This is a genomic window from Paracoccus sp. IB05 (genome assembly GCF_016405985.1).
GTDB lineage: Bacteria > Pseudomonadota > Alphaproteobacteria > Rhodobacterales > Rhodobacteraceae > Pseudogemmobacter.
In genome coordinates, this window is record NZ_JAEFCF010000011.1 from 55,776 (window position 1) to 112,479 (window position 56,704).

General features: G+C 64.6%; 54 protein-coding genes (2 of these 54 only partly in view). 41 read left to right on the forward strand and 13 right to left on the reverse strand.

All coding sequences use genetic code 11. The features are described 5' to 3' along the window. The 7 genes from JC607_RS09565 to JC607_RS26000 all read left to right on the forward strand — a co-directional run. Positions 1-968: the 3' portion of a DNA polymerase III subunit gamma/tau gene (locus tag JC607_RS09565; RefSeq protein ID WP_198836696.1), read on the forward strand. The gene continues 832 nt to the left of window position 1, outside the view; only the last 968 of its 1,800 coding nucleotides appear in the window; the start codon falls outside the window, past its left edge; it ends in the stop codon at positions 966-968. Positions 969-1,023: 55 nt separating this feature from the next. Beyond that, positions 1,024-1,377 carry a YbaB/EbfC family nucleoid-associated protein gene (locus JC607_RS09570; RefSeq protein WP_092895762.1) on the forward strand — a complete coding sequence of 118 codons (354 nt, stop codon included), beginning with the start codon at positions 1,024-1,026 and terminating at the stop codon, positions 1,375-1,377. Between the two features lie 13 nt (positions 1,378-1,390). Then, entirely contained in the window at positions 1,391-1,996 is a 606-nt protein-coding gene (recR, locus tag JC607_RS09575; protein WP_198836697.1) for a recombination mediator RecR, read from the forward strand. A gap of 246 nt (positions 1,997-2,242) precedes the next feature. Continuing rightward, on the forward strand, positions 2,243-3,175 hold the full coding sequence (gene accD, locus JC607_RS09580) for an acetyl-CoA carboxylase, carboxyltransferase subunit beta (protein WP_198836698.1): 933 nt from the start codon (positions 2,243-2,245) through the stop codon (positions 3,173-3,175). A 19-nt stretch (positions 3,176-3,194) separates the two neighbouring features. Beyond that, positions 3,195-3,500 carry a monooxygenase gene (locus JC607_RS09585; RefSeq protein WP_198836699.1) on the forward strand — a complete coding sequence of 102 codons (306 nt, stop codon included), beginning with the start codon at positions 3,195-3,197 and terminating at the stop codon, positions 3,498-3,500. Between the two features lies 1 nt (position 3,501). Next, positions 3,502-4,785 carry a folylpolyglutamate synthase/dihydrofolate synthase family protein gene (locus JC607_RS09590; protein ID WP_198836700.1) on the forward strand — a complete coding sequence of 428 codons (1,284 nt, stop codon included), beginning with the start codon at positions 3,502-3,504 and terminating at the stop codon, positions 4,783-4,785. Positions 4,786-5,023: 238 nt separating this feature from the next. Further along, a complete protein-coding gene (locus tag JC607_RS26000) occupies positions 5,024-5,443 on the forward strand; it encodes an N-acetyltransferase family protein (protein ID WP_370584778.1) in 420 nt (139 codons plus the stop codon). A gap of 132 nt (positions 5,444-5,575) precedes the next feature. On the opposite strand, the gene JC607_RS09600 is transcribed toward JC607_RS26000, so the two are convergent. Next, entirely contained in the window at positions 5,576-6,136 is a 561-nt protein-coding gene (locus tag JC607_RS09600; RefSeq protein ID WP_370584779.1) for a TetR/AcrR family transcriptional regulator, read from the reverse strand. Positions 6,137-6,384: 248 nt separating this feature from the next. Here JC607_RS09600 and mbfA point away from each other — a divergent pair, with 248 nt between their 5' ends. The 5 genes from mbfA to JC607_RS09625 all read left to right on the forward strand — a co-directional run bounded on the left by mbfA (position 6,385) and on the right by JC607_RS09625 (position 10,536). Then, positions 6,385-7,362: an iron exporter MbfA gene (gene mbfA, locus JC607_RS09605; RefSeq protein ID WP_198836703.1), complete on the forward strand. Its 978-nt coding sequence runs from the start codon at positions 6,385-6,387 to the stop codon at positions 7,360-7,362. Positions 7,363-7,464: 102 nt separating this feature from the next. Further along, positions 7,465-8,295, forward strand: a complete 831-nt coding sequence (gene fghA, locus JC607_RS09610; RefSeq protein ID WP_198836704.1) for an S-formylglutathione hydrolase — start codon at positions 7,465-7,467, stop codon at positions 8,293-8,295. A 165-nt stretch (positions 8,296-8,460) separates the two neighbouring features. After that, positions 8,461-8,940, forward strand: coding sequence for a YaiI/YqxD family protein (locus JC607_RS09615; protein WP_198836705.1), 480 nt, complete (start codon positions 8,461-8,463; stop codon positions 8,938-8,940). 13 nt (positions 8,941-8,953) lie between these two features. Then, positions 8,954-9,916 carry a DMT family transporter gene (locus JC607_RS09620; protein WP_198836706.1) on the forward strand — a complete coding sequence of 321 codons (963 nt, stop codon included), beginning with the start codon at positions 8,954-8,956 and terminating at the stop codon, positions 9,914-9,916. Then, positions 9,913-10,536, forward strand: coding sequence for an HAD-IA family hydrolase (locus JC607_RS09625; RefSeq protein ID WP_198836707.1), 624 nt, complete (start codon positions 9,913-9,915; stop codon positions 10,534-10,536). Before JC607_RS09620 ends, JC607_RS09625 begins: the two co-directional genes overlap by 4 nt. Before the next feature lie 128 nt (positions 10,537-10,664). On the opposite strand, the gene JC607_RS09630 is transcribed toward JC607_RS09625, so the two are convergent. Beyond that, positions 10,665-11,108 (reverse strand): NUDIX hydrolase, encoded by a 444-nt coding sequence (locus JC607_RS09630; protein WP_198836708.1) that lies wholly within the window; start codon positions 11,106-11,108, stop codon positions 10,665-10,667. Between the two features lie 224 nt (positions 11,109-11,332). Between JC607_RS09630 and JC607_RS09635 the strand changes: the two genes are divergently transcribed. The 7 genes from JC607_RS09635 (at position 11,333) to JC607_RS09665 (ending at position 19,730) form a co-directional block, all read left to right on the forward strand. Next, positions 11,333-12,352 carry an Hsp33 family molecular chaperone HslO gene (locus tag JC607_RS09635; RefSeq protein WP_233092817.1) on the forward strand — a complete coding sequence of 340 codons (1,020 nt, stop codon included), beginning with the start codon at positions 11,333-11,335 and terminating at the stop codon, positions 12,350-12,352. Then, positions 12,342-12,962, forward strand: a complete 621-nt coding sequence (locus JC607_RS09640) for a CoA pyrophosphatase (protein WP_198836709.1) — start codon at positions 12,342-12,344, stop codon at positions 12,960-12,962. Before JC607_RS09635 ends, JC607_RS09640 begins: the two co-directional genes overlap by 11 nt. A gap of 13 nt (positions 12,963-12,975) precedes the next feature. Further along, entirely contained in the window at positions 12,976-14,127 is a 1,152-nt protein-coding gene (locus tag JC607_RS09645; RefSeq protein WP_198836710.1) for a CCA tRNA nucleotidyltransferase, read from the forward strand. 60 nt (positions 14,128-14,187) lie between these two features. Then, positions 14,188-16,044: an ABC transporter ATP-binding protein gene (locus JC607_RS09650; protein ID WP_198836711.1), complete on the forward strand. Its 1,857-nt coding sequence runs from the start codon at positions 14,188-14,190 to the stop codon at positions 16,042-16,044. Next, the gene (locus tag JC607_RS09655; protein ID WP_198836712.1) at positions 16,041-17,903 is read left to right on the forward strand and encodes an ABC transporter ATP-binding protein; all 1,863 of its coding nucleotides are present in this window, start codon (positions 16,041-16,043) and stop codon (positions 17,901-17,903) included. The genes JC607_RS09650 and JC607_RS09655 overlap by 4 nt, the downstream gene beginning before the upstream one ends. A gap of 4 nt (positions 17,904-17,907) precedes the next feature. Next, entirely contained in the window at positions 17,908-19,131 is a 1,224-nt protein-coding gene (locus JC607_RS09660; protein WP_198836762.1) for a methyltransferase, read from the forward strand. A 98-nt stretch (positions 19,132-19,229) separates the two neighbouring features. Continuing rightward, positions 19,230-19,730, forward strand: coding sequence for a murein L,D-transpeptidase family protein (locus tag JC607_RS09665; protein ID WP_198836713.1), 501 nt, complete (start codon positions 19,230-19,232; stop codon positions 19,728-19,730). Positions 19,731-19,817: 87 nt separating this feature from the next. On the opposite strand, the gene JC607_RS09670 is transcribed toward JC607_RS09665, so the two are convergent. Then, positions 19,818-20,336, reverse strand: coding sequence for a CAP domain-containing protein (locus tag JC607_RS09670; protein ID WP_198836714.1), 519 nt, complete (start codon positions 20,334-20,336; stop codon positions 19,818-19,820). Positions 20,337-20,580: 244 nt separating this feature from the next. Between JC607_RS09670 and JC607_RS09675 the strand changes: the two genes are divergently transcribed. Further along, positions 20,581-21,168, forward strand: a complete 588-nt coding sequence (locus tag JC607_RS09675) for a L,D-transpeptidase (protein ID WP_198836715.1) — start codon at positions 20,581-20,583, stop codon at positions 21,166-21,168. A gap of 144 nt (positions 21,169-21,312) precedes the next feature. Further along, positions 21,313-21,489, forward strand: a complete 177-nt coding sequence (locus JC607_RS09680) for a hypothetical protein (protein WP_092895724.1) — start codon at positions 21,313-21,315, stop codon at positions 21,487-21,489. A gap of 215 nt (positions 21,490-21,704) precedes the next feature. Here JC607_RS09680 and hemH read toward each other — a convergent pair whose 3' ends face one another. Beyond that, positions 21,705-22,757: a ferrochelatase gene (hemH, locus tag JC607_RS09685; protein ID WP_198836716.1), complete on the reverse strand. Its 1,053-nt coding sequence runs from the start codon at positions 22,755-22,757 to the stop codon at positions 21,705-21,707. Positions 22,758-22,829: 72 nt separating this feature from the next. Continuing rightward, the gene (locus JC607_RS09690; protein ID WP_198836717.1) at positions 22,830-23,651 is read right to left on the reverse strand and encodes an SAM-dependent methyltransferase; all 822 of its coding nucleotides are present in this window, start codon (positions 23,649-23,651) and stop codon (positions 22,830-22,832) included. A gap of 56 nt (positions 23,652-23,707) precedes the next feature. Here JC607_RS09690 and JC607_RS09695 point away from each other — a divergent pair, with 56 nt between their 5' ends. From JC607_RS09695 to JC607_RS09710, 4 genes are read left to right on the forward strand one after another with little or no spacing between them, the layout of a single operon-like run. Further along, positions 23,708-24,502: a ComF family protein gene (locus tag JC607_RS09695; RefSeq protein ID WP_233092819.1), complete on the forward strand. Its 795-nt coding sequence runs from the start codon at positions 23,708-23,710 to the stop codon at positions 24,500-24,502. Positions 24,503-24,537: 35 nt separating this feature from the next. Continuing rightward, the gene (gene grxC / locus JC607_RS09700; RefSeq protein ID WP_198836718.1) at positions 24,538-24,795 is read left to right on the forward strand and encodes a glutaredoxin 3; all 258 of its coding nucleotides are present in this window, start codon (positions 24,538-24,540) and stop codon (positions 24,793-24,795) included. After that, entirely contained in the window at positions 24,795-25,637 is an 843-nt protein-coding gene (locus JC607_RS09705) for a carbon-nitrogen hydrolase family protein (RefSeq protein ID WP_198836719.1), read from the forward strand. Before grxC ends, JC607_RS09705 begins: the two co-directional genes overlap by 1 nt. Next, positions 25,634-26,080 carry a MarR family winged helix-turn-helix transcriptional regulator gene (locus JC607_RS09710; protein WP_092895714.1) on the forward strand — a complete coding sequence of 149 codons (447 nt, stop codon included), beginning with the start codon at positions 25,634-25,636 and terminating at the stop codon, positions 26,078-26,080. Before JC607_RS09705 ends, JC607_RS09710 begins: the two co-directional genes overlap by 4 nt. A 28-nt stretch (positions 26,081-26,108) precedes the next feature. On the opposite strand, the gene JC607_RS09715 is transcribed toward JC607_RS09710, so the two are convergent. Beyond that, positions 26,109-27,251, reverse strand: a complete 1,143-nt coding sequence (locus JC607_RS09715) for a polysaccharide biosynthesis/export family protein (protein WP_198836720.1) — start codon at positions 27,249-27,251, stop codon at positions 26,109-26,111. A 144-nt stretch (positions 27,252-27,395) separates the two neighbouring features. Between JC607_RS09715 and JC607_RS09720 the strand changes: the two genes are divergently transcribed. From JC607_RS09720 to JC607_RS09745, 6 genes are all read left to right on the forward strand, one after another. After that, complete coding sequence (locus tag JC607_RS09720) at positions 27,396-28,256, forward strand: NAD(P)-dependent oxidoreductase (protein WP_198836721.1); 861 nt, start codon at positions 27,396-27,398, stop codon at positions 28,254-28,256. A gap of 3 nt (positions 28,257-28,259) precedes the next feature. Next, positions 28,260-28,883 (forward strand): sugar transferase, encoded by a 624-nt coding sequence (locus JC607_RS09725; protein WP_198836722.1) that lies wholly within the window; start codon positions 28,260-28,262, stop codon positions 28,881-28,883. A gap of 99 nt (positions 28,884-28,982) precedes the next feature. Further along, positions 28,983-30,905: a nucleoside-diphosphate sugar epimerase/dehydratase gene (locus JC607_RS09730; protein WP_233092820.1), complete on the forward strand. Its 1,923-nt coding sequence runs from the start codon at positions 28,983-28,985 to the stop codon at positions 30,903-30,905. Positions 30,906-31,085: 180 nt separating this feature from the next. Then, the gene (locus tag JC607_RS09735) at positions 31,086-33,152 is read left to right on the forward strand and encodes a YjbH domain-containing protein (protein ID WP_233092821.1); all 2,067 of its coding nucleotides are present in this window, start codon (positions 31,086-31,088) and stop codon (positions 33,150-33,152) included. Then, on the forward strand, positions 33,143-33,781 hold the full coding sequence (locus JC607_RS09740) for a YjbF family lipoprotein (RefSeq protein ID WP_198836723.1): 639 nt from the start codon (positions 33,143-33,145) through the stop codon (positions 33,779-33,781). Before JC607_RS09735 ends, JC607_RS09740 begins: the two co-directional genes overlap by 10 nt. Positions 33,782-34,193: 412 nt before the next feature. Next, positions 34,194-34,391 (forward strand): hypothetical protein, encoded by a 198-nt coding sequence (locus JC607_RS09745; RefSeq protein WP_198836724.1) that lies wholly within the window; start codon positions 34,194-34,196, stop codon positions 34,389-34,391. A 194-nt stretch (positions 34,392-34,585) separates the two neighbouring features. Here the strand turns inward: JC607_RS09745 and JC607_RS09750 are convergent, their stop codons facing one another. Both JC607_RS09750 and JC607_RS09755 read right to left on the reverse strand, forming a co-directional pair. Next, entirely contained in the window at positions 34,586-38,134 is a 3,549-nt protein-coding gene (locus tag JC607_RS09750) for a translocation/assembly module TamB domain-containing protein (RefSeq protein ID WP_198836725.1), read from the reverse strand. Continuing rightward, positions 38,134-39,954 carry an autotransporter assembly complex family protein gene (locus tag JC607_RS09755; protein WP_233092822.1) on the reverse strand — a complete coding sequence of 607 codons (1,821 nt, stop codon included), beginning with the start codon at positions 39,952-39,954 and terminating at the stop codon, positions 38,134-38,136. The genes JC607_RS09750 and JC607_RS09755 overlap by 1 nt, the downstream gene beginning before the upstream one ends. 435 nt (positions 39,955-40,389) lie before the next feature. Between JC607_RS09755 and rimP the strand changes: the two genes are divergently transcribed. The 4 genes from rimP to infB are packed head-to-tail and all read left to right on the forward strand — an operon-like array spanning position 40,390 to position 45,960. Further along, on the forward strand, positions 40,390-41,007 hold the full coding sequence (gene rimP, locus JC607_RS09760; RefSeq protein WP_198836726.1) for a ribosome maturation factor RimP: 618 nt from the start codon (positions 40,390-40,392) through the stop codon (positions 41,005-41,007). Positions 41,008-41,059: 52 nt separating this feature from the next. Continuing rightward, positions 41,060-42,685 carry a transcription termination factor NusA gene (gene nusA / locus JC607_RS09765; protein ID WP_092895700.1) on the forward strand — a complete coding sequence of 542 codons (1,626 nt, stop codon included), beginning with the start codon at positions 41,060-41,062 and terminating at the stop codon, positions 42,683-42,685. Between the two features lie 24 nt (positions 42,686-42,709). Further along, on the forward strand, positions 42,710-43,357 hold the full coding sequence (locus JC607_RS09770) for an RNA-binding protein (RefSeq protein ID WP_198836727.1): 648 nt from the start codon (positions 42,710-42,712) through the stop codon (positions 43,355-43,357). Between the two features lie 5 nt (positions 43,358-43,362). Next, positions 43,363-45,960 (forward strand): translation initiation factor IF-2, encoded by a 2,598-nt coding sequence (infB, locus tag JC607_RS09775; protein WP_198836728.1) that lies wholly within the window; start codon positions 43,363-43,365, stop codon positions 45,958-45,960. A gap of 100 nt (positions 45,961-46,060) precedes the next feature. Here the strand turns inward: infB and JC607_RS09780 are convergent, their stop codons facing one another. Next, a complete protein-coding gene (locus tag JC607_RS09780; RefSeq protein ID WP_233092833.1) occupies positions 46,061-46,957 on the reverse strand; it encodes a LysR family transcriptional regulator in 897 nt (298 codons plus the stop codon). Between the two features lie 5 nt (positions 46,958-46,962). Then, positions 46,963-48,348, reverse strand: coding sequence for an SLC13 family permease (locus tag JC607_RS09785; RefSeq protein WP_198836730.1), 1,386 nt, complete (start codon positions 48,346-48,348; stop codon positions 46,963-46,965). A 208-nt stretch (positions 48,349-48,556) separates the two neighbouring features. On the opposite strand from JC607_RS09785, the gene rfbF reads away from it, so the two are divergent. Genes rfbF through JC607_RS09810 form a run of 5 tightly spaced genes read left to right on the forward strand, consistent with a single transcriptional unit; the run spans position 48,557 to position 52,952 of the window. Next, a complete protein-coding gene (gene rfbF, locus JC607_RS09790; RefSeq protein ID WP_198836731.1) occupies positions 48,557-49,327 on the forward strand; it encodes a glucose-1-phosphate cytidylyltransferase in 771 nt (256 codons plus the stop codon). Continuing rightward, positions 49,324-50,394: a CDP-glucose 4,6-dehydratase gene (rfbG, locus tag JC607_RS09795; protein WP_198836732.1), complete on the forward strand. Its 1,071-nt coding sequence runs from the start codon at positions 49,324-49,326 to the stop codon at positions 50,392-50,394. Before rfbF ends, rfbG begins: the two co-directional genes overlap by 4 nt. Continuing rightward, on the forward strand, positions 50,391-51,623 hold the full coding sequence (locus JC607_RS09800; protein ID WP_198836733.1) for a class I SAM-dependent methyltransferase: 1,233 nt from the start codon (positions 50,391-50,393) through the stop codon (positions 51,621-51,623). Before rfbG ends, JC607_RS09800 begins: the two co-directional genes overlap by 4 nt. After that, complete coding sequence (locus JC607_RS09805) at positions 51,620-52,153, forward strand: dTDP-4-dehydrorhamnose 3,5-epimerase family protein (RefSeq protein WP_198836734.1); 534 nt, start codon at positions 51,620-51,622, stop codon at positions 52,151-52,153. The genes JC607_RS09800 and JC607_RS09805 overlap by 4 nt, the downstream gene beginning before the upstream one ends. A 22-nt stretch (positions 52,154-52,175) precedes the next feature. Beyond that, positions 52,176-52,952, forward strand: coding sequence for a glycosyltransferase family 25 protein (locus JC607_RS09810; RefSeq protein ID WP_198836735.1), 777 nt, complete (start codon positions 52,176-52,178; stop codon positions 52,950-52,952). A 3-nt stretch (positions 52,953-52,955) separates the two neighbouring features. Here the strand turns inward: JC607_RS09810 and JC607_RS09815 are convergent, their stop codons facing one another. After that, positions 52,956-53,759, reverse strand: a complete 804-nt coding sequence (locus tag JC607_RS09815; protein ID WP_198836736.1) for a hypothetical protein — start codon at positions 53,757-53,759, stop codon at positions 52,956-52,958. Positions 53,760-53,910: 151 nt separating this feature from the next. On the opposite strand from JC607_RS09815, the gene JC607_RS09820 reads away from it, so the two are divergent. Further along, the gene (locus JC607_RS09820; protein WP_198836737.1) at positions 53,911-54,834 is read left to right on the forward strand and encodes a glycosyltransferase family 2 protein; all 924 of its coding nucleotides are present in this window, start codon (positions 53,911-53,913) and stop codon (positions 54,832-54,834) included. A 3-nt stretch (positions 54,835-54,837) separates the two neighbouring features. Here the strand turns inward: JC607_RS09820 and JC607_RS09825 are convergent, their stop codons facing one another. Both JC607_RS09825 and JC607_RS09830 read right to left on the reverse strand, forming a co-directional pair. Further along, positions 54,838-56,133, reverse strand: a complete 1,296-nt coding sequence (locus JC607_RS09825) for a glycosyltransferase (RefSeq protein ID WP_198836738.1) — start codon at positions 56,131-56,133, stop codon at positions 54,838-54,840. Between the two features lie 66 nt (positions 56,134-56,199). Beyond that, on the reverse strand, positions 56,200-56,704 hold the 3' portion of the coding sequence (locus JC607_RS09830) for a WbqC family protein (protein ID WP_198836739.1). It continues 218 nt past the right edge of the window; the window shows 505 of its 723 coding nt (coding positions 219-723); its start codon lies beyond the right edge, outside the window — the gene reads right to left on this strand; its stop codon occupies positions 56,200-56,202.

Below are 56,704 nucleotides of genomic sequence, written 5' to 3' on the forward strand. Positions count from 1 at the left end.
AACTCGCGCAGCAATATGCCGAAGGCGCCGATCCGATGGCGGTCCTGCGCGATCTCGCCGAGATCACCCACTGGATTTCGGTGATCAAGGTCACACCCCAGACCGCCGAAGACCCGACCGTGCCGCCGGATGAACGCAGCCGCGGCCTCGAGATGGCCGAAAAACTGCCGATGCGGGCGCTGACCCGGATGTGGCAGATGCTCCTGAAAGCGCTGGAAGAGGTCGGCCAGGCCCCCAATGCGATGATGGCCGCCGAAATGGCAATCATCCGGCTCACCCATGTGGCCGAGCTTCCCGATCCTGCGACTCTGATGCGGCGGCTGAATGACGGGCCGCGCCCCCCGGGCAATGGACCGGGCAGCTCTGGCCCCGGTGGTGGTGGCATGGCAGGCGGCGGCATGGCAGGCGGCGCTCCGGCGGGCGGCGGCGCGGTGCATGGCGCGATGCGGCTCGCCCCCATGGCGCGCGGCCCGGCCCATGGCGCGATGATGGCGGCGGCGCCCACGCTGAATGGCCAGCCCGAGGTGATCTATACCTCGTTTGATCAGATCGTGGCGCTGATCCGCGAGAAACGCGATATGCAGCTGCTGGTCGAGGTCGAGACCGGCCTGCGCCTCGTGCAATATGCGCCCGGGCGGATCGAGTTCGAACCCGCCCCCGGTGCTTCGCGCGATCTGGCGGCCAAACTCTCGCAACGCCTCCAGGGCTGGACCCGCAGCCGCTGGGGCGTCTCGGTGGTCGCCAGCGGCGGCGCCCCCACCATCGCCGAAATCCGTGAGGAAGAACGGCGTGAGGCGGAAACCGGCGCGCTGCAAAACCCACTTGTGAAAGCGGTGCTGACGGCCTTCCCCAAAGCGAAAATCACCGATATCCGGACGGCAAGCTCTGCCGAGGCAGAGGCCGCGCTCGAGGCCCTGCCCGAGGTCGAGGCGGCGGATGGCGATGACTGGGACCCGTTCGAGGAATAACCCTGCCCGCAGCCTGGGGCGCAGCAGTCAGCGGCAAACACAAAGGAAGAAACCGATGTTCAAAGGTCTTGGTGGTCTCGGCGGGATTGGCGATATGGCCAAAATGATGAAAGCCGCCCAGGAAATGCAGACGAAAATGGCCGATCTGCAGGAGAGCCTCGCAAACAGCGTGGTGGTGGGCGAAAGCGGCGCCGGCCTCGTGAAGGCGCGCGCGACCTGCAAGGGCGATGTGACCGGGCTTGATATCGACCCGTCGATCCTGGTGCCTTCGGAAAAGGAAGTGCTGGAGGATCTGATTCTCGCCGCGATCCGCGATGCCCAGTCGCGCGCCGCCACGAAATCGGCAGATGAGATGCGCCGCCTGACTGAACAGCTCGGGCTGCCGGCCGATATGAAACTTCCGTTCTGACGCCGGCGACCCTGTGACGCGCCCCCCTGACGAGACCGGGATCGAAACGCTGATCCAGCTGATGTCGCGGCTGCCGGGCCTCGGTCCGCGCTCGGCCCGGCGCGCGGTGCTGGCCATGCTGAAACGCCGCGCTCAGGTCATGGCGCCGCTGGCGCAATCGCTGGCCGAAGTGGCGCTGAACGCCCGCGACTGCCGGATTTGCGGCAATATCTCGACCGCTGATCTCTGCCCGATCTGCCAGGACCCGTCCCGGGCCACCGGAGAGCTTTGCGTGGTCGAAGATGTCGCCGATCTCTGGGCCCTGGAACGCGCAGGCGTGTTTCGCGGCCGCTACCAGGTGCTCGGAGGCACACTTTCGGCGCTGGACGGGCTTGGCCCCGAAGAGCTGGGCATCCCGCGACTTGTCGCAAGGGTCTCGGACGAGGCGGTCACCGAAGTGATCCTCGCGCTGAGCGCAACCATCGACGCCCAAACCACCGCGCATTACATCGCCGATGCGCTGACGGTCACCACAGCGCAAATCACCACGCTTGCCCAGGGCGTGCCGGTCGGCGGCGAACTCGACCATCTCGATGACGGCACGCTTGGAGCCGCCTTGCGGGCGCGGCGCAAACTCTGAGATCGCAGGGCTATTTGCAGTCTGCGGATGCCTCCGGCGGGGATATTTAAGGACAGAAAATTCAGCAATTCTTCTGCCTCATTTTCTGTCTTTCAATATCCCGGGGGTGAGCGGCAGAGCCGCGAGGGGGCGGGCCCCCTCTTCGCCACCAGCCCCAGGCCTTTGCATTGCATTCAGGGCGCCGGGGCCTTATCTCGGAACCCGAACCTCAGACCCCCGAAACGTCCCCGGTGGAAAGGCCTGCATATGAACTGGATCACCAATTACGTCCGCCCGAAGATCAACTCGCTCTTCTCGCGGCGCGAGGTGCCCGAGAACCTGTGGACCAAATGTCCGGAATGCGGAACCATGCTGTTCCATCGCGAGCTCGAGGCCAATCTCAATGTCTGCTCGAATTGCGATCACCATATGGCGATCAGCCCGCGGGATCGCTTTACCGCGCTGTTCGACGGCGGCATTTTTACGGAAGTTAAGGTTCCCGAACCCATCGCCGATCCGCTGCATTTCCGCGACCAGAAGAAATATCCCGACCGCCTGAAAGCCGCGCAGAAATCGACCGGCGAGAAAGAGGCGATGCTGGTCGCCGAGGGCGAGATCGGCCGCACCCCCATTGTCGCCGCCGCCCAGGATTTCGCCTTTATCGGCGGCTCGCTGTCGATGTATGTCGGCAATGCCTTCATCGCCGGCGCCGAGCGCGCGGTTCAGATGAAGAAGCCCTTCGTGGTCTTTTCCGCCGCCGGCGGCGCCCGGATGCAGGAGGGGATCCTGGCCCTTATGCAGATGCCGCGCACGACCGTGGCGATCCAGATGCTGAAAGAGGCGGGGCTTCCCTATATTGTGGTGCTGACGCATCCGACCACCGGCGGTGTCACGGCCTCTTACGCGATGCTGGGCGATGTGCAGATCGCCGAACCCAATGCGCTGATCTGCTTCGCCGGGCCGCGCGTGATCGAGCAGACCATCCGCGAAAAGCTCCCCGAAGGGTTCCAGCGCGCCGAATATCTGCTGGATCACGGCATGCTTGACCGTGTGACCCATCGCAAATCCCTGCGGGAAGAGCTGATCACCATCCTCAGGATGCTCACCGGCCAGCCCCCGGCGATCCGCGCCGATCTCGCCGCGCCCGAGCCGGCCCCGGTCGGGACCACGGCTCCGGCCTCCGAAACACTCAAAAGCTGAGCCAGGAAAGGCATTCGCAATGTCTGTCACACTTCTTCAGTTCGACTTCCCCTTCACCGGCCCCTGGGGGGCCGGGATGACTGCGGCCATGGAGGACCTGGCACAGGACATCGCCGGAGAGCCGGGGCTTTTGTGGAAGATCTGGACGGAGAACCAGGACAGCGGCCGTGCAGGCGGGGTCTACCTCTTCGCCTCGGCTGACGCGGCAGAGGCTTACCGCGTGAAACATTCGGCCCGGCTCGCAGCCTTCGGCATCACCGGCATTGTCGCGCATGCTTTTGCGGTGAATGACGCGCTGTCCGCCATCACACGCGCGCCGCTCTGAGATGACCATGCCAGACAGCACCGGATCGGATGCGATCCTTGAGCGGATGATGAGCTTTCATCCAAAAATCATCGACCTGACGCTTGATCGCGTGCATCGCCTGCTGGCCGCTCTCGGCCACCCGGAGCGCAACCTGCCACCGGTGATCCATCTCGCGGGCACCAATGGCAAGGGCTCGACCCAGGCGATGATCCGCGCCGGGCTCGAGGCCTCGGGCGCAAAGGTCCATGCCTATACCTCGCCGCATCTGGCCCGGTTCCACGAGCGGATCCGGCTCGCGGGCGAGCTGATTTCGGAACCGGCGCTGATGGCGCTGCTGGATGAATGCATTGCCGCCAATGGCGGTGAGCCGATCACATTTTTCGAAATCACCACCGTCGCGGCAATGCTCGCTTTCTCGCGGGTCCCGGCAGATTTCACGCTGCTTGAGGTCGGGCTTGGCGGGCGGCTTGATGCCACCAATGTCGTAGACCAGCCGCGCCTGACGATCCTCACGCCGGTCTCGGTCGACCATCAGCAATATCTCGGCGAGACGCTGCCCGAGATCGCCGGCGAGAAAGCCGGGATCATCAAGCGCGGTGTGCCTGTCGTGGTCGGGCCCCAGGAAGAGGCGGGCCTCGCGGTGATCGAGGCAAAGGCCGCCCGTCTTGGCGCACCGGTCTTTGCCTTCGGTCAGCACTGGCAGATCGCCGAAGAGCGCGGCCGTATGGTTTACCAGGACGAAAACGGCCTGCTGGATCTGCCCCTGCCCAATCTGCCGGGGCCGCATCAGATCCAGAATGCCGGGGCGGCAATTGCCGCGCTGCGCCATCTCGGCCGGGATGAGGCCGCCTGCGAGGCCGCCGTCACCCGCGCCATCTGGCCCGCCCGGATGCAACGTCTGACACAAGGCCCGCTTGCGGCATCGGCGCCGGGCATTGAGCTCTGGCTTGACGGCGGCCACAATCCGGCGGGCGGCGAAGCGGTGGCGGCAACGCTGGCCCGGATGCCGGCGCGCGACACTTACGCGATTTGCGGCATGCTCAACACCAAGGATGTGACGGGCTATATGCGCCCGCTCGCCCCCGCACTGCGGCGCCTGATCGCGGTCGAGATCCCGGGCGAGCCAAATACCCTGCCGGCCACGGCAACGCGCGATGCGGCTGCAACCGCCGGGATCCCTGCCGCAGTTGCAGGATCCGTCCAGGCCGCGCTTGACGAAATCGCCGCCGGGGCGCCTGAGGCACGGGTGTTGATCTGCGGCTCGCTCTATCTCGCGGGGCAGATCCTCAAGGAGAATGGCTGAGCCAGGCGCCCGGCCATTTCTTTGCAGAATTCAGTGCCTGAGGACCGTTTCGCGTTTCGGCTGCCGCGGATGCACGCCTGCCATCCTCGCATAATTGCCAGGGTGGTCTTCAGGCTCCTTAACCGGAGCGGGGTGCCATTGATCTGATTGACTGACCAAAAGACCGGACACTGCCATAAGCCCAGGAAAGGGTCGGACCCTGATTACCCGAATTGCCGACGCCCGAGACTTGCCGGCTTTGCGGGACCTGTTCCTGCGATCAAGACGCTCGGCCTTCGTCTGGGAGGTGCCTTCCTCGCTGCGTGCAGAGGATTTCGACATCCAGACAGTCGATGAGTTGAAATTTGTCGCAGTGGATGCCGGTCGGATTCTGGGGTTCATCTCGGTCTGGGAACCTGACCGATTCATCCATCACCTGCATGTTGACCCAGAACTTCCACGCCGTGGCATCGGGTCAGCCCTTCTCAGGGCCTTGCCCGGCTGGCCGACCGCCCCCTACCGTCTCAAATGCGTCGCAGTGAACACCCCGGCACTTGCGTTCTATCGGGCAAATCAGTTCACGCAGGCAGGTGATGGCCATGCGGATGGTCAGGATTATCTGCTGCTTGAGTCGGGCGGTGTCCCGCCCCCTTTAGCGGCGCCCGGGCCCCGCCTGTGATCCTGCACAAGCGCAACCCTGCGTCCCTCAGGGAATGGCTGGCCTCGGCTCTTTGCAGCTGACAGATTGCCGCCGAGGCGGGCTGGCCTGCCGTTTATGGCCAGCCCAGAGGACGCACGGAGAGCACGCGCCTCAGCCTTTCGCCCCGTAGCGCGCCATGAACATCTCCACCGTGGCCGCAACCGCGCGCTCAATCTCTTCGGGATGGATATCATCGACGAGGTTCAGCATCGCCCGGTCATGGACTGTCGATTTCGCCAGCTGCACGAACTGATCCACCGCAATATCGAAATCCGCGATCTCCAGCTCGCCGCGTGCCGCCAGCTCGCGCAGGCGGATCTCCAGCCGCCCTCTGACGATCCCCGGCCCGTTCACATAGAACTGCCGCGCAAGTTCGGGAAAGCGCGACACTTCGCCCACCACCAGCCGGAAGAGCTGCCGCCCGAAATCCGACAGCGCAAAGCGGATCACCCGCCGCGAGGACTGGGCCAGAAACTCGCGCGCCGGGGGCGTCTGCGTCATATCCGCCTCGGCAAGGCTGGCCTGGCGCTGGCATTCGGCGCTGAACACCTCGGCAAACATCACGCGTTTGTCGGGGAAGTAGGAATAGAGCGTGGCCTTGGAAACCCCGGCCTCGCGGGCGATCTCATCTACCGATGCGCCTTCAAACCCATCGCGCAGGAAAACACGCAATGCGCCTTCCTGAACCTGATCAAATTTTCGGCCTCTGCGGACCTCGGAGTCGGAAATACATGTCATAACAGCAGCATCATGGCCGCGGGTCGGGCAGTTGGCAACCATGAGGCTTGTCAATTTGCGCCCGGGCCCGAATTTCCGGCTGGCCTTCCGGCAGCGCAGCAGGCTAGCTGACCGCAATGCAGCCTATCGCGCAAAGATGGTGCAGGGGTGCTTCAGTGACGTCGCTGTGAGGGAGGTCCGAGATGTTGACCGCGCGCTTATCCCGCCGCCGGCTCCGGGATCTCTCGGAGACCGAGATCCTCGCACTGGCGATCTCGTCAGAGGAAGATGATGCCCGCATTTACCGCCATTACGCCGACCGTCTCCGGGCGGAATACCCCGCCAGCGCGGCGGTGTTTGACGGGATGGCGCTTGAGGAAGATGGCCATCGCCGCGCGCTGATCGACCTTTTCACCAGCCGGTTCGGCCAGGTGATCCCACTGATCCGGCGCGAACATGTGGCAGGGTTCCATATGCGCAGGCCGGTCTGGCTGAAGGCGCAGATGTCGCTGGACCTGATCCGGGCCGAGGCGGCAAAGATGGAACGCGAGGCCGGCGCCTTTTATGAAAGCGCCGCCGCCCATGCCACCGATGCGGCGACGCGCAAATTGCTGGGCGATCTGGCCCAGGCGGAATCGGCCCATGAACGGGCAGCCGATCAGCTGACAAAGACCCATCTGAGCGACGATGCCAGTGCTGCCGAGAGCCAGACGGAAAAGCGCCAGTTCATCCTGACCTGGGTGCAGCCAGGCCTTGCCGGGCTGATGGATGGCTCGGTCTCGACGCTCGCGCCGATCTTCGCCACGGCTTTCGCGACGCAAAACACCCATACGACCTTTCTGGTGGGGCTGGCCGCCTCGGTCGGCGCCGGGATCTCGATGGGCTTTACCGAGGCCGCGGCGGATGATGGCCGGATCTCGGGGCGCGGCAGCCCGCTCAAGCGCGGCATCGCGACCGGGGTGATGACGGCCCTTGGCGGGCTCGGCCATGCGCTGCCTTATCTGATCCCGAATTTCCACCTCGCCACCACCATCGCGATGATCGTGGTGTTCTTCGAACTCTGGGCCATCGCCTGGATCCAGAACCGCTATATGGAGACGCCATTCCTGCGCGCGGCCTTCCAGGTCGTGCTGGGCGGCGCGCTGGTCTTTGCCGCCGGCGTGCTGATCGGCGGCGGCTAGCCGCGCCCGCGCCCCTTGCTCCGGCGCGGCAATATCTCCATGGTGGCGCCAAAGCCGGAGGGGGCCAGGTTCCGCCTCACCCGGAGACGAAGAGGAGAGACCATGAAGACGATTTCGGAAAACCGTTGCTTTGGTGGGGTGCAGGGCGTCTATAGCCACGCTTCGGAGACCACGCGGACCGATATGACCTTTGGCCTTTTCCTGCCGGAAGGGGCCGAAGACGGGCCGGTGCCGCTGTTGTGGTATCTCTCGGGCCTGACCTGCACGCATGAGAATGCGATGGTGAAAGCCGGCGCGCAACGCTGGGCCGCCGAAGCCGGCATCGCGCTGATCTTCCCTGATACCAGCCCGCGCGGCGAGGCTGTCGCCAATGACGAGGCCTATGATCTGGGCCAGGGCGCCGGCTTCTATGTGAATGCGACCGAAGGCCCCTGGGCCAGGCATTACAAGATGTGGGATTATGTGACCGATGAGCTGCCGGACCTCGTGTTCCGCGCTTTCCCGCTGGAGGAAGGCCTCCAGGCGATCACCGGCCATTCGATGGGCGGCCATGGCGCGCTGACCATCGCAATGAGTTTCCCGGGCCGCTTCTCCTCGGTCTCGGCCTTTTCACCGATCTGCAACCCGATGGCGTCAGACTGGGGCCGCAAACAGTTCACCGCCTATCTCGGCGCGGATGAGAGCACATGGGCGCCGCATGACGCCTCGGCGCTGATGCGCAAACGTGGCTTTGACGGACCGGTGCTGATCGATCAGGGCACCTCTGATCAGTTCATTGACCTGCTGAAACCCGAAGCCCTTGCCGCCGCGATGACCGAACGCCGCCAGGGCGGCACCTTCCGGATGCAGAAAGGCTATGACCACAGCTATTTCTTCGTGTCCTCCTTCATCGAAGATCACATTTCTTTCCATGTCGATGCGCTGAGAGGCTGAAGACCAGGAGGGGGCCCTGCCCCCTCGGCCCTTTCAGGGCCTCTCCCCCGGGATATTTAGAGACAGAAAATGCAAGGCGAGCGCTGAATATTTTCTGTCTCTAAATATCCCCGCCGGAGGCTTCCGCAATCCGTCACAGGAGCCGCCGCTCTTCAGGAAAGCCCGATGACCCTTTATATCGACGCCGATGCCTGCCCGGTGAAAGCCGAGGCCGAACAGGTCGCGACCCGGCTGCGCCAGCCGATGGTGCTGGTCTCGAATGGCGGCATCCGGCCCTCGGCCAATCCACTGGTCTCGTCAGTCTATGTCGGTCAGGGGCTGGATGAGGCCGATCGCTGGATCGCGGATCACGCGGGGCGCGGTGATGTGGTGGTGACCTCGGACATCCCATTGGCCGCGCGCGTGATAGAAGGCGGCGCTTTTGTGGTCAAACCCAATGGGGAAGAGCTGCATGAGCGCAATATCGGCTCGGTTCTGGCCACCCGGGATCTGATGGCCGACCTGCGCTCGGCCGATCCGTTCCGGCAGGGCGGCGGGCGTCCTTTCTCGAAAGCCGACCGCTCGCGGTTTCTGGAATCGCTGGATCGCGTGATGCGCCGCGCCGATGTCGCGGGCAGGACAGACGCGGGCGGAAAAGCAGGCTGAACCTGCTGCCATCATGTCTGAGCCCATACAACATGCCGGCCCGTCCGGCCCCTCGCCGGTTCTGACCGGCATCCTGCTTGCGGCAGGAGGCACCGCGCTTTACTCGGTCAATGATATGGCGATCAAGCAGCTTGCCAGCGGCTATGCGCTGCATCAGATCATCCTGATCCGCTCGCTTGTCGGGATGACGGTCCTCCTGTTCCTGATCGCGCGCTCCGGGCGCGGCTTTGCTCAGCTGCGCACCAGAAGGCTGCCTGGCCATCTGACCCGCGTTTTCGTCATCCTGATCTCGAACTCGGCCTATTACACCGGTCTGGCCGTGATGCCGATGGCCGATGCCGCGGCGGTGTCCTATACCAGCCCGCTGATGGTCACAGCACTTTCCGTCCTTGCGCTGCATGAACGTGTCGGACCAAGGCGCTGGTTCGCGGTATTCCTCGGCCTGGTTGGCACGATCCTGATCCTGCGACCCGGCGCCGGGGTCATCCAGATCGCCGCCGTCCTCGTGCTCCTGTCTTCGCTGCTCTATGCCATCGGCAATCTGATGACCCGATCAATGCGCGAAACCGAGACGGCGATGACATTTTCTTTCTATGTCATCTCGGGTTTCATCATCCTGTCATCGCTCATGGGTCTGATCTGCGGTGACGGCCGGTTCGACACCGGAGATGAACTCTGGAGCTTTCTGTTGCGCCCCTGGATCTGGCCGCCGCTTGCCGATATCCCCTGGCTTTTGCTGACCGGCTGCTGCGTGGTGAGCGGCGGGCTGATGATCGCCCAGGCCTATCGCACCACCGAAGCCGCCATCCTCGCCCCTTTCGACTATACCGGAATGCCGATGGCGATTTTCTGGGGCGTCACCATTTTCGGCACCTGGCCCGACCTCACCTCCTGGGGCGGCATCGCGCTGATCTGCGGCTCGGGCATCTATATCGTCTGGCGCGAGGCGATCATCGGCAAAAGGAAAAAGACGTGAAACCCGAAGCCGTCATCTTCGACATCGGCAATGTGCTGCTCCGCTGGGATCCCGAGGGTTTCTACGACCGCGAGATCGGCGAGACCCGCCGCCGCGCCCTCTTTGCTGAAACCGGCCTGATGGAAGTGAATGACGAGATCGACGCCGGCGCGCCTTTCCGCGCCTCGATCGAGGAACTCGCCGCACGCCATCCGGCCTGGGCGGCCGAGATCATGATGTGGCATGACCGCTGGCACGACCTCGCCTCGCCGCCGATCACCGGAGCGATCCGCTTGCGCGACACTTTGCGCGCCAAAGGCATCCCGGTTTTCGCCCTGACGAATTTCGGCGATGGCTCCTGGGACCATGCCCTGCTGCGCTACGGCTTCCTCGCCGATTTCGACCGGCTCTATATCTCGGGCCGCCTGAAACTGGTGAAACCCGACCCCGCGCTCTACGCCCATGTCGAGGCGGATTGCGGCATTGCCCCCGACCGGCTGCTCTTTGCCGATGACCGCGCCGATAATATCGCCGCCGCCGCCAGGCGCGGCTGGCGCACCCATCAGGTCGAAAGCTGGGAAGGCCTCGCGCGCCGCCTCGTCGCCGAAGACCTCCTGACCGAGGCCGAAGCAGGGCTCTGAGCGCCTCTCTTCCTCTTGACTGAAATACTCCGGGGGGGTGCGGGGGGCTGGCCCCCCGCTTCCGTCACCGGCCAGATCTGTCACCGGCCAGATCTGTCACCGGCCAGATCTGTCACAGGCCAGATCTGTCACAGGCCAGCCAGGACCCGTGCCAGCATGGCGCGATCGCCTTCACTGCCCAAAAGCTCCAGCGCCTCGCCCGGGCTCAGCCAGACTGCCGTGTGTCCCGGCTCGCGCGGTGGCCCGTGCCGCAGGACCGGCCGTGCCAGCCAGACCGTGCAGACCTTCTCGGCCCAGAAGTCATAATCCGGCATGAAGGTGAACCGTCGATAGGTCCCGATCCGGCGCGGCGCGTCGATCTTCCAGCCGGTCTCCTCAAAGACCTCGCGATGCAGCGCCGCGAGCGGGTTCTCGCCCGGATCTATCCCGCCGCCCGGCAGCTGAAACTCCGGCACCGGACTTTGCTGGAAGGTGGTCAGGATCCGGCCCGCGCGCCACAGAACCGCATAGGCCCCTGGTCGCCGGCGATACTGCTGCCCGGGTTTCACCGCCTCGCCATACCGCCTGATCATCGCATCCCCATACAGCGCCCCATAAACTGCCCCCCTTGGTCACCCGCCCTGGCGCGCCTATATAGGCCGTCGAACCCAGTCCCGGCCCGGGCGCCGTTCTGCCTCCAGCCTTGCCAGAGCCCGCCCTGATGGGCAAGGCTGATGGCGTGCGCGTGCAGAGCCCTGGCCCTGCCCGGGTCTCAGCCCTTCAGACATGCGCAAATTCCGCGCCCGAGGATAAATCTATGGCAACCGGGATCCAGATCGGCTCCAAAATCGCATGGGATGACACGGTCCTTCCCTTCCAGCTTGACCTCAGCGGCATCCGTGGCCGGGTCGCGCGGCTGGACGGGGTGCTTGACCAGGTCCTCTCGAAACACAAATACCCGCCCGCCATCGAGGCGCTGGTGGCAGAATGTGCGCTTCTGACCGCACTGATCGGGCAGACGATCAAACTGCGCTGGAAGCTCTCGCTGCAGATCCGGGGCAATGGTGCGGCCCGGCTGATCGCCACCGATTATTACGGCCCGACCGCAGAGGGCGAACCCGCCCGCATCCGCGCCTATGCCAGCTATGATGCCGACCGGGTTTCGGAAACCGATGATCCTTTCTCGCTGATCGGCGAGGGGTATTTCGCGGTCATGCTCGACCAGGGGGAAGGGATGCTGCCCTATCAGGGCTTTACCCCCATCGCCGGGGGCAGCCTGAGATCCTGTGCCGAAAGCTATTTCGCGCAATCCGAACAGATCCCGACCCGTTTTGCGCTGAGCTTTGGCAAAAGCCACGAGCCGGGGCGTGAGGCCGGCTGGCGCGCGGGCGGCATCATGCTGCAACATATGCCGCAAACCGGCGGTGTGGCCGCGGCGCAGGGCTCGGGCGAAAGCGGGCTGCTGACCCATGCCGATATTCTTTCCGGCGCACCGGCCGAGGACTGGAACCGCGCCAATCACCTCCTCGACACGGTCGAGACGCTGGAGTTGATCGGGCCCAATGTCGCGCCGACGGAACTGCTGGTGCGGCTGTTCCACGAGGAAGAGCCCCGGGTGTTTGACGCACAGCCGTTGCGGTTCGGCTGTTCGTGCTCGGAAGACAAGGTGCGCAACACGCTCTCGATCTACAGCCAGAAAGACATCGCCCATATGACGACAGCCGAAGGCAAGGTCACCGCCGATTGCCAGTTCTGCGGCGCGCATTACGAGATGGACCCGGCGACGCTCGGCTTTGAGGGCACAGCTGCGGCCAGCGCCACCGGCAATGGCGGCTAACCTTTCGCCCGAGACGCTGCGGCAGCTCCTGGCTTTGCCAGGGGCCGCCCTTCCATCGTCGGATTACGACCTGAACCCCGGCATCCGCCTGCCCGAGGGGCGCAAACTGCGCCCCGCTGCCGTGCTGATCCCGGTGCTGCTGACCCAGGGCGGCGCGCGGGTCATGCTGACGAAACGCTCCTCGCAGCTGAAACACCATCCCGGCCAGATCGCCTTCCCGGGCGGCAAGACCGACGAAGGGGATGCAGGCCCCGAGGCCACCGCCCTGCGCGAGGCATGGGAGGAGACCGGACTTGCCCCCGGCGCGGTCGAGATCCTTGGCCGCCTGCCGGACCATGAGACGGTGACCGGCTTTCAGGTCACCCCGGTTCTGGGGCTGGTAGCGGCCCCGTTTGCCCCGCGCCCCGAGGCCGGCGAGGTCGCAGAGGTCTTCACCGTGCCGCTGGCACATCTTCTGTCGATTCCGCGTTATTCGATCGAGCGGCGGATGTGGCGCGGTGAATGGCGACGCTATTACACCGTGCCCTGGGGGCCCTGGTATATCTGGGGCGCTACCGCTCGTATCCTGCGCGGCCTTGCCGGGCGCACCGCCGGGCGGGACGGGTCATGAGAACCACTGCATCATGAAGATTACCGGTGACTGGCTCACCCGCACCGAAAGCCAGCAGGTCTTTCACCTGCTGGAAAACGCGGGCCATCAGGCCCTGGCGGTGGGCGGCTGCGTCAGGAATGCGCTGATCGGCGCGCCGGTCGCTGATGTCGATATCTCGACCGATGCGCGCCCCGACCGGGTGATCGAACTCGCGCGCGCGGCGGGCTATCGCGCCGTGCCGACCGGGATCGACCATGGCACCGTCACCGTGATCATCGGTGACGCGCCCTATGAGATCACCACCTGGCGGCGCGATGTCGAAACCGATGGCCGCCGCGCCGTGGTGGCTTTTGCCGACCGGATCGAAGACGATGCCATGCGGCGCGACTTCACCATGAACGCGCTTTATGCCCGGGCCGATGGCACCGTGACCGACCCTCTGGGCAGCGGCCTCGCGGACGCCCTGGCCCGCCATATCCGCTTTGTCGGCACGGCAGAGGCGCGGATCCGCGAGGATTACCTGCGCATCCTGCGCTTCTTCCGCTTTTACGCCTGGTATGGCGACGCCGCCGAGGGCCCGGACCCCGACAGCCTCGGCGCCTGCGCGGCGCTGGCGGGCGGGGTCGACACGTTGTCGCGCGAAAGGGTCGGGGCCGAGCTGAAAAAGCTCCTCGCAGCCCCCGACCCGGCGCCGGCGCTGGCGGCGATGCAGGCCGCGGGCGTGCTGGCGGCCGCGCTGCCGGGCGCCGATGCGCGCCAGGTCGCCTTGCTGGTCCATTTCGAGGCGGGCCGCACCCCGCGCTGGACCCGCCGCCTCGCAGTCATGGGCGGCGAGAGCCTGCGCGAGACCCTGCGCCTCTCACGCGCCGAGAGCACAGAGATCACCCGCCTGCGTGAGGCCACCCTTGAAGGCGGCGCCCCTGCCCGGCTGGGCCATCTCCTCGGCACAGAGACCGCCACCGATGCCATTCTCGCGCGCGCGGCGCTGCTCGAATGCCCGCCGCCCCTGGCCTGGGAAGACGCGGTCGCGCGCGGTGCCGCCGCCACTTTCCCCGTCACCGCGGCGGATCTGATGACGGATTACAGCGGCCCCGCGCTTGGCCGGCGGCTGGCGGCGCTGAAAGAGGCCTGGCTCGCATCGGATCTGACCCTCGGCAGAGACGCACTGCTGGCTCTGCCCTGAGCCGCAGTTTCCTTCTGCCGCAAAACCGTATAGACACCCGGGACAAGTCCGGGTGCTGAAATGTTTCGCTTTTTCGAGGGTCTCGTCGACCCATATACCGCCTATTCCGAAACGGATACCCCGCCGCGCCGGCTCTGGCCCTGGCTGAGGGACTATATCCGCCCCTTCCGCAAGGTCTTTGCGGTCACCGGCACCCTGTCGGTGGCCTCGGCCTTCATTGAAGTGGCGCTGATCTGGTATCTCGGGCGGCTGATTGACCTGATGGTAACGTCGGGACCCGCCGCCTTTTTCGCCGAACACGGGCTGGAAGTGGCGCTGATCGCGCTGGCGGTCCTGGTGATACGCCCGATGATCCAGGTCGGCAGCGTGGCGCTGTTGCACAATACGATCCTGCCAAATTTCGGCACCATGATCCGCTGGCGGGCGCATCGCCATGTCCTGCGCCAGCCGGTCGGCTGGTTCGAGAGCGACTTTGCCGGCCGCATCGCCAACCGCATCATGCAAACGCCGCCCGCCGCAGGTGACGCGGTGTTCCAGACATTTGACGCGGTGGCCTTTGCCGCCGTCACGGTGGTCGGTGCCGGGCTTATGCTGGCCGAGGCCGATCCGCGCCTTCTGGTGCCGCTGGTGCTGTGGTTCGCGCTTTACATGGCGCTGGTCCGCTGGACGATCCGCCGCGCCGGCCCGGCCGCGATGGCAAGCTCGGATGCGCGTTCCGCCGTGACGGCGCGGGTGGTCGATGCCTATTCCAACATCCATTCTGTCAAGCTCTTCGCCCATCACGACCGCGAAATCCTGTATGCGAAAGAGGCGATCGAAAACGCCCGAGCGACCTTCCAGAAGGAAATGCGGATCATCACCAGGATGGATCTCGCGCTGACACTTCTGAACGGGTTCCTGATCATCGCGATCATCGGCTGGGCGGTCTGGCTCTGGGTTCAGGGTCAGGCCTCGACCGGAACCGTTGCCGCCGCTTCGGCTCTGGTTCTGCGGCTGAACAATATGACCTTCTGGATCATGTGGGCGTTTTCCGGCCTCGTCCAGGCTCTGGGCGTGGTGCAGGAGGGGATGCAGACCATCACCCAGCCCATTCAGCTGACCGATGTGACCGGCGCGAAACCGCTGGATTATCGCGAGGGGCTGATCGAGCTGAAAGACCTGCGCCACCATTACGGGCGTGAGGCGGGCGGCATCCAGGGCATCGACCTGGTGATCCGTCCGGGCGAGAAAATCGGTGTGGTCGGGCGGTCGGGCGCGGGGAAATCCTCGCTGGTGAAGCTGATCCTCAGGTTCTACGACCCCGAAGGCGGCCAGGTGCTGATCGACGGCCAGGATGTGACGAAAGTCACCCAGGATTCCTTGCGCCGGCTGATCGGCATGGTGCAGCAGGACAGCTCGCTGATGCACCGTTCGGTGCGCGACAATATCCTTTATGGCCGGCCGGATGCGACAGAAGACGAGATGATCGCAGCCGCCAGACGCGCCGATGCGCATGAGTTCATCCTGACGCTGGAAGACCCTGCAGGGCGCCGCGGCTATGACGCGCATGTCGGCGAGCGTGGCGTGAAGCTTTCGGGCGGCCAGCGGCAGCGGGTGGCTCTGGCGCGGGTGATCCTGAAAGACGCTCCGATCCTGATCCTCGACGAGGCCACTTCGGCGCTGGATTCCGAGGCCGAAGCGGCGATCCAGGCCGCGCTTTACGGGGTCATGCAGGGCAAGACCGTGATCGCCATCGCGCACCGGCTTTCCACCATTGCCGAGATGGACCGCATTGTCGTCCTGGATGATGGCCGCGTGGCCGAACAGGGCAGCCATGCCGAATTGCTGGCGCAAAACGGGCTTTATGCCCGGTTCTGGGCACGGCAATCGGGCGGATTCATCGGCCTTGAAGACCAGTCTGAGGATCAGCCGCAATGAGCGTTTTCGCCTGGCTCGGCGCAAGGATCGACGCGTTCCGCCCGGCGGATGGGCCGCCACCGCAGCAGCTCGGCGCCTTCATGCGCTGGTGCCTGCGCGGCGCCTGGCCCTGGATGGTGGTTGCGGGCGTGATTTCGGCACTGACCGGCGTGACCGAGGTGGTCAGCGCGATGATCCTCGGCCAGGTGATCGATGCCGCGGTCACGTCCGGGCCAGAGGCCTTTTTCAGCACCCATGCCTGGCTTTTGCTGGGCTTTCTTGGCTTTTACCTGATCGTAAGGCCACTGGCTTTCGGGCTTGGCAATGCCTCGAACGCGGTGGTGATCGGGCCGAATGTGATGCCCCTGGTCCTGTCGCGCCTGCATCGCTGGACGCTTGGCCAGCCGGTGACCTTTTTCGACAATGACTTTGCCGGCCGCATTGCCACCAAACAGATGCAGGCAGCCCGCGCCGTCACCGATACGGCCTCCGAGATCATCAACACCGTCTGTTTCGCGCTGGCCTCGGTAATCGGTTCAGCGATTTTCCTTATCGCCATCGACCCCATCGTTGCGGTCGCGCTGCTGGTCTGGCTGGCCGCGTATCTGCTGATGATCCGCTTCTTCCTGCCGCGGATCCGCAAGAATTCGGCCGCCCGCGCGGCAACCCGCGCCATGGTTTCGGGGCAGGTTGTCGACACGATCACCAATATCAAGACCGTCAAGCTGTTCGCCCATCACCGGTTCGAGGATGAAGTTGCGCTGAAGGCGATGGAGAATTTCCGCGACGCCTCACTGGAATATGGCGAGATCTCCACCTGGTTCCGGCTGGCGCTGATGACGCTGGCGGGGGTGCTGCCTGTGATGCTGATTGGCGGCACGCTGCTGCAATGGCAGGCCGGGGCGGCGACGGCGGGGGATATCGCGGCGGCGGGCGCAGTGGCGCTCAGGATCGCGCAGATGTCGGGCTGGGTCTCCTTCACGCTGATGGGGATCTATACCTCGGTCGGCGAGGTCGAGGACGGGATGAAGACGCTCTCGATCCCCCATGCGCTGGCCGATGCGGAAAGCGCGATCGAACTGCCAGGGATCCGGGGCGAGATCGGCTATAACGGCGTGACCTTTGCCTATGGCCGCACCGATGAGAAAGGCCGGGGCGGGGTGCGCGGCATCCGCCTGACCATCCTGGCGGGCGAGAAGATCGGCATTGTCGGCGCTTCGGGCGCGGGGAAATCGACATTGGTTTCGCTGCTGCTCCGGCTTTACGACCCGGAAAAAGGATCGGTCACCATTGACGGCCATGACCTGCGCGGCGTGACGCAGGAAAGCCTGCGCCGCCAGATCGGCATGGTCACGCAGGAAACCGCGACCTTCAACCGATCCGCCCGCGACAATATCGCTTACGGCAATCCCGAAGCCTCGCAGGCCGAGATCGAGGCCGCGGCGCGCGCCGCCGAGGCACATGACTTCGTCTCCTCCATGGTCGATCACCAGGGGCGCCAGGGCTATGACGCCTTCCTTGGCGAGCGCGGCGTCAAGCTTTCCGGCGGCCAGCGGCAGCGCATCGCTCTGGCGCGGGCCTTCCTGAAAAACGCACCGATTCTGGTGCTGGATGAGGCGACATCGGCGCTGGATTCCGAGGTCGAGGCTTCGATCCAGGAGGCGCTGGAACGGGTGATGCAGGGCAAGACCGTGCTTGCCATCGCGCACCGGCTTTCGACCATCGCGGCGATGGATCGCATCATCGTGATGGAAAAGGGCGAGATTGTCGAAGAAGGCAGCCATGAGGCGCTGCTGGCACAGGACGGGCGCTATGCGCGGTACTGGAAACGCCAGTCAGGCGGCTTCATCGTCACCGAACAGGAAGAAGCGAATGGGTGAAACGGTGCGGCTGGTCATTGACCGGCTGGGGCATCTGGGCGACGCGATCGCGTCTGGCCCCGAAGGCGCGGTGTTTGTGGCCGGGATGCTGCCGGGCGAAGAGGTCGAGGGCGTGTTGGACGGCGACCGTCTGACCGGTGCGCGGATCGTGACGCCGTCGCCTTACCGGGTGAAACCGCCCTGTCCGCATGCGAAAAGCTGCGGTGGCTGTCAGCTGCAACATGCCTCGGATGATTTCGTCGCCGGCTGGAAACGCGATGTGGTCGCCCAGTCGCTGCGTCTCCAGGGGATCGAGGCGCCGCTTTTGCCCGGGGTTGTGACCTCGCCACCCGCCACACGGCGCCGCGCGACCCTTTCGGGGCGGCGCACCAAAGGCGGCGTGCAGCTTGGATTTCACGCCAAAGGCCAGGAGCTGATCATCGCAGTGCCGGGCTGCAAACTGCTGCATCCCGACCTGATGGCCACCCTGCCCGCGCTGGAGGCGCTGGTGCAGTTCGGGGGCTCGCGCACGACTGAGATCCAGCTCCAGGTGACGCAGAGCCTCGCGGGGCCGGATGTGGTTGTGACCGGCGGTAAAGTGCTGGATGGCCCGGCGCAGATGGAGCTGGCGCGGATTGCCGAGCGGTTCTCCATCGCGCGGCTGACCTGGGACAAAGAGATCATCTCGCAACGCGAGGCGCCGGTGATCCGGCTGGGCACGGCGCGGGTTGAATTCCCCCCGGGCGCCTTTTTGCAGGCGACAGTCCAGGGTGAGGCGGCGCTGGTCAGCGCGGTGAAGACCGCCGTTTCGGGGGCGAAACGCATCGCGGATCTGTTCTGCGGGCTTGGCACTTTCGCCCTGCCGCTGGCGGCGGAGGCCGCGATTCATGCGGTCGAGGGCCACCCTGCCCTCACGGCCGCGCTTGAAAAGGCCGCGCGCAACACGCCGGGGCTGAAAAAGATCACCACCGAGACGCGCGACCTCTTCCGCCGCCCGCTAGAGACCGATGAGCTGAAGGGCTTTGACGCGGTGGTGATCGACCCGCCCCGTGCCGGGGCCGAGGCACAATGCCAGCGGCTCGCGGCGTCAGAGGTGCCGGTGATCGCGATGGTATCGTGCAACCCGGTCACTTTCGCACGCGATGCAAAGATCCTGATCGCGGCAGGCTACCGGCTCGACCAGGTCGAGGTGGTCGACCAGTTCCGCTGGTCGGTTCATATCGAACTGGCCGCCCGCTTTTCGCGTTGAAAATAACGCATCCGTGAGCCACAACCCCGCCGCGACTGCTGGCGTCACAAGGCGGCTTGGGCTATCGGGAAAGAAAACAGGCAGGCGGAAACCACCTCATGCGGGCATTCAGATTACTTCTCATCCTTGTGCTGGCCCTCGGGCTGGCGGCATGCGGCAAGAAAGATACCAAATTCCGGACCTATAAGGGGCCGGAAGTGACTGCGGTCGTCATCAAAAAGACCGAGCGGGTCATGTATCTCCTGCACAATGAAAAAGTGCTGAAGAAATATGATGTCGGTCTCGGCTTTGCCCCGGTTGGCCATAAGCAGTTCGAAGGGGACGGCAAGACGCCCGAAGGCACCTATTACATGACCTTCAAGAACCCGAATTCGCGCTATCACCTGTCGCTTTACGTGAACTACCCCAATGTCATCGACAAGGAATTCGCGCTTTTGCAGAATAAAAAGCCCGGCGGTGAGATCTTCATCCATGGCGGGCCGCGCAACAAAGTCTCGGTGCGGGACTGGACCGAGGGCTGTATCGCCGTGACCGATGATCAGATCGAAGAGGTCTATTCCATGGTCAATCTGGGCACGCCGGTACATATCCTGCCCTGAATTCTCGCCTCACAACCAGTATCCAAAACAAAAGGGCGGCCTGTGCAGGGCCGCCCGTTTTTCTTTGAATAGCGCTCTGATTCCGGATCAGCCGCCGGTTACCAGAGTCCACCAGATCTTGCCGCCCTCTTCCTGATGCCAGGCGAAGCCCGCCTCGCGCGCATTCGGATCGAGGATCACGTCGCGCTGATCCTTGGCCGCCATCCAGACCGAGAGCGTCTCAAGCTCGGTCTGATAGGTCTCCGAGATATTCTCGCCCAGAAGCCGCCCGTTATAGCCCGCGCGCTGCACCCGCGTCAGCGGCGAAGAGCCGTCAGAGCCGAAATGCCAGGGGCGATTCTGCACCGACATATCGCGCGAATGGGTCTCTGCCGCCGCATTCAGCGCCGCGCTGAAGGCCAGAGGCTGTGCGCCCTTTGCCCGCCGCATCGTATTGACGCTGTCGAGGAAGCGATAAGGGATCTGTTCGGCTACGGCCGGGGTGATGCGATAGATGCGCGGCAGCGGCTTGCCATCCGCACCAAGCTGCACCGGTTCGGTTCCCGCCCCCACACATGCCGCCAGCAGAAGTGCCGGCCCCAGGGTCAGGAATGCTCGTCTGTTCATGTTCTCACCAACTACTGCCCGTTTCGGTGTTTTGCCCCCTTTTATCCGTTCTGCGGCGCGGGCGCAAATGCTACGCGCAGGGCAGGCGCGCGGGACAGGCGCGCGGGCCACAGACCAGGTGCCACCCATTTGTCACGCCCCTGTCGGCTTGCCACAGATCACATCGGTTACAACCGTTTGATTTGCGCATCGCGCCGGAAAACACTAGGTTCCGCCCAAAAATACCCATTGCAGGAGTAACGAGATGTCCGCTGACCACCTGAATCGCCGCAGGGTGCTTGGCAATGTTGCCGCTTTCGGTGCCGTCGCCCTCGGAGCCGCCACGCTCGGCGCGGGGCTGACGCCGGCCCTCGCCCAGGATGTGGCGCGCAACAATGCCTCCAGCTTCCGGATGCTGGACTGGCGGGGCTATTTCGACAACACCCGCAAAGGGGCGATTCTCGTCGATATCACCTCGCGGGCGCTGCATTTCTGGTCGGAAGACCAGTCGATCTACCGGCTTTACCCGACTTCGGTGCCGCTCTCGGATGATCTGACCCGTCTGGGCCGGACCGAAGTGGTGCAAAAGGTCGTCAACCCGTCCTGGCGCCCGACGCCCTCGATGAAAGAGCGCAATCCGGAATGGCCGGATGTGGTCGAAGGCGGTGCTGCGGACAATCCGCTTGGAACCCGCGCAATGTATCTGAGCTGGACCTATTACCGCATCCACGGCACGCATGACACGCGCAAGATCGGGCGGAAATCGTCCAATGGCTGCATCGGCATGTATAATGAACACGTGCAGGAACTTTACGATATGGCGCAAATTGGCACACAAGTGTTGCTAATTTGACGACACTTTAGCCCTACATACAGCACCCGCTTGCCGCGAATTGCAATTTCCGGGGGCTCCTGATTAACAGACGGTTACGAGGACACTTGGGTGCATGTCGTGACCTCTGCAATACCACGGCATGCTGTAACTGGAGATTCTAAAATGAAAAAAATCGCGCTTGCCGCTGCTCTCTCGGTTGCCGCTTCGTCGGCTTTCGCAGGTGGTGTTGTTGAACCCCATATGGAGCCGGAAGTCGTGAAGCAAACGACGTCGTCCTCGGGCGGCATCCTTGTTCCGCTGCTGGTGCTCGTTGTGATCGCAGCAGCTGCCGCAAGCTGATCACTGAAGCAATTCATGGAAAGGGACGGCAGAGTTTCTGCCGTCCCTTTTCATTTGTGCCGATGCCTTGATGCGGGTGCCTTATGCCTGTGTCAGATCCGGGCGGCAGATGCCTCGATCGGACGCAAAGATGAACCCGCTCCGGGGAGATTGGACCCGCGGGATTAACCGTGAGAATCACCCCGCAGAGCCGCCTCAGAGCCGTCTGCGCCGGCTCAGACCCAGCCGGCCAGATTAGCCGCGATGATGCCGGTCAGGGCCTCGATATGGGCCGGATCGTCATTGAGGCAGGGAATATAGGTGAAGCGCTCGCCCCCGGCATGCAGGAAGGCCTCCTGGATCTCGCCCTGGATCTCTTCCAGCGTCTCGATACAATCGGCCGAAAAGGCTGGTGCGATCACTGCGATCCGCTTCTTGCCCTGTTTCGCCAGCTCGGCCACATATTCGACCGTATAGGGGCGCAGCCATTCCTCGGTGCCAAAGACCGACTGGAATGACGTATGCAGCTCTGCCTCGTCCCAGCCGAGCGCCTCGCGCAACAGGCGCGAGGTCTTGCGGCATTGGCAGAAATAGGGGTCACCCTCTTCGACATAGCGTTTCGGCATGCCGTGATAGCTTGCGACCAGCAGATCGGGGCGGTGATCCAGCGCCGCATAGGCGCGGGTGACCGACCCCGCCAGTGCCGTGATATAGGCCGGGTTGTCGTAATATTCCGGAACGATCCGGACCGAGGGCTGGCGCTTTTCCTGCATCAGCGCGCGGAAGAGCTGGTCATTCGCCGTCGCCACCGTTGCCCCCGCATATTGCGGGTAAAGCGGCAGGAAGGCGATCTTCCTGCACCCTTTTGCGATCAGCGCTTTCAGCTTTTCTTCGGTCGAGGGCTTGCCGTAACGCATGCAGAAATCGACCTCGACCCGGTCGCCGAACTGCGCCTTCAGCGACGCCGCCAGCGCCACAGTCTGCGCCTTGGTGATCGTCATCAGAGGCGATTCGTTCAGTTCTTCGTTCCAGATCAGCTTGTAATTCGCGCCTGAGGTGAAGGGGCGTTTCGACAGGATCACCGCCTGCAACAGCGGCTGCCATTTCCAGTCCGGGATATCGATCACCCGCTTGTCTGACAGGAATTCGTTCAGATAGCGGCGCATCGACCAGTAATCATAGCCGTCAGGCGTGCCGAGATTAGCGATCAGCACGCCGATCTTCTTGCTGCCCGTCACCGGATGCCCTTCGGGGAGCCCGTTCGCCGCGCTGATTCTCGCGTCAGTCATGCCTGTCGCTCCCTCTGCTGGTTGCGGGTCCGGGATACAGGCTTGACCTGTGGGGTCAAGCGCCAGGCCGCATCACGGCAAGCGGTGTTCCGTCGCATGAAGCGCATCCGCCAGCCGCGCGCGTGCCGATCCGGGGCGCAGCGGCTTTTGCTGGCTTTCATGCGGGGTCCAGCCGGTCAGGCAGATCACCTCGAATGTGGCCTCGATCCGGTCGCCGGCCGCCGGGAAATTCTGCCGATAGATCTCGCCCGCCCTGAGAAACAGCGCGCGCGATGTCGGGTGGCGCAACCGGGCTGCCAGCGCATTGGTCTCGCCCATCGCGCGCAGGTCCGACATCAGATGGAAAATGTCGCGATAGGCCACTTTGCGGGTGAAACTGTCCGCCACCGGCAGTGCGAATCCGGCGCGTTGCAACAGCGCGCCCAGATCGCGGATCTCGGCCATCGGCAGAATCCGGGGCGAGAGACCGCCGCTGATCTCGGCCTCGGCCTCGGCAAGACAGGCGCGCAGCTCATGCAGCGTTTGCCCGCCGAACAAAAGGGCTAGGAACAGCCCGTCGGGTTTCAGGGCGCGAAACCCCTGCACCATCTGCCCGACCGGGTCATCCGCCCAATGCAGGCTCATCGCGTGGATTACGGCATCCTGGCTGCCAGGGGCCAGGTCCAGCAGCGGCTGATCCGGGGATTGCGGCAGATCCGGCAGCGCCCCGGCCCAGAAATCCGGGAAACCGCTGATCAGAACCGGCGCCGTAAACCTCCTGTTAACCGAAAGCAGCCTTTCCTTGATCTCATCGGCAGCCTCTTCAAGCAGGAAAAAGGCCGGATCAGGCGAGGCAACCGCGCGGCGGCGGTGCAGCGAAAGGGCGTGGCGATCGGTCAGGACAGGTGCAGACATGGGGGCCGAAAATAGGGGGCGCGGGCAAAGATGCAAGCGAAGATACGGTGATCAGGATGCGGCAGGGCCGGACCGCCCTGCTGGCGAAAACACTGGGGCTCGGGGTGATCCGGGCGGTATTTCCGCCGCAATGCCTTGCCTGCGGCGCGCTGGTCTCGTCGGAGTTCGGGCTTTGCGGCAGCTGCTGGCGGGACACGCCGTTTATCACCGGCGCCTGCTGCGGCACCTGCGGCCTTGAGGTGCCGGCTGATCCGGATACCTTCGGGGCAGCTGGCGGCACAGGCAGTGGCGCAGGCGGCGGGGATCACCTTTGCGAGGAATGCCATGCCGCCCCCCGCCCCTGGGCGGCCGGGCGCTCGGCGATGCTGTACAGGGCGGTCGGGCGCAGCCTTGTGCTGGCGCTGAAACATGGCGACCGGCTGGATCTGGCGCGTCCAATGGGCCAGTGGCTCGCGCGTGCGGCGCGGCCCCTGCTGGCCGAAGGCATGGTGATCGCCCCCGTGCCGCTGCATCGCTGGCGGCTCTTTCGGCGGCAATACAACCAGGCTGCCCTTTTGTCGCATGAGCTGGCCCGGCTGACCGGGCTTGATCACGTCCCCGATCTGTTGATCCGCCCGCGCGCGACCGGCAGCCAGGAGGGCCGCTCGCGCGAGGCGCGCTTTGCCGCGCTTGACGGGGCATTCCGCATTTCGCCGCGCCAGGCCGCCCGGATCCGGGGCCGATCGGTGCTGCTGGTCGATGATGTGATGACCTCGGGCGCGACATTTTCCGCAGCCACCGCCGCCTGTCATGCAGCCGGCGCAGGGCCGGTATCCGTTCTCGCCCTCGCACGCGTTGCACGCAATGGTTAAATCCCTATAATTCCATCCGGAATGAGGGACCAGCCATGCCTAAAGTCGAGATCTACACCACCCCCACCTGCCCCTATTGCCTCGCGGCAAAGCGGCTTCTGACGAAAAAGGGCGTGGCCTTCACCGAGATTGACGTCAGCCGTGACCCCGATCTGCGGATCGCCATGACCAATCGCGCCGGCGGGCGGCGGACGGTGCCGCAGATTTTCATCGGCGAGACCCATGTCGGTGGCTCGGACGATCTGCATGCGCTGGAGCATGAGGGCAGGCTTGACCCCCTGCTGGCCGGCTGATGCGCGCGGCTCTGATCCAGCTGAATGTGACAGACGACCCGGCCGAGAATCTCGCCTCGGTCCAGGGCATGTTTCGCACCGCGGTGGCCTCGGGCGCGGATTTCATCCTGACGCCCGAGATGACCAATTGCCTGTCCTCATCACGCGACCACCAGCGCAGTGTTTATCACCATGAGGCCGACGACCCGACGCTCAGCGCCCTGCGCGAGGCGGCAGCGGCGGCGGGGAAGCATCTGCTGATCGGCTCGCTGGGGCTGTTGACCCAGGACGCTGACGGACGATTCGCGAATCGCTCCTTCCTGATCGGGCCGGATGGTGCCATCCTCGCGCGGTACGACAAAATTCATATGTTCGACGTCAATGTCTCGGAAACCGAGATCTACCGCGAAAGCGCAGGCTATCGGCCCGGCGACCGTGCCGTGGTGGCGGAAACGCCCTTCGGCAAGGTCGGCATGGCGGTCTGCTATGATTTGCGGTTCCCGCATCTTTTCCGCCGCCTCGCGAAAGGCGGCGCAGAGATCCTGACGGTGCCGGCGGCCTTCAACGACACCACCGGCCGCGCCCATTGGGAGACTCTGCTGCGCGCCCGCGCCATTGAAAATGGCTGTTTCGTCCTCGCCCCTGCCCAGACCGGTTTTCACCGCGAGGCGCATGGCCGCGGGCGGCGCACCTGGGGCCATTCGCTCGCCATCGCGCCCTGGGGCGAGGTGATCGCCGATGGCGGGACCGAGCCGGGCGTCACCCTGGCCGATCTCGACCTTTCCCAGATCGCGCGGGCGCGGGGCCGGGTTCCGGCGCTGACCCATGACCGCAATTTCAGCGGGCCGGATACGCCCCTATGAGCCAGGACCGCACCGAAGACATTGCCGTCGCGCTGTTTGGCGAATTGTTCATGACCGATCAGCTGGCGCGCAACCGCATCTCGAAGGCACTGCCCAAGGGCATGGAACTGTCGCAGTTTTCGGTGCTGAACCACCTCGCGCGGGTGCAGGATGAACGCAGCCCGGCGCAGCTCGCGCGCGCCTTCCATGTCACGCGGGGCGCGATGACCAACACGCTGTCGCGGCTGGAATGGGCCGGGCATATCCATATCCGCCCCGACTGGGATGACGCGCGCCGCAAATTCGTGGCGATCAGCCCCGCCGGACGCGCCGCCCGAGATGCCGCCGTCCAGGCGGTGACGCCGATGATTGCCGAAGTGGTCGAGGCGCTTGGCCAGGACCGGGTGCGCGCCGTCCTGCCGGTCCTGCGCGAGATGCGGGCAAGGCTGGAACAGGAGGGCTGAAGGCCCTCCCGCCCTCTCACTCCCGCAATCAGTTGTTCGAAATCGCCTGGGCCGCGCGTCCGATGCCCATCACTCCCGCCGCAAGGCCGATGATCGAAGCCGCCGAGCCGATCGGGCTTTCCGCTACCACAACCACATCCTTGTTCTGGATGTAGAACTGTCCGGCCGAGAACAGCCCGTCTGCCGAGGTCAGGTCGATGGCAAAGATCACGCGTTGCTTGTCCGGGCCCACGCCTGCCGCGCTGTTCGCCGCGCGCAGCGCGCCCGCCGGATAATTGCGCAGGACCAGCACCGATTTGGCATCGGCGCGCGCATCGTTCAGCCCGCCAGTCAGCGACAAAGCCTCCAGCGCGGTCACCCGCTCTTGCGGGAAGGGCACCTGCGATTCGGCGCCCGAAGCGCCCAGCGCGATGAAATAGCGCTCATCCGATTCGACATAGACCTTGTCGCCGCCACGCAGCGTGGTGTCCTGCGCCGGGTCTTTCAGCAGCCGGTCCGCCGAGATGCCATAGAGCTTGCCGTCGCGCATCAGCCGCACATAGGGGTTCTTCATCGCGACCGGAATCCCGCCGCCCATGGCAAGCAGGCCCAGCACGGTAAAGTCCCGCGAGGGCATCGGATAGCTGCCCGGCGCATTGACGCCCGAGACCAGATCGACGGTCGATTTATGCCCCGGCTGATGCGCGACCAGCACCTGCGACGAGGGCATGATCGTTTCGATTTTTTTCTGTACCGCCTCGCGCGCCTGGTCGGGGGTCATATTGCCGATATAGACCTTATCGGCGAAAGGCAGATAGATCGACCCTTCGGGCGAGACGGTAAGCCCCGGCAGCGCCACGAGTTTCTGCCCCGGCTGCGACAGGAGCGTCACATCCCCGGTCTCCCAGATCGTCAGATCGACCTTGTCGCCGGCCTGGATCGTATTGCCCGAAGGACCGCGCTTTTTCGTCAGCCAGCCCGAAGTGGCGGCGCCCCCGCCGAGGCCGGGCCAGCCCGAAACCCGCCCCACCGTATCGCGCGACACATGCACCACCTGGAAATCGGCGTCTTCGGCATCAGCGCCACGCAGGATCTCGCTCGCCTTCCCCGCCCCTCTCGGCGCGGTACAGCCGGCAAGTGACACAGAGACAGTGGCTGCGACAAGCAGCCTGACGACAGACGAGGAAAGCATACAAATCTCCGGCGGCAGCCCTGGAATTCCGGTGTCGTGCCTGTCCGCATATCCCCATATATGGACAGTTCGACCCCGGGGACCATAAGCTCTGGTCGGCTGCGGTCAATTGCCTGTGACATTGGCCGGGACGATTTGGCGGGAATGCGGCGCAAAAACCTGGGGGAAACTCTGTCAGATACCACTGTTATTGTAACCGGCGCGGCAGGCCGGGTTGGCTCGATCCTGAAACGGGTCTGGACGGCCGCGCCACCGCCGGCGCTGCGGTTTTTGTGGTCTTCGCGGCAGGAGGCCCCCGGCATCCGCTGGGAGATCGGCGCAGACCCCGTCCCGGACTGGCCGCATGATGCGATCCTGTTGCATCTGGCCGGCACGACCGGCGCGAGGGATCCCGGTGCCAATCCGGGTCTGATCCCGCCGGTACTGGAGGCCTGCCGCCAAAATCATGTCCGCCATCTGGTCTGTCTCTCGACTGCGGCTGTCTATGCGCCGGGGCCGGTACCGGCCCGCGAAAGCGACCCGCCTGCGCCGACGGGTCCCTATGGCGCGGCCAAGCTCGAGGCCGAGCGTCTGCTTGCGGCATCAGGCGTTCCGCTGACCATCCTGCGGCTTGGCAATCTGGCCGGGGCAGATGCACTTTTGGCCCCGCGCGCGCCCGGGCAGGACATCCGCCTCGACCCGGTCGCAGATGCGCCAGGCGGGCCATTGCGTTCCTGGATCGGCCCCCTCACCTTCGCGCAGGCGCTGGCCGCGTTGCTGGAGCGGATTGCGGCGGGCGAAGCCCTGCCGCCCGTGCTGAATATCGTGCAGGCGCCACCTTTGGGCATGGCAGATCTCCTGCGCGCGTCAGACCTCGCATGGGGCTGGGCCGCACCCAATCCAAAGGTGGTGCCGGTCGCAACCCAGGACAATGCCGCGCTGACCGCGCTGCTGCCGCTGCCTTCTGCCACGCCCGCACAGATCATCGCGGAAATCCAGGCGCTGCGCGCCCTGCCGGAGCCATAAACCATGCCCCCCGGAAAACGCCTCTTTGACCTTGTTCTCGCGCTGGTGGCAGCCTGTCTGCTGGCTTTACCGGCGCTGATCATCGCGATCTGGATCCTGATCCGTTCCGGCCGGCCGGTCTTCTACCTTGCCGAGCGGATGAAGACCCCCGATCAGCCGTTCCGTCTGTGGAAGTTTCGCACCATGACGGTGGACCACACGGTTGACCGCGCCGATACCGGCGTCTCGGGCGGCGATAAAAGCGCGCGCATTACCCGCGAAGGCCGCATCCTGCGCCGCTACCGGCTCGACGAGATCCCGCAGATCTGGAACATCCTCAAAGGCGATATGAGCATTGTCGGCCCGCGCCCGCCTTTGCGGCAATATACCCTGGCCTTCCCCGACCTCTACCGCGAGGTGCTGCAATGCCGCCCCGGCCTCACCGGCCTCGCCACGCTGCACTTCCACCGTCACGAGGCATGGCTGCTTGCGCAATGCCGTGACGCGGTCGAGACCGATGAGGTTTACCGGCGGCGCTGCGTGCCCAGAAAGGCGCATCTCGACCTGATTTACCGCGCCAAGCGCAGCCTTTGTTACGATATTGTCATCCTTGGCCGCACGATCGGGCAGGTTTTACGGCGGAAATAGGCCGGTAAGCGCCGCCGCCTCTCTGTGGCGCATGTTATGCTTGCCCTGTTGGTGGCATATGCTCATTCTGTACTTGGTATCCTGGTGACCTTTCTGACAATGACATCTTTTCGCAAGACGCTGTTCTGGATCTCCCAATCTCTGACCAGGCAGCACAAGCAACTGGCCATCTGGCTGCTCGATGTCTCGCTGGCCCCCTTCAGCTTTCTGCTGGCCTGCATTTTCACCTATAATTCGATCTGGCCCTCCGAGCAGCTCTCGCGGCTCGGGCTGGTCTTTCCGCTGCTGGCGGTGTTTGGCGGCTTTGCCTCGGTCGCCTTCGGGCTGCTGCGGGTCAAGCTGAAAAGCTATGAGACCTTCGGCACCATCGGGATCTTCCCCTATGCGGCAGTGGTGGCGGCGGGCGCCTTTTTCGTCACCAGCCTGCCGGGGTTGTATTTCCCCGTCGTCGGCACGCTGGCCTTTGCGCTGATCCTGTTTCTGTCCGCCATCGGGTCGCGGGTGATATTGCTGCAGCTTTACCTCTCGGCGCTGCGTTACAACAAAGTGCCGGTACGGGTGCTGATCTATGGCGCCGGCACCACCGGCCTGCGCCTCGCCTCGGCCCTGAAGGCGCATGAGACGATCCGCGTTGTCGCCTTCCTTGATGATGACCCGAACCTGTCCAGCCAGCGCATTGCCGGGCTGCGCATCCTCTCGCCCGAGCGGATTTCCGATATCGCCCGCAATCATGAGATCAACCGGGTGATCCTGGCGATCCCGTCGCTGTCGGCGCCGAAACAGATGCGGATCGTGCGGCAGATGCAGGCGCTCGGGCTGGAGGTGCAGGTGCTGCCCTCGTTCGAGCAGCTCGCTGGCGCCGAGATGCGGGTCGATACGCTGAAATCGGTTTCGCCGGGGCATTTCCTGAACCGTGACCGGCTTGATGTCGGCCTGCCCGACGGGTCAGACGCCTATTACGGCCGCTCGGTCATGGTCTCGGGCGCAGGGGGGTCTGTCGGGTCCGAGCTCTGCCGCCAGCTGCTGTCCTGCGGACCGGCGCGGCTGGTTCTGTTCGAGATGTCTGAACTGGCGCTTTACACCATCGAGCGCGAACTCGCCGCGATCCCCGGCGCGCAGGGCATCCATATCGAACCGGTGCTGGGATCGGTAACCGATGCCCGCACCCTGCGCCGCACCATCCTGGAAAACGGCGTCGAGGTGGTGCTGCATGCCGCCGCCTATAAACATGTGCCGCTGGTCGAGGCCAATCCGATTTCGGGTCTGGTGAACAATGTGCTGGGCACCAGGGCGCTGGCCGATGCCTGTGTCGAGGCGGGGGTGCAGCGCTTCCTGCTGGTTTCGACCGATAAGGCGGTCAGGCCGACGAATGTGATGGGCGCCTCCAAACGGCTGGCGGAACTGGTGATCCAGGACATGGCGCATCGCCACCCGGGCACGCATTTCTCGATCGTGCGGTTCGGCAATGTGCTGGGGTCCTCGGGCTCGGTCATTCCGCTCTTCAAGGATCAGATCGCGCATGGCGGGCCGGTCACGCTGACCCATGAAGACGTCACCCGCTATTTCATGACGATTTCCGAGGCGACGCGGCTCGTGCTGCTGGCGGGCTCGTTCGAGGATGCCTCGACACGCGGGCGCGCCAATGTCTTCGTGCTGGATATGGGCAAGCCGGTCCGGATCCGCGATCTTGCAACCCAGCTGATCGAAGCGGCGGGCTATACTTTGCGCGATGAGAACAACCCGACCGGCGATATTGAAATCACCGTCATCGGGCTGCGTCCTGGCGAAAAACTGCATGAGGAATTGCTGATCGGCGACGGCCTGTTGCGCACGCCGCATCCCAAGATCCTGCGCGCGAGTGAAGAAGACGAAACCCGGCTGGAAATTCCGCTTCTGCTGCAACGGCTTGGCCGGATTGCCGCCACGGGCGATGCCGCGGAAGCCCGTGAACTTGCGATCAGCGTCGCCTGCGGCACTGGCGAGGCGAGGCTGGATCTCAACGCGGCAGTGATGTCGCAGTGACGCGGTTCCTGCCAATCTGTGGGCAGCTGCGCATAGCAGGGCTTGCCGTCCGGTGCAGGCTTTCGCATAGATGGGGCGAACGGAGGGTCAGTTTTGGCAAGCAAGACACGTAGCCTTCTGCTTGCGACGGTTTGTGCATCGGTGATGACGTTTCCCTTTGTGCGAGAGTCGAAGGCAGAGATGAAACCGACGCTGAGCTTCAGCGGCGTGCCCGGCCTTATTGATATGCCCTCGGGCGATACGATGCCGGATGGCACTTTCAACCTCTCGGTTTCCAAATTCGGCGAAGTGTCCCGCGCGACGATCAGCTTCCAGATCACCTCCTGGATGGCCGCAAGCTTCCGGCTGCAGGCAACGGGCAAATGGGATAATACGCCGGACCTCCAGCCTCCGGGCAGCCCCTACACCACCTATAACGACCGCAGCTTCGACTTGCGCTTTCGCCTCGCGGAAGAGGGAACCTGGATGCCCGCAGTCACGCTGGGTCTGCAGGATTTCCTTGGCACCGGTTTCAACTCTGCCGAATATCTGGTCGCGACCAAGACTTTCAACGACCGGCTCAAGGTCACCGCCGGCATCGGCTGGGGGCGCTTTGGCAGCTACCACTCCTTTGGCAATCCGTTCAGCGGTGTGCGCGACACCTGGGATCCGGCCGGCCTCGGGTCAGAGCTGAACGCCGGCAACTGGTTTCGTGGCCCGGCCGCGCTTTTTGGCGGCCTTGAATATAAGATCAACGACAAATGGACGGTGAAGGCCGAATATTCCAGCGACAATTACAGTCTGGAGGCCGGGACCAAAGGTGTATTCGAGCGCAGGAACCCTTATAATATCGGCGTCGAATATGCCTGGGGCGACAATGTCCGCATCGGCGCCTATTCGCTTTACGGGTCGGAATTCGGGCTTTCCTTCCATCTGGTGATGGATCCGAAAAACCGCCCCGGCACCATCGGCGTGCTGGGTTCGGGGCCGATCCCGGTGATCACCCGCCCGTCGCGTGCCTCGAACCCGGATGCTTATGATGGCGGCTGGGTGGCGCAGGCCGATGCCAATGGATTGTTGCGCAAGAACCTGAACCGCTATCTGGAAAAAGACGGAATCCGGATCGAGGATTTCGCCTATACCGCCGACCGCGTGCAGATCCGCATCCGCAATGACAAGCTTGACGCGCCGGCCCAGGCCATTGGCCGCACCGCCCGCGCGCTGGCCGCCGTGATGCCGGCCTCGGTCGAGACTTTCGAGATCGTGCCGGTCGTCAAAGGCATGGGCGTGTCGAAAGTCACCATCCGCCGTTCGGATCTCGAACGGCTGGAACATACGCCCAACAATGCCGCGACCCTGCGGGATCGCGTCACCTGGGCCGATGCCGGCGCGATGATCCCCGGCGGCGCCGGCGCCGATGAGGACATGTATCAGAAGTTCCGCTGGCGCATCCTGCCGGGCTTTCGCGTCACCGCGCCGGCGCGCGGCGATATCGGCATCCGCGCTTCGGCCAGCTACGATTTCGCCCCCGGCTGGATCGCTTCGGGCACCGTCTATCAAAAGATTGCCGGCAATTCCGAGAAAGCGCATCTGGTCGACAAAGGCGGCACCCTGCCCCATGTCAGGTCAGATGCACGCGACTATAACGAGGGGTCCGATTTCGCCTTCGAACGCGCGACGCTGGCCTGGTACGCCCATCCTGCCCCGAATTTCTACAGCCGCGTCACCATCGGCTATCTGGAACGCATGCATGGCGGCGTTTCGGGTGAGGTGCTGTGGAAACCCGCCGACAGCCCGCTCGCCCTTGGGGCCGAGGTGAATTACACCAGACAGCGCGACACCGATGGCATGCTGGGCTTTGGCGATTATGACTATGCCATCGCGACCGGCTATCTCTCGGCCTATTACGATTTCGGCAATGGCTATCTCGGCCAGCTTGATGTCGGGCGCTATCTTGCGGGCGATGTCGGCGCAACGCTGACCCTGGACCGCGAATTCGCCAATGGCTGGAAAGTGGGCGCTTTTGCCACCCTGACCGATGCCAGCGCGGCAGAGGTCGGCGAGGGGCGGTTCGACAAGGGGATCCGCATCACCATCCCGATGAACTGGATGCTCAGCAACCCGTCCCGCCAGGAAATCAGCCAGACCATCCGCCCGCTGCAACGCGACGGCGGCGCGCGTGTCGATGTCGAGGGCAGGCTCTATGACACGATCCGCGATTATCACTCTGACCGGGTCGATGACCAATGGAGCCGCGTATGGCGCTGAAAACCACCACCGGCGCGCTGGTGCTGCTCGCCACGCTCGCGGGCTGCGGCAAGCTGGAAAAGCTCATCCCCGGGGTCAAGGATCTGACCGGCGGCGAGGCCGGCGGCCAACTGGCACCGATCGGCAATGTCAGCCGCGCCGCGATCGAGAAATCGGGCGAGCCGGTGATGAAACTGCGCGTCCCCTCGCGCGGGATCGAGACGTTCCTCACCATCCGCGACCGTCGTGGCGATGTGACACAGTGGTTCTCGGCGGATGGGATGCTGTTCTCGTTCCGTGGCGATGTGCTGATCGAGACCCGGGGGCTTGGCGCCGACCTCATGTCATCGGCCGCGCCCCAGGCCGGGCAGATCGCCTCGGGCGGCGCCTATCGGCGGTCGTATTTCTACATGGATGCCGATGACCAGACCGGACGGCGCGATTACAATTGCGTCACCACCACCGACGGGTCCGAGACAGTGACGATCTACGGGCGCGGCCACAGCACCCGCAAGATCAGCGAGACCTGTGAACGCGAGGGCGGGCGCCTCACCAATCATTACTGGCTGGAAGGCGGCAAGGTCCGCAAGTCGCGCGAATGGGTCAGCCCGGGCATCGGCCAGATCGAATTCGAACGCGTGGTCGACTGACCGCGCGCGGGAAAGAGGACGAAGAGAACAGGGAATCCCCCCCTGCCTCGCCTGCAGCCCCCCTTCTTTTTGCCGACGCAGCACCGGATTTCGGGCCCAGCGACATATATTTTGGCCTCCTGCACCCGGAAAGGCCCGCAAGACCAGGCGTGATTCCGCTGTTTTTGTTAACCAAAAGCCACAGATCCTCAGGCTTTTCCGGGGATGATTGCCAGCGCCCCCTTAAATTCACCGCTTTCAGCCGCAAAAAGCGTCACTTTCAGGGTAAACTCCGACAGGTTTGCCGGTTCTTTGCATCCGCAGGGCGAATTCATTGCACCGCTGCCACAGTTTCCGCTCAGCGCGTGAGATTAGCTTTTGTCCTGAGCAGAAAAATGCTATCCGGAAGGTGGAGTCGTTCTGGAGGTTTCCGATGAAGAAAGTCATGACTGCTGCAGTCGCACTGTCCCTCGTGGGCTCGGCTGCTTTCGCTGGTGGCCCGGTTGTCGTCGTTGACGACGTTGAACCGGTAGTTGTTACCGAGCGCACCTCGAGCACCGGTGGCGTTCTCGTCCCGCTGCTGATCGGTGCTGCGGTTCTCTGCGCCGTTGCTTGCGGCAGCGACAGCTGAGCCAACTGCGCATAACTCGCGCAGAAACTTAAAAGGGTCAGCCTTCGGGCTGGCTCTTTTTTTTGCCTCCTCTCCTTCAGCTGGGCCGTATGTCGCAGCGAGGTGGGACAGAAAAAGGGCCACCCGCCAGGGTGGCCCTTTTCCGTTTTCACCGGCCCGCCCGTGCTGAGCCCTCAGTGCTGGCCTGACCAGCCTCAGTAATCGCGTTCCATGAAGATACCGATGCCGCTGCTGCCATCGCTGTCGACCCTGCCCTTGACCGTGACACCGGGCTTCAGGCTCAGGTTGAGATTGACCCGCGTATTGCCGGACTGATCAACGCCGACCTCGGTATAGACCTTTTCAGAGATATATTTCCCGGCGCTGACCGATGTATTGCCATCCGCCGAGGTCGAGACATCCAGATCGTCAAAACCAAAACCGCGCCGCAGTTTATTGACGATCCCCTCGCCACCGCGGCCCGCCAGCGTGGCCACCGCATTGGCCAGCTGCGCTGCCTGGAAAGCCGAGATCGTATCCAGCCCACGCCCGAACAGAAGCCAGGCAAGAACCTCTTCCTGTGGCTTCTCCGGGTCAGAGGAGAAGGTCACTTCCGGGTCATTGGCCGGGCCCGAGACAGTCACGGTGCTGGTCACCTCATCCGAAACGTTGCTCGCCTGGAAATTGATATAGGGCACGAGGCTGCCTTCCATCGTCAGCGACGCGACATCCAGCACGAGGCGTTTGCCGAGGATATCGAGGCGCCCCCGGATCAGGTCGAAACTGCCGGCGGGGACGATATTGTTCAGCGTGCCGCCAACGCGCAGCTGCCCGCCGAGTTCGGCATCAAGCCCCCGTCCGCGCACGAAAATCCGGTTCGGTGCCTGGATCACCAGGTCCAGCGCCCAGGGCGGCATGCCAGAGCCGGCCTCTGCCGCAGCACCGCCCGGCGGTACGGCCCCCAGTCCCGCCCGGTCGCGGGTGGCCCGCACCGCGCTCGAATCCCCGACATGGCGGATCTTCTCCATATCGGCCGCGGAAGCAAAGCCGGTCGAGGGCACGCGCAACTCGGTCTCGCCGATCTGCACCGTGCCCGAAAGCCGCGCCGCGCCCATCAGCGGCCCGCTCAGTGCCAGCGCCGCATCAAGGGTGGTGTCGTAAAGCTCGGCATCGCGCAAATGGACCCGGTCGGCCTGGATCGTCAGATCGGCGTTGAATGGCGCGGCCAGCGCCAGTGGCCCGTCGACCCGTATCCGCCCGCCCCGCGTCACATCAGTCGTCAGCGCAAGCCGCACCGTGCCGCCCGAGAGATCCGCCGTCGCCGCCATCCGCTCGAAAGAGATCCCCCGTGCCGGCACGGCCAGCTGACCATTCGAGAGCGTCACCCGACCGGCGGCATTTGTCACACCCCAGCCGCCCTGAAGGCGGATGTCATAACCCAGCCGCCCCGCCACAGTGATCGGATCGGTGAAGGGATTGGCCACCCCTGCCTCGCCGCTGCCGGTGACGGTCAGATCCGGCACCGGGCCGATACGCCCCGTAAGCCGCGCATCGATCCCCGCTGGCCCCTGGACCCGCAGATCGCTGTCGAAATCCGCGCCCCCCGCCGGAGTCAGCCGCCCCGAAAGCGTCACCGGTCCGGGGAATTCCGCAACCAGCAGGCCAAGATCGCTCAGCCGCCCCGAGACCCGCATCGCGCCCTGATCCCCCTCGCCCGTCACCTCGGCGGTGACATGGGGCGAGGTGAGGTTCAGCGCCCGCAGGATCGGCGCGCCGCCGACCAGCGCCACCGTCGCCCTGATATCCGAGCGCCCCGAGATCAGCCGGTCGACCTCGGCCTGGCCGATGCGCAGCCCCTGGCTTTCGCCGCTGAAACTTGCGGTTCCATTGGCGGCATCACCGGTGAAAGTGCCGCTGACCTTCAGCCCGCCGCCATAATTCGCCCCGATATCGGCAAGGTTGCTCCAGTCGATATCGGCTTTGATATCAGCACCCTGGCTGGTCAGCTTGCCGGACCCGCTGACATTCAGCGACGCCGCCTGGGCCGAGAAGCTGCGCAGCGTGGTGCCCGTGGTGTCGCGCAGTGCCGAGGCGGTGATGACCGAGCGCCCCGCGAGCAGCCGGTCGGCCTCGGCAATGCCGGATTTCAGCCCCTGGCCCAGCACGTTCAGATCAAGATCAAACGCCCCGGTCAGCGGCGTCACCGTGCCTTTCAGCCCGACCTCGGCCACACCGGCAAGCGGGCGCCCGGCCAGCCCCGAAAAGCGCCCCAGATCCCCGGCTTTCACCACCATATCAAGCCTGGTCAAAAGCGCTTCGCCGATCCCCGCGATGTCGACCGCACCGGTCAGCCCGTAATCACTGCCGTTAAGGGTGATTTCCGGCAGGCTGAACGACTGGTCGCCCTCGCGCCATCTGAAGCTGGTGCGACCGGTGACTTTCGGGCCAATCGCCGTGATCAGCGCGGGATCGAGCCGCCCGATGCCTTCGGCGTCGAACATCAGCGTGCCTTCGATCCCCGGCTTGCCGTCCTGCCGGTCCAGCGTGCCGCCGCCGATCAGCCCGGCCCGGGCCAGCGAGAGATCATCGCGGTCAAGGCCGGCCATGCTCAGCTGCATGGTCCAGCCGGAGCCCTGCGCCGCATCGAATTGCAGCCCGAGCGCCGCATCCTGCACCCGTGTCGGCACCGGGCCAGAGATCGGCAGCAGCACCGAAGTGCCATCCGGGCTGGCCAGCGTGCCGGTCAGGTTGATCAGGGTCGGCATCTTGCCGGCATCAAGCTTCAGCTTGCCGTCAAGGTTCAGCGAACGCGCTTTCAGCGAGACCTCGCCCAGATCCAGCTCGCCGCTGCTGAGGCTGGTGCCGGCCACATCAAGCGACAGGCTGTCGCCGAGGAATTCGGCATATTCCGGCAGGAACAGAGGCGCCGGATTGCCGGTCAGACGCGCCTCGAACCCGGTGCCGGTCTCGACGGTTTTCACCGTAACCGGCCCGGCCAGACGTTCCTCGCCATCGCTTTCCAGCCGGAAATCGGCGGCGAAATCGTCGAATGTGCCCTGGCCTTTGACGCTCAGCCCGGCTGCGGGTTTGCCCGGAAGATCCAGCGCCGTGGCGACCAGCCCGCCCGCGCCTTCGCGCGCATCCAGATCAAGCGCCAGCTGTTTCGTCTCGTTCGAATAGCTGCCTTTCAGCGCGATCTTCGCCTCGGGCCCGTCATCGGTACGTTCGATCAGCACATCGGCAGTGCCGGCGCCGCCCGCAAGGTGCAGTTCCGCCGCCAGCGTGCCGGTCAGCTGCTGGCCGAGCACGCTTTCCCCAAGCACGATACTGTTGGCCTGAACCTTGCCGATATCGATCGAGACCGGCAGATCCGGCAGCGCGAAATCAAACGTCCCCGCCTCGGGCGACACCGCGTCCGGATCGCCCGCCGGGATGCGGTCCAGCACGATCGACGTCGCGGAAAGCTCGTTGACGATCACCTCGCCCGACAAAAGCGCGGTGCGGCTCCAGTCAAGGGCGGCATTGTCGATGGTCAGCCAGACGCCCTGATCATCGGCGATGGTCAGCTTCTGGATCGTCGCGCGCGAGGACAAAGCCCCGGCGAACCCGGTGATCGTCACCTTGCGCCCGGCCCCCGAAAGGCTGTCCTCCAGCATGGCGGTCAGCCAGCCGCGATCATCAGCGGCGCTGTCCTGCGCATGAATCGGGGCTCCCGGCAGCACCGTAAGCGCAACAACCGGGAGAATCAGAGGAATATAGCGCATCAGAATGCCTGCCCCAGACCGATGTAAATCTGTACGCCGTCCCCGGTCTTGCCGCTGACCGGAGCCGCCACGTCAAAGCGGATCGGGCCAAAGCCCGTCTCATAACGTACGCCAAGACCGGCACCGGCATGGGATTCGCTGTCGCCATCGGCGCCGACATAGCCGGCATCCACGAAAGCCACGCCGCCCCAGCTTTCGCCAAACCGCGCGCGCAACTCTATCGAGGCGGCGGCGAATTCGGTGCCGCCGATCAGATAGGTGCCGCCGGAGCCGTCCGGCGTGTCGATCCCGAGCGAGCGATAGGGCTGGCCGCGCACCGTACCGCCGCCGCCCGAGAAGAACAGATCATCGCGCGGCGTTTCCAGCAGGTCGCTGCCAACAATCGCGCCCCCCTGGATCCGCGCCGCGATAGTGTATTTCTTATCGGCAAAGCTGCGATAGCCGCGCAGATCTGCGGTCAGCCGCGCGCCCGAGCCGGTGGTACCAAGCCCGTAAAACGGCTTGGCGGTCGCATCGATATAAAAGCCCTTCCGCGCATCCGTGCTGCTGTCGCGGCGGTCCCAGGTCACACCCAGCGGCAGCGCGAGATTGCGGTAGCGGAAATCGCCGGTCGGATCTGCACCCTGCACATATTCAAAGGAAAGCCCGCCCCGGAACGTCACCTGTTCCGAGAAATACTGCGTGAAGGTCAGACCGAATTCGGCGTAATCGGCGTAATAATCCACCTCATCAAGATGGCCGACCTTTGCCAGAAGCCCGGCCGTGGTGTCCGGGGTCAGCGTGGCGGGGCGGTCGATGGTGACGCCCAGCTCGTAATCCACGCCGCTGTCGCCCGAGCCGATATTGCTGATCGCACCATCGACCTTGAGCCGCTCCCCGCCGCCCAGCAGGTTGCGATGCATCCAGTTGCCGGTCAGCGAGACCCCGTCGACCGAAGACAGCTCGGCCCCGATGGAATAGCGCCGCGTCTTCTGTTCGGTGACCGAGATCTCGATGGGCAGGAGGCCGCCATTTTGCAATGCCTCTCCCTCGGTCAGCGTCACCGCCGAGAAAACGCCCGACCGCCGCAGCCGGTTGGCGGCGCGGTCCAGCTCGGTCTGGCTGAATTTCTCGCCCTCGCGCAGACCCGCAATTTTGAGGATACGCTGCACCCGCATCCGCTCGGCGCCTTTGACGGTCACCGTGCCGAAACGCAGGGACGGGCCGGGCAGGATCCCGATCCGCGCCGAAAGCGTGTTATTGCGGTGATCGGCGGTGATATCCTCGCGCTCTACCTTTGCTTTCGCATAGCTGCGCTCGCGCCATTGCAGGATCGAGGCCGAGACCGCCTCTTCCACCACCCCGGCACGGGCGATCTCACCGCGGGCGAATTCCTCGGGCAGGACCGTATCGCTGGCCAGCGGGTCGATCACGGTATCGGAAAACTCGAAACGCGGGCCGGGATCGACCCAGACGCTGACCGCGCCGACCGAAGAGGGCGCATCCAGCGGCGGGATATTCGCGGCCTCGCGCCCATCGATGGTGATGCGGATCACCGCCGAATAATAGCCCTCGGCATAAAGCGCGGCAAGGATGCGGCCGTAATCGGCCCGCGCGGCGGTAAACAGATCTTCGGCCTCGGTCTGCTTTTCAGAGACCTGCGCCACCAGAAGCGACGATTGCCGCAGGGTTCTGGTGAGGTCTTTATCCTCACCCACCACGTCAAACGCGACCCCGTCCAGCGCCTGGCCGGGCTCAAGCGCGACACAGGAAATACCCCCCGCAATCAGCGTGACGCGCGCCAGCCGGCGCCCCGGGAGTCCTGGAAAAAAGCTACGCAAAACATCACCCTCCGCCAACCCGCCAAGTATCGCAAATTCCTGGCCAAGAGCAACCGGAGAACCACAGATTTAGCGTGTCCTGGCGGGCTTATCCCAAACTGTTCCCCTCTGTTGCCCCGCGCAGCCGCCTGCCCGGCACAGCGATTCGCGGCCACCACCCCGGTGCCGCATCGCGATCCTGAGAGCTAAGGCCCTGGTTTTGCTGGCCGGAGTCCCCGAACCCCGCCGCCACCAGCGGTCAGGCCACAGAGCGCTTGCATGAAACCGCCACTGGCCCTATATAAGGCTCCAACAGCTGCGCCGGGGTCCAAACCCGGGGCTACCGAAAAGATAAGCGGGCCGCTGAGCCCGCTTTTTTGTTTCGCGCCCCGCCCTGGCGTTTGCGCACCAGACCCGCACCAGACCCTTCGCCCGAAAGGCATATCCGAGCCCGCCATGTCCGACCTGATCGCAAAAACCGCCATTGACCGCCGCCTTGCCGAAATCGCCACCCCGGTGATCGAGGGGCTCGGCTATGAGCTGGTGCGCATTCGTCTGATGGGCGGCCAGGGCAGGATCCAGCGCACCCTCCAGATCATGGCCGACAGGCCCGAGGGCGGCATCGGCGTCGAAGATTGCTCGAAAATCTCGACGGCGGTATCGGCGGTTTTCGACGTCGAAGACCCGATCGAAGAGAATTACGTGCTCGAGGTCTCCTCGCCCGGCATCGACCGCCCGCTGACCCGGGAGAAGGATTTCGAAGCCTGGGCCGGCTGGGAAGCGCGGATCGAGACGACCGAGCTGATCGAGGGCCAGCGCCGCTTTAAGGGCGAGCTGAAAGGCGTCGAGGATGGCGAGATCCTGATCGAAATCGAACAGCACGGGCAGCTCGTGATCATCGGGCTGCAATTCGACTGGCTGGCGGATGCGAAACTGGTCCTGACGGATGAGCTGATCGCCGAGATGCTGCGCCAGCGCAAAGTCGCGCTGCCCGAAGAGGGCGGTTTTGACGAGATCGAAGAGGTCGAAGGCGAAGAGGAAGACATTTCCGACACGCCCGAGACGAAACACTGACGCGACCGAATACTGACTTCCAGAACCTGACACGAGAGCGGGAGAGACCCAAATGGCGATTACCTCGGCCAACCAGCTTGAGCTTTTGCAGACCGCAGAGGCCGTTGCGCGCGAGAAGATGATTGACCCGGATCTGGTGATCCAGGCGATGGAAGACAGCCTCGCCCGTGCGGCGAAGTCGCGGTATGGCGCCGATATGGACATCCGTGTCGCCATCGACCGCAAGACGGGCCGCGCCAGCTTCACCCGCGTGCGCACCGTGGTCGAGGATGATGCGGTTGAGAATTACCACGCCCAGCTGACCGTCAAACAGGCGAAAGACTACCTGAAAGACCCGGCCATCGGCGACGAGATCGTTGACGAAGTGCCCCCGGTCGATCTGGGCCGCATCGCCGCGCAATCGGCGAAACAGGTGATTCTGCAGCGCGTTCGCGAGGCCGAGCGTGATCGTCAGTTCGACGAATTCAAGGATCGCAAGGGCACCATCATCAACGGCGCCGTCAAACGCGAAGAATATGGCAATGTCATCGTCGATATCGGCCGTGGCGAGGGCATCCTGCGCCGCAACGAAAAGATCGGCCGCGAAGCCTATCGCATCGGCGACCGCATCCGTTGCTATATCAAAGACGTGCGCCGCGAAGTCCGTGGCCCGCAGGTGTTCCTGTCGCGCACCGACCCGCAATTCATGGCCGAGCTCTTCAAGATGGAAGTGCCGGAAATCTATGACGGCATCATCGAGATCAAGGCCGTGGCCCGTGACCCCGGCTCGCGCGCCAAGATCGCGGTGATTTCCTATGACAACTCGATCGATCCGGTCGGCGCCTGCGTCGGTATGCGCGGCAGCCGCGTCCAGGCCGTGGTGAACGAGCTCCAGGGCGAGAAAATCGACATCATTCCCTGGAACCAGGACCAGGCGACCTTCCTCGTGAACGCGCTGCAACCGGCTCAGGTCTCCAAGGTTGTCTTCGACGATGAAGGCGGCAAGATCGAGGTCGTGGTCCCTGACGAGCAGCTCTCGCTTGCCATCGGCCGCCGCGGTCAGAACGTGCGTCTGGCCTCGCAGCTGACGGCTCTGGACATCGACATCCTGACCGAAGCCGAAGAATCGACCCGCCGCCAGGCCGAATTCGCCGCCCGCACCGCGCTCTTCATGGAGACGCTGGACGTGGACGAGATGATGGCGCAGCTCTTGGTGGCCGAAGGCTTCACCAATCTCGAAGAAGTCGCCTATGTCGACCAGGACGAGCTTTTGTCCATCGACGGCTTTGACGAAGGCACCGCAGACGAGTTGCAGGCCCGTGCCCGCGATTACCTGGAAGAGCAGGCGAAAAAGGCTCTGGAAGCCGCCCGCGCGATGGGTGTCGAGGAAAGCCTCATTGAATTCGAGGGCCTCACTCCCCAGATGCTGGAAGTGCTGGGTAAAGACGGCGTGAAGACGCTGGAAGATTTCGCAACCTGCGCCGACTGGGAACTGGCCGGCGGCTGGACCACGGAAAACGGCCAGCGCAAAAAGGACGACGGCCTGCTCGAGAAATTCGGCGTGTCGCTTGATGATGCACAGAACCTGGTCATGACCGCGCGCGTCATGCTGGGTTGGGTCGATCCGACCGAAATGATGCCGGCAGAGGCAGAAGAGACCGAAGAAGATGAAACCGGCGAAGAGGAGACCGGGGCCTGATCTCAGGCCTCGGGAGTTTCCGCGATGACGCGCGGTGGCCGGGATAAATCAAGGGACGAGCCGGAGCGCAAATGTATCGCTTCCGGCGAGACGGGGTCGAAAACCGGCCTCGTCCGTTTCGTCGTCGGACCTGACGGGCAAATCGTTCCGGATATTCTGGAACGCCTGCCCGGCCGGGGGATCTGGGTCTCGGCCGACCGGGATCTGGTGACGAAAGCCGCGAAGAAGGGGCTCTTCGCCCGGGCGGCGCGCGCGCCTGTGAAGGCACCGGAAGACCTGGCAGATACGGTCCATGATCTGCTGACAAGACGGGTGATCGAACTGATCTCGCTGGCCCGCAAATCCGGCGATGCGGTCACCGGATATGAGAAGGTGAAAGAGTGGCTGGTGAAGGGGACCGCGCGTGTCCTGATCCAGGCAGAAGACGGATCGGAACGCGGCAAAAGCAAGCTGCGCCCCCCCGAAGGCAAAAACACCCTGATTTCCTGGCTTTCTGCCGGGGAATTGGGTTTGGCATTCGGTCGTGAACGTGCAATACACGCGGCGCTTGCCGCTGGTGGACTCAGTCCACGCATAGTAGAGGAAGCGGCAAGGCTCTCCGGCTTCAGGGCGCCATCGGGCGAACCGGACGCAGAGCATGTCGGCGGGATATCCGCCGGGAAGGATATGTAAGACGTATGAGCGATACTGACGGCAAAAAACCCCTCGGGCTTGGCGGTGGTGGCCCACGTTCCGGTTCGGTGAAGCAAAGCTTCTCGCACGGACGCACCCATGCGGTGGTCGTAGAGACCAAACGCAAGCGCGTTGTGGTGCCTGCCCAGGCAAAGCCCGGTACGGCTGCCGGCGGGGCCGGCGCGTCGCATCTGGGCGACCCGTCGAAACGGCCCGCAGGCATCTCTGATGCCGAAATGCAGCGCCGCCTCGACGCTCTGCGCAGTGCCAAAGCACGCGAGCAGGAAGACGCAGCCAGACGGGCTGCCGAGGAAAAAGAACGCGAAGAGGAACGCCAGCGCCGCCGCGAGGAAATCGAGGCGAAAGAGCGCGAGGATCGCCAGCGCGAGGCTGCCCTTCGGGCGAAAGCCGAAGAGGAAGAGCGCGTCAAGCGTGAAGCCGAGGAAGAGGCTAAGGCCAAAGCCGCAGCCCGCAAGGCTGATGTGCTTGGCACGCAGCGCCGTCAGCCCGCCGCACCCGAAGCGCCGGCAAAGACCGCAGCCGAAGCCGATCCGGGCGTGCCCGCAGATCGCGGCGCCGGTCAGAGCCGTCCGCGCCCCGGTGCAACCGACGCCACCGGCCCGCGCCCGGCCACCACGCCGCGCAAGACCGAGCGTGAGCGTGAGAATCGCGACACCGATCGCGGCGCCGCACGTCGCGGCGAAGGCGACCGCCGTGCCGGTAAGCTGACCCTCTCGGCTGCGACCAATGAAGAAGGCGGACGTCAGCGCAGCCTTGCTGCGATGAAGCGCAAGCAGGAAAAGGCCCGCCAGAAGGCAATGGGCTTCTCGAAACCCGAGAAGCAGGCCCGCGATGTGCAGTTGCCTGAGACCATTGTGATCAGCGAACTGGCGAACCGGATGGCCGAACGTGCCGCCGATGTCGTCAAATCGCTGATGAAAATGGGCATGATGGTCACGATGAACCAATCCATTGATGCCGATACGGCGGAACTGGTGATCGGGGAATTCGGCCACCGTGCTGTCCGCGTCTCGGATGCTGACGTTGAACAGTCGATCGACACCGTTGTGGACAAGGCCGATGACCTGATCACCCGTTCGCCGGTTGTGACGATCATGGGCCATGTCGACCACGGCAAGACCTCGCTCCTGGACAAGATCCGCAAGGCCACCGTGGCCACGGGTGAAGCCGGCGGCATCACGCAGCATATCGGCGCCTATCAGGTGAAAGCCCCGAACGGCCAGCTGATCACCTTCCTCGACACGCCCGGCCACGCGGCCTTCACCTCGATGCGCGCCCGTGGCGCCCAGGTGACGGATATCGTGGTGCTGGTGGTCGCGGCGGATGACGCGGTTATGCCGCAGACGGTCGAGGCGATTTCCCACGCGAAAGCGGCGGGCGTCCCGATCATCGTGGCGATCAACAAGATCGACAAACCTTCGGCCAATCCGACCAAGGTGCGCACCGATCTTCTGCAGCACGAGATCGTCGTCGAGGCGATGTCGGGCGATGTGCAGGATGTCGAGGTCTCGGCCCATACCGGCCAGGGCATCGACAATCTGCTCGAAGCCATCGCGATCCAGGCAGAAGTGCTTGACCTGAAAGCCAACCCGAACCGGGCCGCCCGTGCGGCTGTGGTCGAGGCCAAGCTGGATGTCGGCCGCGGCCCGGTGGCGACGGTTCTCGTGCAGAACGGCACGCTGAAGAAAGGCGATATCTTCGTCGTCGGCGAGAAATGGGGTAAGGTCCGCGCGCTTGTGAATGACAAGGGCGAGACCGTGCTGGAAGCCGGTCCTTCGGTTCCGGTCGAGGTTCTTGGCCTTGATGGGACGCCTTCGGCTGGTGACACGCTTGACGTGGTGGCATCCGAGGCCCAGGCCCGCGAGATCGCCGATTACCGCGAGAAAGCGACCAAGGACAAACGTGCGGCTGCCGGTGCTGCAACCACGCTGGAACAGCTGATGGCGAAAGCCAAGGCTGACAAGGATGTGGCCGTGCTGCCGGTGATCGTGAAGGCAGACGTCCAGGGCTCGGCGGAAGCCATCGTCCAGGCGCTGGAAAAGGTTGGCAATGACGAGGTCCGGATCCGGATCCTGCATTACGGCGTCGGGGCTATCACCGATTCGGATGTGGGCCTGGCCGATGCTTCGGGCGCGCCGATCCTTGCCTTCAACGTGCGTCCCAATGCGACCGCCCGCGCTTCGGCGCAGCAAAAGAGCGTCGAGATCCGCTATTATTCGATCATCTATGATCTGTTGGATGATATGAAACAGGCGGCGTCGGGCATGCTCAAGGCCGAGATCCGCGAGCATTTCATCGGCTATGCGAAGATCCTCGAGGTTTTCCGCATCACCGGCACCGGCAATGTCGCAGGCTGTCTGGTCACCGAAGGTATTGCCCGCCGCTCGGCTGGCGTGCGCCTGCTGCGTGACAATGTGGTGATCCATGAAGGCACGCTGAAAACGCTGAAGCGCCACAAGGACGAGGTCAAAGAGGTCCAGTCCGGCACCGAATGCGGTATGGCGTTTGAACGCTACGAGGATATCCGTCAGGGCGACGTGATCGAGATCTTCGAACGCGAAGAGATCCAGCGCAGCCTCTGAGCGCCCGGCCTCAAAGCGTAGTGAATATAGAAAAAGGCCGGGATCATGTCCCGGCCTTTTCCATTTGTCAGCTGTTCCGGGCTCTGGCTGCTGCGCGCGATTACGGCCAGAGATCATCCGCGATAGCACCTGTGGCAGCGATCAGCGGCTCTTCAGCCCGGCTGACAAGGCTTGCGAAAACCACATCACCGCCCTGCCCGGCCTGGCAGATCAGCTCCAGCTCGCCCTTGTCGCGCGCGGCAAACGCCGCCCTGTCATGAAGAAAGCCGGGACCGGCCCCGCTTGCGATCAGGCTGCGGGTTGCGGCCTCGCGGTCGATCCCGATCACCTGGCGCGGGCGGAACTGGTGGCGCAGGAACAGCGCCTCGGCGGCCTGGCCACAACAGCTCGGGCGCTCGGAGGGCAGGATCCAGGCCTGTTGTGCCAGCACCTGCCAGTCGGGATCGGACGGATCCGCCACCATCCCTTTCGGCGCGGCAAGCCAGATGCTGAACCGCCCCACCACAAGCTGCGTCAGATCACTCAGATCCTCCGCGCCACCGTCCGGCGCGGACGCATTGAAAAACCCTGCGTCAAAACGGCCCTCCCGCAGCCCGCGGATCACCTCACCGCTGCTCGCCTGCACCAGGGTCACCGCGATATCGGGATGGCGGGCAGAAAGCGCGCTGACCAGAAGGCCTGGCGGCTCCGGATCGGAATTGCCGCCCCCCGCGATCCGCAGCGGGCCGGACAGTCGCCCGCGCAAAAGCTGCGCCCCGGCGAGGAAATCGCGATGCGCCGCCAGGATCGCCTCGGCCTGGGACAGCAGCCGGGCGCCGTCCTCGGTCAGCCCCATCCCACGCGGATTGCGCCGGAAGAGCACAAGGCGCAACTCCTCCTCCAGCGCTTTGATATGGGCGCTGACCGCCGGCTGGCTCAGACAAAGCTGTTCCGAGGCGCGGGTGATGCTGCCCGCCGCCGCCACCGCGATAAAACTGCGCAGCCCATGGATATCCATCGTGGTCACGATAGCGGAAACATACCGAGACACCACCACCAGACAAGATCAAGCGGCGTCAGCACCAGAAGCGTCAGCCCGAAGAGGATCAGGCAGATCCGGGTCATCTCGCGCATCGGCAGATTGCCGGTCTGGGCGGCCATGATCAAAGGCGGCGCCTGAAACGGCAGCATCACATTGGAAAAGGCAAGCGCCTGGGTCATCAGCACCGTCGCCAGCGGCAGGCCGGTCACCTCTGCCAGATGGCCGGCGCCCGGGGTCATCACCAGCGGCACGCCGGGCTGATTGGTCACCAGCGCCACCAGCGTCGCGATCGCGCCAAGCGCCAGGGTGCTGCGCAGCGGCTGACCCGGCGCGAGCCCGATCAGCCCGGATGCCTGAGCGACGATCCATTCGCCCAGTCCGCTGGTCGCAATCACCGCCCCGAGCCCCATGATCGCCGCCACAAAGAACAGGGTGCCGTAACCGATCTCTTCATTCAGGCATTTCGGCCCGGTCAGCCCGGCGCCCGGCCAGAGACAGATCACCGCCCCCGCCAGCGCGATCCAGCCCGGCGAGATGTGATGCAGCGCATCGGTCAGCCACAGGCCCAGCATCGCAAGGATGATCACCAGAAGCGCGATCTCGGCCCGGCTCATGGCCGATGGCACCTCGTGCCGCTCCGGGCGCCCGGGCGGCTGATCGGGATAAAGGCGCAGGATCACCACCACCAGCAGCACCGCCTTCAGCGCGCCCAGCACCGGAAAATGCAGCCAGAGATAGTCGAAATAGCCGATATGATATTGCCAGAGGCTTTCGGCACTGCCGGCAAGGATCATATTCGGCAGATTGGCGGGCAGAATCGCATAGGCCGGCAGGCAGGCGCCGAACGTGGCCGCCATCAGCATGGCCATCCGCCCCGGCCGCCCCTGTGCATATCCGAGGTGATCCGCCAGCGCCGCCACCACCGGCAACAACAGCGCGATCCGCCCCATCGACGAGGGCAGCACGAAAGACAGCACCACCCCCACCGCAACGATCGTCGCCACGATGCCGCCAAGGCTCTGCCCCGTCAGCCGCCCGAGAAGCGGCGCCAGCCGCCGCCCGAGGCCGGTAAAGCGGATCGAGGCCGCCATCACCATCCCCCCGAACAACAGCCAGAAGGTCGAGGAGGAAAAGCCCCCCAACACCACTTCGGGCAAAGCCAGCCCGCTCAGGATCGCCACCGCAAAGAAGATCAGCCCGGTGAGATGTTCCGGCACCGCGCCGCTGGCCCACATCAGGATGCAAAACGCGCCTAAGCCGGCGGTCCCGGCGATCCCCCAGGGCAGCCAGAGCGCCAGCCCTGCGGCGAGCGCAAGGCTCATCAGGGTGATCAGCGCCGCCATGCCCTGTCTTTGTACTGCGCCCATCAGACCCTCTCCTGCCATCCTGGCCGCCCCATCCGGTCTGGCCAGTCCACGCTATTGCATATCTGCCGCCCGGCTTACCAATCGAATGACCGGGGGCCTCCCCCCGGAAAAGCTGAGGACCGCCGCCGACACAGCCCCCGCCTGTGCCAGAGGTTGTCATCCGCGCCCGCGATATTGTACATAGCGGGCGACGGATATGAGGGTGGACATGCAGGCTGTTATCCTGGCAGGGGGCTTTGGCACCCGGATCTCCGAAGAGAGCCATCTGAAACCCAAGCCGATGATCGAGATCGGCAGCCGCCCGATATTGTGGCATATCATGAAGATCTATGCCCATCACGGCATCACCGATTTCGTGATCTGCCTTGGCTATCGCGGCCATATGATCAAGGAATATTTCGCCAATTACGTCATGCACAGCTCGGATATGACGGTCGATGCGCGGACGGGCGAGATCACCTATCACGGCTCGGTCGCCGAACCCTGGCGCATCACGCTGATTGACACAGGCGAGAATTCGATGACCGGGGGGCGGCTGAAGCGGGCAAAGCCCTGGCTTGGCCAGACCTTTTGCATGACCTATGGCGACGGGGTCTCGGATATCGATATCGCAGCGGAAATCGCCTTTCACCGCGCCCATGGCAAGCTTGCGACCATCGCGGCCGTGACGCCTCCGGGCCGCTACGGCGCGCTTGAGATGACCGCAAGCGGCCAGGTGGAGCGGTTCATCGAAAAGCCGCCCGGAGATGAGGGCCGCATCAACGGCGGCTTTTTCGTGCTGGAGCGCGAGGTCCTGGACCGGATCGAGGGCGATCCGACACCTTTCGAGGGCGATCCGCTTGAGGGGCTCGCCCGCGACGGAGAGCTGCAGGCCTGGCGCCATCCCGGCTTCTGGCACGCGATGGATACGCTGCGCGACCGCAACCATCTGGAAAAACTCTGGTCCGGCGGGGCCGCGCCCTGGAAAATCTGGTCGTGATCTCTGGTTCCGCGAGCGACTTCTGGGCCGGGAAGCGCGTTCTGCTGACCGGCCATACCGGGTTCAAGGGCGCCTGGGCGGGCCGCTGGCTGGCGCGGCGCGGCGCGGTGGTGACCGGTCTCGCTCTGGCCCCGGAGCCCGGGCCGAACCTCTCGACGCTTCTGGGCACGGGCCATCTCGCGGCCTCGCATCTGGTCGATCTGCGCGACGCGGCGGCGGTTGACGCGGCCGTGGCCCAGGCGCAGCCCGATCTGGTGCTGCATATGGCCGCACAGCCGCTGGTGCGGCGGTCTTACGCGGAACCGGTCGCGACCTTTGCCACCAATGTCATGGGCACGCTGCATCTCCTTGACGCGCTGCATCGGCTGGCACGCCCGCGCGCGGTGCTCGTGATCACCTCGGACAAGGTCTATGAGAATGACGGCTCCGGCCGTGCCTATGAGGAAGGCGACCGGCTGGGCGGGCATGACCCCTATTCGGCCTCGAAAGCCGCGACCGAAATCGCTGTGGCCTCGTGGCGGCAGTCTTTCTGCCCTGAGGGCGGCCCCCGGCTGATGACCGCGCGGGGCGGCAATGTGATCGGCGGCGGCGACTGGTCGGAAGACCGGCTGATCCCCGATATCATCCGCGCGCTGGCCGCAGATGAGGTGCCGGTGCTGCGCAATCCCGCCTCGACCCGGCCCTGGCAGCATGTGCTGGAATGTCTTGACGGCTATCTCACCCTGCTTGAGGCGATGACAGGTGACGCGCCCCTGCCCGATGCGCTGAATTTCGGCCCCGCCGAGGGGGCAGAGCCGGTAGCGGTCGGCGCGCTGACGAACCGCCTGCTCTCGGCCATGGGCCGCCCGGCCGCTTTCGCGCAGGATCCCCGGACCGGCCCGCATGAGATGGCGCTCCTTGGCATCAACTCCGCGCTGGCGCAGGAGGTGCTTGGCTGGACGCCGCGCCTTGACGCCGCCCGGACCATCGGCCTCACCGCTGACTGGTATGCCGCCTGGGCGGACGGGCAGGATATGACCGCGCTCACCGACCACCAGATTGCCCTTTACGAGGATATCCGCCCGTGACCCGTTCCTGCCGCTTTTGCAACGCAGCCCTGACCCAGACGCTCGTCGATCTGGGCGAGACCCCGCTTGCAAACAGCTACCTGCCCGCAGGGGATGCGGGCGCCCTGGCCGCCGAGCGGCGCTTTCCGCTGCATGTCATGGTCTGCAACAGCTGCTGGCTTGCCCAGACAACCGAGACCGTGCCTGCGGATGCGATCTTTTCGCATGGCTATGCCTATCTCTCGTCCTTTTCTCAGGGCTGGGTCGATCATGCCCGCCGCTATGCCACCGCGATGACGGCGCGGTTCTCGCTTGGCCCGCAGTCGAAAGTGGTCGAGATCGCGTCGAATGACGGCTATCTGCTGCAGCATTTCGTGGCGGATGCTGTCCCGGTGCTGGGGGTCGAACCCGCCGGTCATGCCGCAAGCCTTGCCGAAGCAAAGGGCGTGCCCACGCGGGTCGCGTTCTTCGGCGAAGCGACCGCGCGGCAGCTGCGTGAAGAGGGGCATGGCGCCGATCTGATGGCCGCGAATAACGTGCTGGCCCATGTCCCCGATATCCGCGATTTCGCCGCCGGGTTCCGGGTGCTGCTGAACCCTCAGGGCGTTGCGACCTTTGAATTCCCGCATCTGGCGCGGCTGATCGAACAGGTACAGTTCGATACGATCTATCACGAACACTATTCCTACCTGTCGCTGACCTTTGTGCGCCGTTTGATGGAGGAGGCCGGGCTGGAGGTCTTCGACGTCGAACGCCTGCCAACCCATGGCGGCTCGCTGCGGGTCTTTGTCGGCCATAAGGGCGCGCATCAGCCGGGGCCGGGCCTCGCAGAGGTCGCGGCGGAAGAGACGCGCCTGAAGCTGGATCAGGCTGCCGGATATGGCGATCTCGCCGGCAAGGTCGCGGCAATCACCAGCGCCTTCCGTGCCTTCGTGGCGCGTGCGCGCGAAGACGGCAAGACCATCGCGGGCTATGGTGCGGCGGCAAAGGGGAACACCTTCCTCAACGTGGCCGGCATCGGCGCGAATGACATCGCTTTCGTCGTCGACCGCAACCCCGAGAAACAGGCGACCCTGTTGCCGGGCAGCCATATCCCGGTCTTCGCGCCCGAAGAAATCGCCGCCCGCCGCCCGGATTACCTGGTGATCCTGCCTTGGAACATCGCAGCCGAGGTCCGCGACCAGCAGGCACAGATCCGCGCCTGGGGCGGGGAATTCGTCACCGCGATCCCCACGCTTCACATCGGATGAGGCTGAACCCCACGCCCCTGCCCGGCCTGATCACGGTCGAGGCCGATCCGCATCAGGATGCGCGCGGCCAGTTCGCGCGGGTCTTCTGCCGTGACAGCTTTCTCGCGGCGGGGGTGGATTTTCAGCCGGTGCAGGTCAATCTCTCGACCAACACCCTGGCCCATACGCTGCGCGGTCTGCATTACCAGGCCGGCGAATTCGCCGAGGAAAAACTGGTCCGCTGTGTTGCCGGACGGGTCTGGGATGTGGCGGTCGATCTGCGCCCCGGCCCGACGCGCGGCACATGGCATGCGGTGGAGCTTGATGCCGGTAGGATGAACGGCATCTATATCCCCAAAGGCTTTGCGCATGGGTTTCTCAGCCTCACGCCCGGCGCGGTGGTTCAATATATGATGGCGCCCGCCTATATCCCCGGTCATGGGCGCGGGATCGCCTGGGATGACCCCGATCTCGCCATCACCTGGCCCGCGCGACCTGCGGTGATCTCTGACGCCGACGCCGCCCTGCCGCCCTTCGCCAGCCTGACCTGACCTGACCGCTACAGGAGTGACCATGCCAGATTCGCAAGCTCTGCCGGATTTCGGCGCCTGGCTGATCAACCTGCCGCGATCAGCACAGCGGCGCGCAGCTATGGAGGCACAGCTGGCCGCGCTGACCCTGCCTTACACCTTGCACGAGGCCACCGATGGCCGCGCCGAATGGGACCGGCTGGTGCAGAATGTCGACCTGCCCGCCTTTCGCCGCAATGTGGGGCGCGAGGTCCTTCCGGGCGAAATCGGCTGCTACCATTCGCATATCGCGGTCTGGCAGGCGTTTTTCGACTCCGGCAAGGATGTGGCGCTGGTGATGGAGGATGATGTCGTCTTCCACCCCGAATTCATGACCGCGCTGCAAACGGCGCTGGCTGCGAAGGCCGACTGGGATTTCCTGAAGCTCAACAAGATCCGCGCGAAACAGCCCTTGCGGCAGAAGAAACTGGGCGCCTGGGATCTGAACGCCTATCTCGGCCCCGCGACGGGGCTTGGCGCCTATCTGATCCGCCGCGATCTGGTGGCGCGGCTGTTGCCCAGGGTGCTGCCGATCACCCGCCCCATCGACCACGAGCTTGACCGCGTCCATATCCATGACTTCCGCCATTACGGGCTGGAACCCTTCCCCAGCCATGTCGATGACGGCAATTCCAGCACCATCACCGGCCAGTCGCATGGAGATGTGCGGAAATTTCCCTGGTATCGGCGGCTGCCGCTATATGGGCTGCGGTTTCGCAATATGATCGGAAAGCTGGTCTATCTGACCCGCAAAGGGCGCTTTCCCGCCCCGAAGCGCTGAATTTCAGCGCGGCAGGTCGCCACCGTTTTCCACCCAATATTCCGCCATCCAGCGCACCTGGCCATGGCCCATATGCGGAAACCTGTCCCAGAACCGGTTGCCCGGTCGCAAAAGGTCAATCGGGCGCGGCGTGCCGTGGAAGGCGAGCACCTTGGCAGATGCCGGCGGCGCTTTGGGCGGCAGAAACAGATCCAGCCCGATCGGGCGGCGCAGATGCCGCTTGAAGCTGATCACCCAGCCATCGGGCCAATACTCCATTGCGCTGGCTTCCGCCCCGACCCAGTTCTGCTCGATCACATGGTCACGCACGGCCTTTTCGCGATCGGCGGTGAAGCGGTCGACGATCTGGCCTTCGGCGCCCAGCGTGAAGGCGAAGATGCAGGTCCCGGCCTCCCGGGGCACGTTTGCCCGCGACGGCCGCCCCCAACCCTCGCCCATATCCGTGGTCAGGACCGGCGCCGGATGGTCGAAAAACGGGTCCAGCGCGCCGCAGATCACCATATCAAGGTCGATGAAAAGCGCGCGGCCCTTCAGCCCGTAAAGATCATGCTCAAACACCCCGAGTTTAGCCCAGGCGCCGCTTTTCCACATGCCCTGTGTCAGGCCAAGATCGGGGATCGGATAGGCCTCGATATCGGGGCCAAGCCCGGTCGCGTCATCCGTCAGGCAGACAAAGCGGAAATCCCCGGTGATGTTCCGGCGGCAGGCATTATAAAGCACGTTCACATAGCTGGCCGGATAGAGCTTGCCCCATTTCATGCTCAGCACAACGCGCTCGCCGGAGCCGCTTTTCGAATGGGGAGCCATATTTGCCTCGGATTTACGTGCATCGGATCACAAGGGTCCATTCTGTCACCATTCGGCCCGGGCTGCCAGAGCGGGCCGCACCGCACCGCCACAGCCTCGCCATTCGCCGCGCAATGCGCTAGTCAGAAGACAGGAAACAGGGGGCCTGGCAGTGACAGAGGGGCGGGATGCGGTAAAGACTGAGGGGCTTGCGCTGACGGTGTTGATCCCGACGCATAACCGCCCGGATCTGCTGAAACGCGCGGTCGCCTCGGCGCTGGCGGATCTGCCGGCGGGGGCGGAGGTTCTGGTGATCGATGATGCCTCCGGCGTCCCGGCCAGCGAGGTTCTGGCCGGATGGGACACGCGGCTCCGGGTCTTGCGCAACAGCGGTTTGCGCGGCGCGGCCGGGGCGCGGAATTTCGGCGTGGCGGAGGCCCTGGGCGAGATCATCCTCTTCCTCGACGATGATGACGAACTCCTGCCCGGTTACGCCGCCCGCGTCCTGGAGATCGCCACAGGCGAACCCGTGGATTACGGCTTCAGCGCGGTGCTCAGGCGCGATGCCTCGGGGCAGGAAGAAACGGTCACCCGCCGCCTCGCTGCGGGTCAGGTGCCGGCAAATGCCGCGCTGCGCCACAAGATCGCCGGGCTTGGCACCGGATTCTGGATCCGCCGCGCGCGGTTTCTCGCCCTGGGCGGCCTCGATCCCGATCAGAAGATCGACGAGGATACCAGCCTGTGCTGCGCGCTCATCGCCAGTGGCAGCCTGCCCTGGTATGAGGCGCGGCCCGGCATGCGGGTCTATCACCTGCACAGCGCCGCCGATGCGCCTGGCGCGCAGCTGACGCAAGGGTCGGACCCGGATCTGGTGCTGGATTGCTACCTGCGGACCTGGGCCCGGCATGAGGCAAGCTTTCCCGCATGGTCCGAGGCACGCTGGTTCCTTGGGGCACGTTATCTGCGCCGGGCGGCAAAACTGGGCGCGCGCGCGCGGATCAGGGCTTTCACGGCAATGGTGCGCCCCAGGCTGATGCGGCCCGCATTCCGGCTTTATGGCGCGGTCAAGCTCATGTCATCGAAAGCGCGGCGCTGAAGATCAGCTCTCCGCCGGTTGCCACGACGCCCAGGGCCGGGGAGCGCTTTCAAAGAGCCGCGCCGCCGTGCCATGCATCCGCAACATCCGCGCAAAACCCGATACCGGGCCGGAAGCCCGCCCGGTGCTTGTCTCAAGCCGGGTCAGGCGGTCAAGGAAATCAGCGGCTGTCAGAGCATCCTGCATCGGCGGCCCGCCAACGGCCCTGATCCGTCCGGGCGCATTGCTGCGGCGCATCCCGTCTTTCGCCCGCGGCGCGGGCGGCGCCCCGGCGACAGGAGAAGCGGCGGGGGGAATATCGAAATCCGGACCGAAGAAGCTCCGCGCCAGCGCAACACAGTCGGAGCGGTCCGGTTCGACGAAACCGGCGATCTCCCGGGCGACACGCGCGCTCCAGGCCGCCATATCCAGATCCAGTTCGCGCCCGCATTGCCGCGCCGCTTCGGTCAGCCCGTCCAGTGTCACCAGGTTCAGCGAGGACGTCCGGGCAGGCAGCCGACACTGATAAGGATCCTCGGCACTTTCGCGGAGGAATTTCACAAATTCCGGGCTGAGCTCTGCCTTGGCAAGTTTCGTATGCTGTTGCGCCGCTGCCCCGTTCGAGCGCGGCGAGGTGCCACCCATGGTCAAAGGCAGGTTGACCTTCATGATCGGGCGATCCCCGATCACCAGCGCCTGCATCGAAGTATAGAGATCGGGGGAGGAGCCCCGGAAATAAGGCCCGCCGGTCCGCGCAACAACACGGTCGATCAGCCGGCGGCTGATCATGCCATGATAGATCATGCCGCCATCGTGATAGGTGCGGAAACTCGCATTGCAAAAACGCGCCAGCACCTCCGCAGGGTCGAGCATCTCGCGCCTCCCGTCCAGATGTTGCGGCCGGATCTTGACCCAGCCATCGGCGCCGCTGGCGGGATCGGGCCAGTGGTAATTCTCGACCCGCCATTTGTAGATATCGACATCCGCCGCCTCGATCATCTGCCGCGCCAGCGCCAGACCATGGGGCAGCACCGCATCATCATCGCCGATATAGATCAGATGCGAGCCGGTGGCATTTTCCAGCGCGAACTGGAAATTCTCGCGCATCGAAAGCCTGCGCTCGCTGCGGATCACCTTCAGGCGCGGATCAAGCTCTCTGGCCAACCAGGCATCGGTCCCATCGGTCGATGCATTGTCGGCCACGACAATCTCGACCGCGATCCCGGCACGGTCTGCGGCCAGTTTCGCCGAGGCGAGTGCACAGGGCAGATATTCAAGACGCTCGCGGGTCGGGATGACAAGGCTGATTTTGGCTGACATATTCACCTGATAATCCTGGATTGAAATGGCTCCTCTCCCCGCTGAAACCGGGTGCCGGCCCGGGCATCATGACGCGCGGAGTGCCTTGAAACTCCGCCAGTCAAGGCTTGCAGGGCGCAGATGAGACGCCGCCTCAGAAGGCGTGACTGCGGCAAGAAGGTCAAGTGCCGTCACATAGGGGGTAAAGTCGCCATGCAACTGAGGCCAGGGGTCAGGGCGGTAATCCATATAGGAGACGCGGATACCTGCCGCTTCGAAACCTTCATGATCAAGATAGGAAAGCGCGCCATGTCCGGTCAGATATTCGGTGCCGGAAACTGCCTCGACCAGAGCACGGACCCGATCAGACGACGCGCCGCCGACCGCCATCTTCGAGGCAAGCAGCCGCTGTGCCGGCAGAATGCCCATGGCCTCGGCCATCCTTTCCGCGCTGGCGATCAGACGGTCGCAAAGACTGCCCTGCCCCTGATGGACCTGATCGAAAAGCATCATCGCACAAGCAGCATGCGGCTGGCCGCGCAGGCTCTGGTCCAGAAGCGCGCGATGCGAGGCCACCCAGGAGCCGCCGCTC

Bases quoted from the DNA above. Each gene is read 5' to 3' on its own strand.
- JC607_RS09780 (WP_233092833.1), bottom strand. From the start codon at position 46,957: ATGGATATCCATGGGCTGCGCAGTTTTATCGCGGTGGCGGCGGCGGGC.
- nusA (WP_092895700.1), top strand. From the start codon at position 41,060: ATGGCGATTACCTCGGCCAACCAGCTTGAGCTTTTGCAGACCGCAGAG.
- rimP (WP_198836726.1), top strand. From the start codon at position 40,390: ATGTCCGACCTGATCGCAAAAACCGCCATTGACCGCCGCCTTGCCGAA.
- hemH (WP_198836716.1), bottom strand. From the start codon at position 22,757: ATGACTGACGCGAGAATCAGCGCGGCGAACGGGCTCCCCGAAGGGCAT.
- JC607_RS09570 (WP_092895762.1), top strand. From the start codon at position 1,024: ATGTTCAAAGGTCTTGGTGGTCTCGGCGGGATTGGCGATATGGCCAAA.
- JC607_RS09675 (WP_198836715.1), top strand. From the start codon at position 20,581: ATGTCCGCTGACCACCTGAATCGCCGCAGGGTGCTTGGCAATGTTGCC.
- mbfA (WP_198836703.1), top strand. From the start codon at position 6,385: ATGTTGACCGCGCGCTTATCCCGCCGCCGGCTCCGGGATCTCTCGGAG.
- JC607_RS09810 (WP_198836735.1), top strand. From the start codon at position 52,176: ATGCCAGATTCGCAAGCTCTGCCGGATTTCGGCGCCTGGCTGATCAAC.
- JC607_RS09645 (WP_198836710.1), top strand. From the start codon at position 12,976: ATGAAGATTACCGGTGACTGGCTCACCCGCACCGAAAGCCAGCAGGTC.
- JC607_RS09590 (WP_198836700.1), top strand. From the start codon at position 3,502: ATGACCATGCCAGACAGCACCGGATCGGATGCGATCCTTGAGCGGATG.
- grxC (WP_198836718.1), top strand. From the start codon at position 24,538: ATGCCTAAAGTCGAGATCTACACCACCCCCACCTGCCCCTATTGCCTC.
- JC607_RS09695 (WP_233092819.1), top strand. From the start codon at position 23,708: ATGCGGCAGGGCCGGACCGCCCTGCTGGCGAAAACACTGGGGCTCGGG.
- JC607_RS09705 (WP_198836719.1), top strand. From the start codon at position 24,795: ATGCGCGCGGCTCTGATCCAGCTGAATGTGACAGACGACCCGGCCGAG.
- JC607_RS09730 (WP_233092820.1), top strand. From the start codon at position 28,983: ATGACATCTTTTCGCAAGACGCTGTTCTGGATCTCCCAATCTCTGACC.
- JC607_RS09750 (WP_198836725.1), bottom strand. From the start codon at position 38,134: ATGCGCTATATTCCTCTGATTCTCCCGGTTGTTGCGCTTACGGTGCTG.
- JC607_RS09825 (WP_198836738.1), bottom strand. From the start codon at position 56,133: ATGTCAGCCAAAATCAGCCTTGTCATCCCGACCCGCGAGCGTCTTGAA.
- JC607_RS09715 (WP_198836720.1), bottom strand. From the start codon at position 27,251: ATGCTTTCCTCGTCTGTCGTCAGGCTGCTTGTCGCAGCCACTGTCTCT.
- JC607_RS09655 (WP_198836712.1), top strand. From the start codon at position 16,041: ATGAGCGTTTTCGCCTGGCTCGGCGCAAGGATCGACGCGTTCCGCCCG.
- JC607_RS09690 (WP_198836717.1), bottom strand. From the start codon at position 23,651: ATGTCTGCACCTGTCCTGACCGATCGCCACGCCCTTTCGCTGCACCGC.
- JC607_RS09680 (WP_092895724.1), top strand. From the start codon at position 21,313: ATGAAAAAAATCGCGCTTGCCGCTGCTCTCTCGGTTGCCGCTTCGTCG.
- infB (WP_198836728.1), top strand. From the start codon at position 43,363: ATGAGCGATACTGACGGCAAAAAACCCCTCGGGCTTGGCGGTGGTGGC.
- JC607_RS09740 (WP_198836723.1), top strand. From the start codon at position 33,143: ATGGCGCTGAAAACCACCACCGGCGCGCTGGTGCTGCTCGCCACGCTC.
- JC607_RS09805 (WP_198836734.1), top strand. From the start codon at position 51,620: ATGAGGCTGAACCCCACGCCCCTGCCCGGCCTGATCACGGTCGAGGCC.
- JC607_RS09815 (WP_198836736.1), bottom strand. From the start codon at position 53,759: ATGGCTCCCCATTCGAAAAGCGGCTCCGGCGAGCGCGTTGTGCTGAGC.
- JC607_RS09785 (WP_198836730.1), bottom strand. From the start codon at position 48,348: ATGGGCGCAGTACAAAGACAGGGCATGGCGGCGCTGATCACCCTGATG.
- rfbF (WP_198836731.1), top strand. From the start codon at position 48,557: ATGCAGGCTGTTATCCTGGCAGGGGGCTTTGGCACCCGGATCTCCGAA.
- JC607_RS09665 (WP_198836713.1), top strand. From the start codon at position 19,230: ATGCGGGCATTCAGATTACTTCTCATCCTTGTGCTGGCCCTCGGGCTG.
- JC607_RS09585 (WP_198836699.1), top strand. From the start codon at position 3,195: ATGTCTGTCACACTTCTTCAGTTCGACTTCCCCTTCACCGGCCCCTGG.
- fghA (WP_198836704.1), top strand. From the start codon at position 7,465: ATGAAGACGATTTCGGAAAACCGTTGCTTTGGTGGGGTGCAGGGCGTC.
- JC607_RS09725 (WP_198836722.1), top strand. From the start codon at position 28,260: ATGCCCCCCGGAAAACGCCTCTTTGACCTTGTTCTCGCGCTGGTGGCA.
- JC607_RS09720 (WP_198836721.1), top strand. From the start codon at position 27,396: ATGCGGCGCAAAAACCTGGGGGAAACTCTGTCAGATACCACTGTTATT.
- JC607_RS09620 (WP_198836706.1), top strand. From the start codon at position 8,954: ATGTCTGAGCCCATACAACATGCCGGCCCGTCCGGCCCCTCGCCGGTT.
- JC607_RS09710 (WP_092895714.1), top strand. From the start codon at position 25,634: ATGAGCCAGGACCGCACCGAAGACATTGCCGTCGCGCTGTTTGGCGAA.
- JC607_RS09630 (WP_198836708.1), bottom strand. From the start codon at position 11,108: ATGATCAGGCGGTATGGCGAGGCGGTGAAACCCGGGCAGCAGTATCGC.
- JC607_RS09635 (WP_233092817.1), top strand. From the start codon at position 11,333: ATGGCAACCGGGATCCAGATCGGCTCCAAAATCGCATGGGATGACACG.
- JC607_RS09770 (WP_198836727.1), top strand. From the start codon at position 42,710: ATGACGCGCGGTGGCCGGGATAAATCAAGGGACGAGCCGGAGCGCAAA.
- JC607_RS09640 (WP_198836709.1), top strand. From the start codon at position 12,342: ATGGCGGCTAACCTTTCGCCCGAGACGCTGCGGCAGCTCCTGGCTTTG.
- accD (WP_198836698.1), top strand. From the start codon at position 2,243: ATGAACTGGATCACCAATTACGTCCGCCCGAAGATCAACTCGCTCTTC.
- JC607_RS09735 (WP_233092821.1), top strand. From the start codon at position 31,086: ATGAAACCGACGCTGAGCTTCAGCGGCGTGCCCGGCCTTATTGATATG.
- JC607_RS09615 (WP_198836705.1), top strand. From the start codon at position 8,461: ATGACCCTTTATATCGACGCCGATGCCTGCCCGGTGAAAGCCGAGGCC.
- JC607_RS09650 (WP_198836711.1), top strand. From the start codon at position 14,188: ATGTTTCGCTTTTTCGAGGGTCTCGTCGACCCATATACCGCCTATTCC.
- JC607_RS09745 (WP_198836724.1), top strand. From the start codon at position 34,194: ATGAAGAAAGTCATGACTGCTGCAGTCGCACTGTCCCTCGTGGGCTCG.
- JC607_RS09670 (WP_198836714.1), bottom strand. From the start codon at position 20,336: ATGAACAGACGAGCATTCCTGACCCTGGGGCCGGCACTTCTGCTGGCG.